This window comes from Marinobacterium sp. MBR-109 (genome assembly GCF_040547565.1).
Lineage (GTDB): Bacteria > Pseudomonadota > Gammaproteobacteria > Pseudomonadales > Balneatricaceae > Marinobacterium.
In genome coordinates this window covers 113,429-169,956 of sequence record NZ_JBEPPZ010000001.1, presented here as the reverse complement: position 1 = coordinate 169,956, position 56,528 = coordinate 113,429, and the positions used below count along the sequence as shown (strand labels likewise).

At 57.6% G+C, this 56,528-nt stretch carries 54 protein-coding genes (2 of these 54 running past the window's edge); 46 read left to right on the top strand and 8 right to left on the bottom strand.

The genetic code is table 11. The annotated features are described in order from the left end of the window. The 18 genes from rsmH to ABIE60_RS00715 form a co-directional block, all read left to right on the top strand. On the top strand, positions 1 to 716 hold the 3' portion of the coding sequence (rsmH, locus tag ABIE60_RS00800; RefSeq protein ID WP_354466980.1) for a 16S rRNA (cytosine(1402)-N(4))-methyltransferase RsmH. It extends 223 nt beyond the left edge of the window; only the last 716 of its 939 coding nucleotides appear in the window; its start codon lies off the left edge, out of view; its stop codon occupies positions 714 to 716. After that, complete coding sequence (gene ftsL, locus ABIE60_RS00795; protein WP_354466978.1) at positions 713 to 1,126, top strand: cell division protein FtsL; 414 nt, start codon at positions 713 to 715, stop codon at positions 1,124 to 1,126. The genes rsmH and ftsL overlap by 4 nt, the downstream gene beginning before the upstream one ends. Continuing rightward, positions 1,113 to 2,831 carry a peptidoglycan D,D-transpeptidase FtsI family protein gene (locus ABIE60_RS00790; RefSeq protein WP_354466976.1) on the top strand — a complete coding sequence of 573 codons (1,719 nt, stop codon included), beginning with the start codon at positions 1,113 to 1,115 and terminating at the stop codon, positions 2,829 to 2,831. The genes ftsL and ABIE60_RS00790 overlap by 14 nt, the downstream gene beginning before the upstream one ends. Next, positions 2,828 to 4,342, top strand: a complete 1,515-nt coding sequence (locus ABIE60_RS00785) for a UDP-N-acetylmuramoyl-L-alanyl-D-glutamate--2,6-diaminopimelate ligase (protein WP_354466974.1) — start codon at positions 2,828 to 2,830, stop codon at positions 4,340 to 4,342. Before ABIE60_RS00790 ends, ABIE60_RS00785 begins: the two co-directional genes overlap by 4 nt. Continuing rightward, complete coding sequence (locus ABIE60_RS00780) at positions 4,339 to 5,712, top strand: UDP-N-acetylmuramoyl-tripeptide--D-alanyl-D-alanine ligase (RefSeq protein ID WP_354466973.1); 1,374 nt, start codon at positions 4,339 to 4,341, stop codon at positions 5,710 to 5,712. The genes ABIE60_RS00785 and ABIE60_RS00780 overlap by 4 nt, the downstream gene beginning before the upstream one ends. 4 nt (positions 5,713 to 5,716) lie before the next feature. After that, positions 5,717 to 6,799, top strand: coding sequence for a phospho-N-acetylmuramoyl-pentapeptide-transferase (gene mraY / locus ABIE60_RS00775; RefSeq protein ID WP_354466971.1), 1,083 nt, complete (start codon positions 5,717 to 5,719; stop codon positions 6,797 to 6,799). 26 nt (positions 6,800 to 6,825) lie between these two features. Further along, a complete protein-coding gene (gene murD / locus ABIE60_RS00770) occupies positions 6,826 to 8,175 on the top strand; it encodes a UDP-N-acetylmuramoyl-L-alanine--D-glutamate ligase (protein ID WP_354466970.1) in 1,350 nt (449 codons plus the stop codon). Continuing rightward, a complete protein-coding gene (gene ftsW, locus ABIE60_RS00765; RefSeq protein WP_354466968.1) occupies positions 8,172 to 9,398 on the top strand; it encodes a putative lipid II flippase FtsW in 1,227 nt (408 codons plus the stop codon). Before murD ends, ftsW begins: the two co-directional genes overlap by 4 nt. Continuing rightward, positions 9,395 to 10,477, top strand: coding sequence for an undecaprenyldiphospho-muramoylpentapeptide beta-N-acetylglucosaminyltransferase (gene murG / locus ABIE60_RS00760; protein WP_354466967.1), 1,083 nt, complete (start codon positions 9,395 to 9,397; stop codon positions 10,475 to 10,477). Before ftsW ends, murG begins: the two co-directional genes overlap by 4 nt. Positions 10,478 to 10,518: 41 nt before the next feature. After that, on the top strand, positions 10,519 to 11,928 hold the full coding sequence (gene murC / locus ABIE60_RS00755; RefSeq protein ID WP_354467619.1) for a UDP-N-acetylmuramate--L-alanine ligase: 1,410 nt from the start codon (positions 10,519 to 10,521) through the stop codon (positions 11,926 to 11,928). Further along, positions 11,925 to 12,878: a D-alanine--D-alanine ligase gene (locus tag ABIE60_RS00750; RefSeq protein ID WP_354466966.1), complete on the top strand. Its 954-nt coding sequence runs from the start codon at positions 11,925 to 11,927 to the stop codon at positions 12,876 to 12,878. Before murC ends, ABIE60_RS00750 begins: the two co-directional genes overlap by 4 nt. Positions 12,879 to 12,882: 4 nt before the next feature. Beyond that, positions 12,883 to 13,641, top strand: coding sequence for a cell division protein FtsQ/DivIB (locus ABIE60_RS00745; RefSeq protein WP_354466964.1), 759 nt, complete (start codon positions 12,883 to 12,885; stop codon positions 13,639 to 13,641). Continuing rightward, complete coding sequence (ftsA, locus tag ABIE60_RS00740) at positions 13,631 to 14,923, top strand: cell division protein FtsA (protein ID WP_354466963.1); 1,293 nt, start codon at positions 13,631 to 13,633, stop codon at positions 14,921 to 14,923. The genes ABIE60_RS00745 and ftsA overlap by 11 nt, the downstream gene beginning before the upstream one ends. A gap of 71 nt (positions 14,924 to 14,994) precedes the next feature. Continuing rightward, positions 14,995 to 16,176, top strand: coding sequence for a cell division protein FtsZ (gene ftsZ, locus ABIE60_RS00735; protein WP_354466962.1), 1,182 nt, complete (start codon positions 14,995 to 14,997; stop codon positions 16,174 to 16,176). A 95-nt stretch (positions 16,177 to 16,271) separates the two neighbouring features. Continuing rightward, a complete protein-coding gene (lpxC, locus tag ABIE60_RS00730; protein WP_354466961.1) occupies positions 16,272 to 17,186 on the top strand; it encodes a UDP-3-O-acyl-N-acetylglucosamine deacetylase in 915 nt (304 codons plus the stop codon). Positions 17,187 to 17,402: 216 nt separating this feature from the next. Continuing rightward, positions 17,403 to 20,159, top strand: a complete 2,757-nt coding sequence (gene secA / locus ABIE60_RS00725; protein WP_354466960.1) for a preprotein translocase subunit SecA — start codon at positions 17,403 to 17,405, stop codon at positions 20,157 to 20,159. 20 nt (positions 20,160 to 20,179) lie between these two features. Beyond that, positions 20,180 to 21,397 (top strand): bifunctional glutamate N-acetyltransferase/amino-acid acetyltransferase ArgJ, encoded by a 1,218-nt coding sequence (argJ, locus tag ABIE60_RS00720; RefSeq protein WP_354466958.1) that lies wholly within the window; start codon positions 20,180 to 20,182, stop codon positions 21,395 to 21,397. A gap of 12 nt (positions 21,398 to 21,409) precedes the next feature. Beyond that, a complete protein-coding gene (locus ABIE60_RS00715) occupies positions 21,410 to 22,345 on the top strand; it encodes a Nudix family hydrolase (protein ID WP_354466957.1) in 936 nt (311 codons plus the stop codon). Positions 22,346 to 22,352: 7 nt separating this feature from the next. On the opposite strand, the gene nadC is transcribed toward ABIE60_RS00715, so the two are convergent. Next, positions 22,353 to 23,204 (bottom strand): carboxylating nicotinate-nucleotide diphosphorylase, encoded by an 852-nt coding sequence (gene nadC, locus ABIE60_RS00710; RefSeq protein ID WP_502914931.1) that lies wholly within the window; start codon positions 23,202 to 23,204, stop codon positions 22,353 to 22,355. Between the two features lie 94 nt (positions 23,205 to 23,298). On the opposite strand from nadC, the gene ampD reads away from it, so the two are divergent. From ampD to ABIE60_RS00615, 19 genes are all read left to right on the top strand, one after another. Continuing rightward, positions 23,299 to 23,844 (top strand): 1,6-anhydro-N-acetylmuramyl-L-alanine amidase AmpD, encoded by a 546-nt coding sequence (gene ampD, locus ABIE60_RS00705; protein WP_354466956.1) that lies wholly within the window; start codon positions 23,299 to 23,301, stop codon positions 23,842 to 23,844. A gap of 62 nt (positions 23,845 to 23,906) precedes the next feature. After that, positions 23,907 to 24,971, top strand: coding sequence for an ABC transporter ATP-binding protein (locus ABIE60_RS00700; RefSeq protein WP_354466955.1), 1,065 nt, complete (start codon positions 23,907 to 23,909; stop codon positions 24,969 to 24,971). Between the two features lie 282 nt (positions 24,972 to 25,253). After that, on the top strand, positions 25,254 to 25,517 hold the full coding sequence (locus ABIE60_RS00695) for a hypothetical protein (RefSeq protein ID WP_354466954.1): 264 nt from the start codon (positions 25,254 to 25,256) through the stop codon (positions 25,515 to 25,517). A 27-nt stretch (positions 25,518 to 25,544) separates the two neighbouring features. Beyond that, a complete protein-coding gene (locus ABIE60_RS00690) occupies positions 25,545 to 26,159 on the top strand; it encodes a DapH/DapD/GlmU-related protein (RefSeq protein WP_354466953.1) in 615 nt (204 codons plus the stop codon). Between the two features lie 114 nt (positions 26,160 to 26,273). After that, complete coding sequence (gene phnC, locus ABIE60_RS00685; RefSeq protein ID WP_354466951.1) at positions 26,274 to 27,101, top strand: phosphonate ABC transporter ATP-binding protein; 828 nt, start codon at positions 26,274 to 26,276, stop codon at positions 27,099 to 27,101. 21 nt (positions 27,102 to 27,122) lie between these two features. Continuing rightward, on the top strand, positions 27,123 to 28,139 hold the full coding sequence (gene phnD / locus ABIE60_RS00680) for a phosphonate ABC transporter substrate-binding protein (protein ID WP_354466950.1): 1,017 nt from the start codon (positions 27,123 to 27,125) through the stop codon (positions 28,137 to 28,139). Between the two features lie 67 nt (positions 28,140 to 28,206). Beyond that, complete coding sequence (locus ABIE60_RS00675; protein ID WP_354466949.1) at positions 28,207 to 28,719, top strand: PhnE/PtxC family ABC transporter permease; 513 nt, start codon at positions 28,207 to 28,209, stop codon at positions 28,717 to 28,719. Further along, positions 28,635 to 29,003 (top strand): PhnE/PtxC family ABC transporter permease, encoded by a 369-nt coding sequence (locus ABIE60_RS00670; protein ID WP_354466947.1) that lies wholly within the window; start codon positions 28,635 to 28,637, stop codon positions 29,001 to 29,003. The genes ABIE60_RS00675 and ABIE60_RS00670 overlap by 85 nt, the downstream gene beginning before the upstream one ends. Before the next feature lie 35 nt (positions 29,004 to 29,038). After that, positions 29,039 to 29,737 (top strand): phosphonate metabolism transcriptional regulator PhnF, encoded by a 699-nt coding sequence (gene phnF / locus ABIE60_RS00665; RefSeq protein WP_354466945.1) that lies wholly within the window; start codon positions 29,039 to 29,041, stop codon positions 29,735 to 29,737. Next, the gene (phnG, locus tag ABIE60_RS00660) at positions 29,734 to 30,183 is read left to right on the top strand and encodes a phosphonate C-P lyase system protein PhnG (RefSeq protein WP_354466943.1); all 450 of its coding nucleotides are present in this window, start codon (positions 29,734 to 29,736) and stop codon (positions 30,181 to 30,183) included. Before phnF ends, phnG begins: the two co-directional genes overlap by 4 nt. Before the next feature lies 1 nt (position 30,184). Beyond that, a complete protein-coding gene (gene phnH, locus ABIE60_RS00655; RefSeq protein WP_354466942.1) occupies positions 30,185 to 30,793 on the top strand; it encodes a phosphonate C-P lyase system protein PhnH in 609 nt (202 codons plus the stop codon). Next, positions 30,793 to 31,887 (top strand): carbon-phosphorus lyase complex subunit, encoded by a 1,095-nt coding sequence (locus ABIE60_RS00650; protein WP_354466940.1) that lies wholly within the window; start codon positions 30,793 to 30,795, stop codon positions 31,885 to 31,887. The genes phnH and ABIE60_RS00650 overlap by 1 nt, the downstream gene beginning before the upstream one ends. Beyond that, positions 31,884 to 32,744 carry an alpha-D-ribose 1-methylphosphonate 5-phosphate C-P-lyase PhnJ gene (locus ABIE60_RS00645; protein ID WP_354466938.1) on the top strand — a complete coding sequence of 287 codons (861 nt, stop codon included), beginning with the start codon at positions 31,884 to 31,886 and terminating at the stop codon, positions 32,742 to 32,744. Before ABIE60_RS00650 ends, ABIE60_RS00645 begins: the two co-directional genes overlap by 4 nt. Further along, positions 32,741 to 33,517 (top strand): phosphonate C-P lyase system protein PhnK, encoded by a 777-nt coding sequence (gene phnK / locus ABIE60_RS00640; RefSeq protein ID WP_354466937.1) that lies wholly within the window; start codon positions 32,741 to 32,743, stop codon positions 33,515 to 33,517. Before ABIE60_RS00645 ends, phnK begins: the two co-directional genes overlap by 4 nt. Positions 33,518 to 33,533: 16 nt before the next feature. Next, complete coding sequence (gene phnL, locus ABIE60_RS00635) at positions 33,534 to 34,250, top strand: phosphonate C-P lyase system protein PhnL (protein WP_354466935.1); 717 nt, start codon at positions 33,534 to 33,536, stop codon at positions 34,248 to 34,250. Continuing rightward, entirely contained in the window at positions 34,247 to 35,383 is a 1,137-nt protein-coding gene (gene phnM, locus ABIE60_RS00630) for an alpha-D-ribose 1-methylphosphonate 5-triphosphate diphosphatase (RefSeq protein WP_354466933.1), read from the top strand. The genes phnL and phnM overlap by 4 nt, the downstream gene beginning before the upstream one ends. A gap of 7 nt (positions 35,384 to 35,390) precedes the next feature. Beyond that, positions 35,391 to 35,960: a ribose 1,5-bisphosphokinase gene (phnN, locus tag ABIE60_RS00625; protein WP_354466931.1), complete on the top strand. Its 570-nt coding sequence runs from the start codon at positions 35,391 to 35,393 to the stop codon at positions 35,958 to 35,960. Next, complete coding sequence (gene phnP / locus ABIE60_RS00620) at positions 35,953 to 36,723, top strand: phosphonate metabolism protein PhnP (protein ID WP_354466929.1); 771 nt, start codon at positions 35,953 to 35,955, stop codon at positions 36,721 to 36,723. Before phnN ends, phnP begins: the two co-directional genes overlap by 8 nt. Continuing rightward, positions 36,713 to 37,567, top strand: a complete 855-nt coding sequence (locus tag ABIE60_RS00615; RefSeq protein WP_354466928.1) for an EamA family transporter — start codon at positions 36,713 to 36,715, stop codon at positions 37,565 to 37,567. Before phnP ends, ABIE60_RS00615 begins: the two co-directional genes overlap by 11 nt. On the opposite strand, the gene chrA is transcribed toward ABIE60_RS00615, so the two are convergent. Then, entirely contained in the window at positions 37,564 to 38,715 is a 1,152-nt protein-coding gene (gene chrA, locus ABIE60_RS00610) for a chromate efflux transporter (RefSeq protein WP_354466927.1), read from the bottom strand. The two genes, ABIE60_RS00615 and chrA, sit on opposite strands and share 4 nt — an antisense overlap. A 240-nt stretch (positions 38,716 to 38,955) precedes the next feature. Between chrA and ABIE60_RS00605 the strand changes: the two genes are divergently transcribed. Beyond that, the gene (locus tag ABIE60_RS00605; RefSeq protein WP_354466925.1) at positions 38,956 to 39,183 is read left to right on the top strand and encodes a HupE/UreJ family protein; all 228 of its coding nucleotides are present in this window, start codon (positions 38,956 to 38,958) and stop codon (positions 39,181 to 39,183) included. A 39-nt stretch (positions 39,184 to 39,222) separates the two neighbouring features. On the opposite strand, the gene ABIE60_RS00600 is transcribed toward ABIE60_RS00605, so the two are convergent. From ABIE60_RS00600 to ABIE60_RS00590, 3 genes are all read right to left on the bottom strand, one after another. After that, on the bottom strand, positions 39,223 to 41,823 hold the full coding sequence (locus tag ABIE60_RS00600; protein WP_354466923.1) for a DUF349 domain-containing protein: 2,601 nt from the start codon (positions 41,821 to 41,823) through the stop codon (positions 39,223 to 39,225). Between the two features lie 140 nt (positions 41,824 to 41,963). Further along, complete coding sequence (locus ABIE60_RS00595) at positions 41,964 to 43,127, bottom strand: SPM autocatalytic domain-containing protein (protein ID WP_354466921.1); 1,164 nt, start codon at positions 43,125 to 43,127, stop codon at positions 41,964 to 41,966. Between the two features lie 65 nt (positions 43,128 to 43,192). Next, positions 43,193 to 43,621: a YchJ family protein gene (locus ABIE60_RS00590; RefSeq protein WP_354466919.1), complete on the bottom strand. Its 429-nt coding sequence runs from the start codon at positions 43,619 to 43,621 to the stop codon at positions 43,193 to 43,195. An 87-nt stretch (positions 43,622 to 43,708) separates the two neighbouring features. Between ABIE60_RS00590 and sbcB the strand changes: the two genes are divergently transcribed. Further along, on the top strand, positions 43,709 to 45,163 hold the full coding sequence (sbcB, locus tag ABIE60_RS00585; RefSeq protein WP_354466917.1) for an exodeoxyribonuclease I: 1,455 nt from the start codon (positions 43,709 to 43,711) through the stop codon (positions 45,161 to 45,163). Next, the gene (locus ABIE60_RS00580) at positions 45,129 to 45,752 is read left to right on the top strand and encodes a hypothetical protein (protein ID WP_354466916.1); all 624 of its coding nucleotides are present in this window, start codon (positions 45,129 to 45,131) and stop codon (positions 45,750 to 45,752) included. Before sbcB ends, ABIE60_RS00580 begins: the two co-directional genes overlap by 35 nt. Here ABIE60_RS00580 and ABIE60_RS00575 read toward each other — a convergent pair. After that, on the bottom strand, positions 45,731 to 48,634 hold the full coding sequence (locus tag ABIE60_RS00575; protein WP_354466914.1) for an insulinase family protein: 2,904 nt from the start codon (positions 48,632 to 48,634) through the stop codon (positions 45,731 to 45,733). The genes ABIE60_RS00580 and ABIE60_RS00575 overlap by 22 nt on opposite strands. Before the next feature lie 116 nt (positions 48,635 to 48,750). Between ABIE60_RS00575 and ABIE60_RS00570 the strand changes: the two genes are divergently transcribed. The 5 genes from ABIE60_RS00570 to ABIE60_RS00550 all read left to right on the top strand — a co-directional run bounded on the left by ABIE60_RS00570 (position 48,751) and on the right by ABIE60_RS00550 (position 54,955). Continuing rightward, a complete protein-coding gene (locus ABIE60_RS00570) occupies positions 48,751 to 49,134 on the top strand; it encodes a DUF6394 family protein (protein ID WP_354466912.1) in 384 nt (127 codons plus the stop codon). 4 nt (positions 49,135 to 49,138) lie between these two features. Next, positions 49,139 to 50,842 (top strand): potassium channel family protein, encoded by a 1,704-nt coding sequence (locus tag ABIE60_RS00565; RefSeq protein WP_354466910.1) that lies wholly within the window; start codon positions 49,139 to 49,141, stop codon positions 50,840 to 50,842. Then, entirely contained in the window at positions 50,842 to 51,738 is an 897-nt protein-coding gene (locus ABIE60_RS00560) for a DMT family transporter (protein ID WP_354466908.1), read from the top strand. The genes ABIE60_RS00565 and ABIE60_RS00560 overlap by 1 nt, the downstream gene beginning before the upstream one ends. Before the next feature lie 9 nt (positions 51,739 to 51,747). Beyond that, positions 51,748 to 52,617 (top strand): Tim44 domain-containing protein, encoded by an 870-nt coding sequence (locus ABIE60_RS00555; protein ID WP_354466906.1) that lies wholly within the window; start codon positions 51,748 to 51,750, stop codon positions 52,615 to 52,617. 187 nt (positions 52,618 to 52,804) lie between these two features. Next, positions 52,805 to 54,955, top strand: coding sequence for a methyl-accepting chemotaxis protein (locus ABIE60_RS00550; protein ID WP_354466904.1), 2,151 nt, complete (start codon positions 52,805 to 52,807; stop codon positions 54,953 to 54,955). Between the two features lie 39 nt (positions 54,956 to 54,994). Here ABIE60_RS00550 and yaaA read toward each other — a convergent pair whose 3' ends face one another. Both yaaA and ABIE60_RS00540 read right to left on the bottom strand, forming a co-directional pair. After that, the gene (yaaA, locus tag ABIE60_RS00545; protein WP_354466902.1) at positions 54,995 to 55,774 is read right to left on the bottom strand and encodes a peroxide stress protein YaaA; all 780 of its coding nucleotides are present in this window, start codon (positions 55,772 to 55,774) and stop codon (positions 54,995 to 54,997) included. 72 nt (positions 55,775 to 55,846) lie between these two features. After that, positions 55,847 to 56,077 carry a DUF2789 domain-containing protein gene (locus ABIE60_RS00540; RefSeq protein ID WP_354466900.1) on the bottom strand — a complete coding sequence of 77 codons (231 nt, stop codon included), beginning with the start codon at positions 56,075 to 56,077 and terminating at the stop codon, positions 55,847 to 55,849. Positions 56,078 to 56,309: 232 nt separating this feature from the next. Here ABIE60_RS00540 and trpS point away from each other — a divergent pair, with 232 nt between their 5' ends. Next, positions 56,310 to 56,528 carry the beginning of a tryptophan--tRNA ligase gene (gene trpS / locus ABIE60_RS00535; RefSeq protein ID WP_354466899.1) on the top strand. 1,059 nt of this gene lie beyond the right edge of the window, so only the first 219 of its 1,278 coding nucleotides appear in the window; the start codon lies at positions 56,310 to 56,312; its stop codon lies beyond the right edge, outside the window.

The window sequence follows — 56,528 nt, the reverse complement described above, 5'->3', positions numbered from 1 at the left end:
GTATCGAGCACGGCTCTTTTGCACAGCTGCAGTCCTTTGTCGAGCAGCGTGGCTTGATGGGGCAGGTCACCGGCGTACTGCTGGATCTGGGGGTCAGTTCGCCACAGCTGGATGATCCTGAGCGGGGCTTCAGCTTCGTTAATGACGGCCCGCTTGATATGCGCATGGATACCAGTCGTGGCGAGAGTGCCGCTGACTGGATAAACCGCGCCGATGAGCAGGAAATCGCGGATGTGATGTATCGCTACGGCGAAGAGCGTTTTTCAAGACGCATGGCACGCGCAATCGTGGCTGAACGAGAGCAGGCGCCCATTACTACAACCGCACGGCTGTCCAAAATCATTACAGAGGCCAATCCGCGCTGGGAAAAAGGCAAAAACCCGGCAACGCGCGCCTTTCAGGGTATTCGCATCCATATCAACCGTGAGCTGGAAGATGTGGAGCAGTGTCTGGATCAGGCGCTTGAGGTGCTGGCGCCGGGCGGCAAGCTTGTGGTGATCAGCTTTCATTCGCTGGAAGACCGGATTGTGAAACGCTTCATTCGCCGTCACGTTAAAGGGGATGAACACCTACCACCGGGGGTGCCGGTGACGGATGCAATGATGAAGCGGCGTCTGAAATCGGCAGGGAAGGCCGTGAAGGCAGGTAAGGATGAGTTGAGCCAGAACCCCAGGGCACGCAGTGCTGTGATGCGTGCCGCCATCAAGCTGGCATGAAGTTCGGTTTTGGCACACCTGCCTGGCTGACGGCCGAGTTCTGGCGCGAACGGCTTGAGTCTGTCCAGCACCGGTTCATGCCGCAGCAGGCGAAAGGGGAGGCTGAGCAGCGCATTGTGAGCGGTGGTGAGTTGCTGGTACCGGCGTTGCTGGTGACGGGGCTGACCCTGGCGGTGATGATCAGTGCGATGGCGGTCATTTTTTCGGCCTATGAATATCGCCGTCTGTTCAACCAGCATCAGATTCTGGTGCATCAGTGGGATGAATTACAGGTGGAATGGGGTCAGTACCTGCTGGAGCAGAGTGTATGGTCCTCACACCACCGGATAGAGTCGCTGGCAGCCAGTGAGATGGATATGGTCGTGCCGGAAACCGAAGCAATCGAGATCGTACGCCATGAGCAAAAGTGAAGATCCGATCATACAGACCCATGCAGCCAGGAGCTGGCGGATCTGGCTGGTTGTGTTTTTGCTGGCGCTGATCGTGGCGGGCATCACCTCAAAACTGTTATCACTTTATGGTGATGATCAGGCCTTTCTGCGCAGTCAGGGCGATGCCCGAACGCTGCGTACCATGTTGATTCCGGCGCATCGTGGCCTGATTACGGATCGCAATGGCGAACCGCTTGCCGTGAGTGCGCCGGTCGCAACCATCTGGGCTGACCCGTTGCGAACCGATCTGCAACACGGTGGGCTGACCCGTCTGGCTCAGCTGCTCGATATGAAGCCGCACGAGCTCAAGTCGGTGCTGACGGCAAACCCCGAGCGCCGCTTCCTCTATCTGAAGCGACAGGTAACGCCTGAGCTGGCTGAAGCGGTTGAAGCGCTGGGTATTCCTGGCGTGCATGCGGATCGTGAATACAAGCGCTACTACCCGGTTGGGGAGGTGGCAACCCATCTGGTCGGCTTCACCAATGTGGATGGTGAGGGGCAGGAAGGGCTTGAGCTGGCCTATAACCACAGCCTGCGGGGCGAACCCGGACGCAAGCTGGTGCTCAAGGACCGCGTGGGTCGTACCATCAAGCATATCCGCTCATTGCAGGATGCCAATGCCGGTAATGACCTGCAGTTGAGTATCGATCTGCGCCTGCAGTATATGGCCTATCGCGAACTCAAGGCAGCGGTCGAATCACACCGTGCCGATTCCGGTTCTGCCGTGGTGCTGGATGCCAAGACCGGAGAAGTGCTGGCGTTGGTGAATCAGCCATCCTACAACCCCAACGATCGGTCCGGACTCAGCACGGATGCGTTGCGCAATCGGGCGCTGACCGACCTGTTTGAGCCGGGGTCTACCATCAAGCCGCTGACCGTGGCGGCGGCCATAATGAGCGGCCAGTATACGCGCGATTCGGTGATCGACACGTCGCCTGGCTACATCCGAGTGGGTGGCGCCAGCATCAAGGATCATCGCAATTACGGCAAGCTGGATCTTACCGGCATTATTACCAAGTCCAGCAACGTGGGTGTAACCAAGCTTGCCCTTGAGATGCCGCACGATACTGTTCGCAACCTGTTGCACAATGTGGGGCTTGGGCGCGATACCGGTACCGGCTTCCCCGGGGAGCGCACCGGGGTATTGCCGTTTCTGGCGGAGCGCCAGCGTGTTGAGCGCTCAACCATGTCCTATGGCTACGGCCTTTCGAGCACACTCCTGCAGTTGGCACAGGCATATATCCCGCTGGCGGCAGACGGCATGATGCGACCGGCGACCCTGCTGAAACAGACCCAGACACCTGCCGGCACCCGTGTGCTGCCGCCGGGTGTGGGGCCTCAGGTACTGGACATGCTCGAAACCGTTATCAGCGCACAGGGTACCGGGCGCCGGGCAGCGGTTGAGGGGTATCGGGTAGGCGGCAAGACCGGCACGGTGCACAAGGCAAGCGGTGGCGGCTATGCCGAGGATAAATATGTGTCGGTATTTACCGGGATTGCCCCTCTGACCAACCCGCGTCTGGTGATTGCGGTGATGGTCGATAATCCGAAAGGGCAGGAATATTACGGCGGGCTGGTTGCGGCGCCGGTTTTTTCGCGTATTGCGGCCGGCTCGCTGCGGCTTCTGAACGTGCCACCAGACAAGTGGCCTGAACCTTCTTCATCTCAGGTGGCGATGCAATGAATCAGTATTCACAATCATTGCTGACATTACTGCCGCAGGCGTGTGCAACGCTTGCGGCTTTGCCGTCTGATCGCAGTGTGAATGTCAGCGGTCTGGCACTGGACAGTCGCCGGGTGCAGTCAGGTGATATGTTCTTTGCACGCGATGGTGTCAGTCATCGTGGGGCCGACTTTATCGCGGATGCGGTCAAGCGTGGTGCCGTTGCGGTGATGGTGCAGCGTGGCGTGCTGGACAGTGCCGAGCGGGCCGCGGTTTCGGTTCCGTTGTTGGAAGTTGATGACCTGGATCAGGTGGTGGGTCAGGTGGCGAGTCGCTTTCATGACCGGCCCAGCCAGCATTTGAAGGTGATCGGCATCACCGGCACCAATGGCAAGACTTCGTGCAGCAGTTATCTGGCACAGGCACTTGAGTCGTTGGGGCATCGCTGTGCCGTGATCGGCACACTGGGCAACGGCTTTGTCGATGACCTGCAGCCAGCAACCCACACCACGCCTGATCCCATCGCATTGCAGGCGCTGTTGGCCCGGTTTCGACTTCAGGGGGCCGAGTATGTGGTGATGGAGGTGTCCAGCCATGCACTGGACCAGAAGCGTGTGTCCGGGGTGCATTTTACGGCGGCAGCGTTCACCAACCTGACCCGTGACCATCTTGATTATCATGGTGACATGGCGCGCTATGGCGATGCCAAGGCGCGTCTGTTTGTAGACTATGCCCCGCCGCTGCAGGCAATCAACCTGGATGATGTGTTTGGTCGCACCCTGTTTGAGCGTCAGGCCAGCGAATCGTCCCGTGTGCTTGGTTTCGGCAGTGCCGAACCCGGTGTTGATGTGGCTGCCAGCGAGCTGAAATTTGATGCCCGAGGCTGCCGCTTCGAGCTGACAACCCCGCAGGGGCATCAGTATGTGCAGTCGGCCCTGCTGGGCAGCTTTAATGTCAGCAATCTGCTGCTGAGTGCAACTCTGCTGCAGTTGCTGGGCTTCAGCCTTGAACAGATCGCGTCAGCCCTCGGTGCAGTCAGGCCGGTGGCCGGACGTATGGAGTGTTTGCCGCAGGCAGAAGGACAGCCGCTGGTTGTGGTTGATTATGCCCATACCCCGGATGCACTCGCGCAGGCGTTGCAGGCATTGCGTCTGCATCAACCGGGCAGCGGCCATCTCTGGTGTGTATTTGGTTGTGGCGGTGATCGTGACCGGGGCAAGCGGCCTGAAATGGGCGCTGTTGCAGCAGAGCTTGCCGATCGGCTGGTGTTGACCAGTGACAACCCGCGCAGTGAATCACCCGAGCAGATCATTCGCGAGGTGATGGCGGGGGTGCCTGCAACTGCGCGTCTGCATGCTGAGCCGGATCGTGCGGCCGCCATTCGCTGGGCGGTCAGCCATGCCGGTCCCGGTGATCTCGTACTGATTGCCGGCAAGGGGCATGAAAATTATCAGGAAACAGATGGAACACGTCACCCGTTCAGTGATCATGAACACGCCTTGCGTGTATTGAAACAGGGAGCTGATGTATGATGCGCGCCTTCGAACTGGATGAGCTCAAGCAGGTACTTGGAGCGCATCTTCAGGGAGAGAACAGGACCGTCGCAAGGGTTGTCACGGATAGCCGGCAGTTGCAGCCGGGTGATCTGTTTGTGGCATTGAAGGGCCCTAATTTTGATGGTCACGATTTTGTCGGTGCTGCCGAGTTGAAGGGGGCTGAGGCAGTGGTTGTGAGTCAGTTGATGAACACAACCCTGCCCCAGTTGGTTGTCACCGACACCCTAAAGGCACTGGGGCAGCTGGGCGGATACAACCGCTCGCTGTTCCGTGCGCCCGTATTTGCCGTCACCGGAAGTGGCGGCAAAACCACGGTGAAAGAGATGCTGGCACGGCTATTGGCCACCAGCGGCACGGTATTGGCCACTCGGGGTAACCTGAATAACGAAATCGGCGCGCCGTTGACGTTGCTGGAGCTGTCACCCGAGCATGAGGCCGCGGTGATCGAGCTGGGCGCCAGTGCGCAGGGCGAAATTGCCCGCACGACCGCCATGGCCCGTCCCGATGTGGCGGTACTCAACAATGCGATGGGTGCCCATCTGGAAGGCTTTGGCAGTCTGGAAGGCGTGGTGCGTGCCAAGGGCGAAATTTTTGAAGGGTTGCCGGAAGGTGGCGTGGGGGTTGTCAATCTGGACTCGCCCCATGCCTCGGCCTGGATTGAGCGCCTGCAACGGCTGAAGCGTCGCATGATCAGCTTTGGCGTCGAAAATGGCGCTGCCGATGTCAGTGCCTCAAAGCTTGAGATGAATCCGGATGGCAGCTGGCGCTTTGTGCTGGATGACGGCACAGAGCAGTTGCCGGTGTCGTTGAAGCTGCTGGGGCGCCACAACGTGGCCAATGCAACGGCTGCAGCGGCGGCGTGGGTGGCTGCCGGTCGACCGCTGTCGAAGATTGCCGGTGTGCTGGATCAGTGCCAGTCGGTGGCGGGGCGTCTCAGTCCACATCGCCTTGCCAACGGCGCGTTGGTGATTGATGACAGCTACAACGCCAATGCCGATGCGGTAAAGGCGGCCATCGACCTGCTGGCCCAGCTGCCGGGACATCGAGTGCTGGTGCTGGGTGATATGGCAGAGCTGGGCGAGCAATCGCAGCAGCTGCATGCCGAAGTGGGACGTTATGCAGCCGAGCGTGAGATTGATCAGCTGTTGGTGACCGGCTCTGCCATGCGTGCAGCGGCCGATGCCTATGCGGCGATCAGGCAGGGAGCCGAGCATTTTGCGACACAAACACAACTGATAACAAAAATTCAGGCACTGCCGCCGGAGCAGCTGACCCTTCTGGTCAAGGGCTCGCGCAGTGCCGCAATGGACAGGGTAGTTGCGGCCCTGTTGAAAGGGGATAACTGAAACCATGCTTTTGTTGCTCGCTGACTACCTGTCACAGTTTTATACCGGCTTCGGGGTGTTCCGCTACATCACCCTGCGCGGCATCATGGGAATCCTGACCGCTCTGGGCCTGTCGCTGTTTCTGGGTCCCTGGTTGATTACGCGTCTTAAGGAAAAACAGATCGGTCAGGCGATCCGTTCTGACGGCCCCCAGTCACATCTGAGCAAGGCGGGAACGCCTACCATGGGGGGCGCCCTGATTCTGCTCTCCATCGCAATCAGTACGCTGCTGTGGAGTGATCTGACCAGCCGCTATGTCTGGGTGACATTGATAGTAACGCTGATTTTTGGTGCCGTTGGCTGGGTGGATGACTGGCGCAAGGTGATCGAGAAAAACCCGCGCGGGTTGCCTGCACGCTGGAAGTATTTCTGGCAGTCGATTGGCGGGCTGGGTGCCGCCGTCGTGCTTTACATGACCGCTCAGTCACCGGTGGAAACCCAGCTGATTCTGCCGTTTTTCAAGGATATCGCCATTGATATGGGGATTTTCTTCATTGTCTTCACCTACTTCGTCATTGTGGGCAGCTCCAATGCAGTCAACCTGACCGATGGCCTTGACGGTCTGGCGATCATGCCGACGGTGATGGTGGCGGGGGCGCTGGCCGTGTTTGCCTACCTGAGCGGCCACGTTCAGTTTGCCAATTATCTGCACATTCCGTATGTGGCGGGTTCCGGCGAGCTGATCATCTTCTGTGGTGCCATTGTCGGGGCCGGTCTGGGCTTTCTCTGGTTCAACACCTACCCCGCGCAGGTGTTCATGGGCGATGTGGGCGCGCTTTCACTGGGTGCGGCACTGGGTGTGATCGCTGTCATCGTGCGACAGGAGCTGGTGCTGGTGATCATGGGCGGGGTGTTCGTGATGGAAACCATCTCCGTCATCCTTCAGGTGGCCTCATTCAAGCTGACCGGGCGACGTATTTTCCGCATGGCACCGATCCATCACCACTTTGAACTGAAAGGCTGGCCGGAACCGCGGGTCATCGTGCGTTTCTGGATCATCACTGTCGTTCTGGTGCTGATCGGTCTGGCCACGTTGAAGCTTCGCTAACGAAATTGATCAATCAGGAGAGCAGGGTGAGTCTGATTACGACTGACAAGCAGCGCATCATCATCGGTCTGGGCCAGACCGGGTTGTCCTGTGCGCGCTACCTGCACCGGCGAGGGCTGCATTTTGCGGTCTGCGACACCCGCGAGGCTCCGGCCGGGGCTGATGCCTTTCGGGCTGAATTTCCGTCTGTAGAGCTTCATCTTGGTGAGCTTGATGCCGACTGGCTTGGCCGTGCCGGCGAGCTGATCATCAGCCCCGGGGTGGACAAACGGCATCCGGTCATCGCCTCGGCGGTGGCAGCAGGTGTGCCGCTGCTGGGTGATATCGACCTGTTCTGCCGTGAGGCGACGGCCCCCATCGTGGCCATTACCGGTTCCAATGCCAAAAGTACCGTGACCACACTGGTAGGTGAGATGGCCGCTGCAGCCGGTATCAGGGTGGGCGTGGGCGGCAATATCGGTACCCCGGCACTGGATCTGCTGGAGGCCCCGGCTGAACTGTATGTGCTGGAGCTGTCCAGTTTTCAGCTGGAAACCACGCATGAACTGCGCGCGGCCGCAGCGACCGTGCTGAATGTCAGTCCTGATCATCTCGATCGCTACAACGGCATGCAGGACTATACCCTGACCAAACAGCGCATCTACCGTGGCGCCGCTGTCGTGGTTGCCAACCGTGAGGACCCGCTGACTCAGCCCCTGCTGGCCCAGGGGATGCAGCTGCGCAGCTTTGGGCTGAATCGACCGGATCTCAAGGATTACGGCCTGCTGGATCATGAGGGTGAAACCTGGCTCGCCTGTGGGCTTGAGCCGTTGCTGCCGGCCTCGGCACTGAAAATTCGCGGCAGCCACAATCTGGCCAATACCCTGGCGGCGCTGGCGCTGGCCGATGCGGTCAATATTCCACGCGACGCGTCGCTCAGTGCGCTGCAGCAGTTCGCGGGCCTTGCGCATCGCTGTCAGTGGGTCGCGGACGTTGCGGGTGTGAGCTATTACAACGACTCCAAGGGCACCAATGTCGGCGCTACGCTGGCGGCGCTGGAGGGGTTGGGCGCTACGCTGAAAGGTGACGCCCGTCTGATTCTGATCGCGGGTGGCGTTGGCAAGGACCAGTCCTTTGTTTCACTGGCTGCCCCGCTGCATCGCTACAGCCGTGATCTGGTGCTGATCGGTCGAGATGCCAGCCAAATCGCGGCAGAGGTTGAAGGACCACAGCATCACTTTGCCGCCAGCATGGCGGAGGCGGTGCAGTGTGCCGCTGAGCTTGCACGTCCGGGGGATGTGGTACTGCTGTCGCCGGCCTGTGCCAGCTTCGACATGTTTTCGGGTTACAGCGAGCGTGGTCAGGTATTCATTCAGGCGGTGGAGGGACTGTCATGAGACTGGCGCTGCCGTCCATTCAGATCCCCGCCAGGCTGCAGGTGCCGGCCGGAGTGGCGCCTGTCGATCCCTTGCTGCTGGTGAGCACTCTTACCTTGATGTTGACCGGGCTGGTGATGATTACGTCCGCTTCCATGGATGTGGCGGCACGCGATTTTGGCTCACCAGCTCATTTCATCCTGCGCCATGGCGGGTTTCTGCTGGTTGCACTGGTGAGTGCCGCTCTGGCCCTGATGGTGCCGGTCAGGGCCTGGGAGAAATACAGTGGCGTGCTGCTGTTGATCGGTCTGGCGTTTCTGGTACTGGTGTTGATTCCCGGCATTGGCCGTGAAGTGAATGGTTCGCGGCGCTGGATCGGCGTGGGGCCCATCAACATTCAGGCCTCCGAAATTGCCAAGGCGTGCATGGTGATATTTATCAGCGGTTACCTGGTCAGGCGTTTGGCGGAAGTGCGCAGCGGCTGGTGGGGCGTGGTCAAGCCGGCCATTCCGATGGGTTTTTACGGTGTGGCCCTGCTGATGGAGCCTGACTACGGTGCGCTGGTTGTACTCGTCGGCACCGTGGCCGGCATGGTGTTTCTGGGCGGCATGCGCTTCATGCAGCTGCTGGTGGTTGTGGTGTCTGCCGGCATGCTGGTTGGGTTGCTGGCCTTCGCTCAGCCCTACCGGCTTGAGCGCCTGAAAAGCTTCACCGACCCCTGGGCGGATCCTTTTGGCAGCGGCTACCAGCTGTCGCAGGCACAGATCGCCTTTGGCCGTGGTGACTGGTTTGGTACCGGGTTGGGCAACAGTGTACAAAAGCTGTTTTACCTGCCCGAGGCGCATACTGACTTTGTCTACTCAGTGTTGGCAGAAGAGCTGGGGCTGCTGGGGGCGCTGATTGTGGTGGCGCTTTATGTACTGCTGGTGGCCCGGATTTTCATCATCGGTCGCCGTGCCGAAAAATTGCAGCAGTTCTTCAAGGCCTACATGGTGTATGGCTTCGGCTTCATCATTGCCGGTCAGGCACTGATCAATATCGGTGTAAACGTGGGAGCGCTGCCGACCAAGGGGCTGACTCTGCCATTGCTCAGTTACGGTGGATCCAGTCTGCTGGTCTGTGCCGGAATGATCGCAATCGTGCTGCGCGTCGACTACGAACTCAAGTGTCAGCAGTTGAAGCAGGTACCGCGTGAATTGCCGCTGGTACGGCGAATACTGAAACTGGAGGAGCGACCGGCATGAGTGACACCTCACGCAAGGTACTGATCATGGCAGGTGGCACCGGTGGGCATGTGTTTCCGGCGCTGGCAACGGCCGATATTCTGCGTCAGCGTGGTGTGGCGGTCGAATGGCTTGGCAGCCAAGTCGGTATCGAGAACGAAATTGTGCCCAAGGCCGGCATTCCGCTGTATCGCATTTCAGTGACAGGGTTGCGTGGCAAGGGGCGGTTAAGCCTGCTTCTGGCACCCTTCAAGCTTGCCCGTGCATTGGGTCAGGCACTGGGCGTACTGCACCGCGCCAAACCGGATGTCGTGCTGGGCATGGGTGGTTTTGCTTCAGGCCCAGGCGGTCTGGCGGCGTGGCTGTTACGGGTTCCGGTTGTGGTGCATGAGCAGAATGCGATTCCGGGCATGACCAACCGCACGCTGGCACGTCTGGCGAGCAGAGTGTTGCAGGCCTTTCCGCAGGCTTTTGCCGGGCGCAAGGGGGCAATCACGACTGGCAACCCGGTGCGTGGGCCGATCCTTGAGCTGGCGCCTCCGGCAGAACGCTTTGCCGGCCGTGAAGGCCCGCTGCGCCTGTTGGTGGTGGGAGGCAGTCTGGGTGCGCTGGCGATCAATGAGATGCTGCCCAAGGCTCTGGCACTGCTGCCACAGGAGCAGCGGCCTGAGGTTTGGCATCAAACCGGCAAGCGTCATCTGGATTCAACCACAGCGGCTTATGCCGCAGCGGGCGTGACGGCCAGTGTTGTGCCGTTTATTGATCGGATGGACAAGGCCTACGGCTGGGCCGATCTGGTGTTGTGTCGCTCCGGTGCACTCACCGTGAGTGAGATCGAAATTGCCGGTCTGGGTGCCATTTTTGTGCCTTTCCCCCATGCGGTGGATGACCACCAGACCGCCAATGCGCGGCATCTGGAACAGGCCGGTGCTGCGCGAGTGGTGCAGCAGTCCGAGTTGAACCCGGAGCGGCTGGCCGCTCTGCTGAGCGAACTTGGCAGCCGAGAACAATTATTGCAGATGGCCGAGCGGGCACGTGAACAGGCCCGCCCCGAAGCAAGCACGACAGTGGCAGAAATCTGTCTGGAGGTTATGAAGTGACAGCGGTGAACCGCAGCGTGAAAGTCTACGAGGTGCCTGAGATGCGCCGCATTCGCCGCATCCATTTTGTCGGCATCGGTGGCGTTGGCATGTGTGGCATTGCCGAAGTCCTGCTGAACCAGGGTTACGAGATATCCGGCTCTGATATCCGCCCATCCGCCACCACGGATCGGCTGAAATCGCTCGGTGCTCAGGTCTTTATCGGCCACGCCGAAGGTAACGTGGTGGGATCTCATGTCATCGTGACCTCAACTGCGGTGAACGAAACCAACCCGGAAGTGGCCGCCGCACGCGAGCTGCGCATTCCGGTGGTGCGTCGAGCCGAGATGCTGGCTGAGCTGATGCGCTACCGCCACGGCATTGCGGTAGCGGGTACCCATGGCAAAACCACGACCACCAGTCTGATGGCATCCATCATGGCGGAAGGCGGGCTCGATCCCACCTTCGTGATCGGTGGCCGACTGACCAGTGCCGGCACCAATGCTCAGCTTGGCGGCAGCCGCTATCTGGTCGCCGAAGCCGATGAGAGTGATGCCTCTTTTCTTCACCTGCAGCCAATGGTTGCGATCGTGACCAATATTGACGCCGATCATATGGATACCTATGGCGGCGACTTCGGCAAGTTGAAGCAGACCTTTGTCAGCTTTTTGCACAACCTGCCGTTTTATGGCCTTGCCGTACTCTGCACCGACGATCCGGTGGTACGGGAGATTCTGCCTGAGGTCAGCCGTCCGACCCTGACCTATGGCTTTCATGAAGGCGCCGATTACCGTGCGCTGGATCTGCAACAGAATGGCATGCAGACCCGTTTCCGTGTTGAGCGTCCGTCGGGGCAGAAGCCTCTCGATGTGTGCCTGAACATGCCGGGACGGCACAACGTGCTGAATGCACTGGCTTGCATTGCAGTTGCTTCCGACGAGCAGATCGATGATGCCGCCATTGTGCGCGCACTGGAGAAATTCGAGGGGGTTGGGCGCCGCTTCCAGGTGCTGGGCGAGCTGCCACTGGCCAACGGCAGCGCCACACTGGTGGACGACTATGGCCATCACCCGCGTGAGGTGCAGGCGGTTATTCGCGCCGTGCGGGAAGGCTGGCCGGATCGGCGCCTGGTGATGATCTATCAGCCGCACCGCTTCACCCGAACACGAGATCTGTACGAAGACTTTGTACAGGTGCTGTCGGAAGTGGACCTGCTGTTGTTGATGGAAGTCTACCCGGCCGGTGAAGAGCCAATACCGGGAGCGGACTCACGCAGTCTGTGCCGCAGCATCCGCCAACGAGGTGTTGAACCGGTGTTTGTTGAAGGGCCCGATGATGTGGCAGAGGTGTTGCGCAATGTGCTGCAGCCCGGTGATCTGGTGTTGACTCAGGGTGCCGGCAATATCACCAGCCTTGCTCACCAGTTGAAACAGGAAAGTCTTACAGCGGTCGATGCGGAGAAAAAAGCATGAATGAGTGGCGACTGGATGCATCAGAAGCGGCTGCCTTTGGCCGTGTGGCCGTCATCATGGGAGGGCGCTCCGCTGAGCGGGAAATCTCTCTGCGCAGTGGTGCTGAGGTGCTGCGAGGCCTTCAGGCTGCAGGAGTGGATGCTTTTGGCATCGATCTGGCGGCGGACGGACGTGACCCCGTTGCGCAGCTGCTACAGGCCGATTTTGACCGTGCCTTCCTGATTCTGCATGGCCGTGGTGGAGAGGACGGCACCATTCAGGGTCTGCTGGAAATGATGCACAAGCCCTACACCGGCAGCGGTGTCTGCGCATCGGCGTTGGGTATGGACAAATTGCGCTGCAAGCTGCTGTGGCAGGGGGCAGGGTTGCCGACACCGGCATTTGCCGTGCTGGACGAAGGTGCCGACCTTGGGGCTGTTGAAGCCCGTCTGGGGTATCCGATCATGGTCAAGCCTGCACATGAAGGCTCCAGCATCGGCATGAGCAAGGTGCGCAGCCGTGAAGAGCTTGAAGCCGCCTTCGCCCAGGCAACCGCCTACGACAGCAGTGTGATTGCCGAGCAGTGGGTGGATGGGCCGGAATTTACAGTGGCGGTGCTTGGGCATGAAACCTTGCCGGTGATCCGGCTGGAAACACCGCATGATTTCTATGACTTCACTGCCAAGTATGAAGCGGCGGATACCGGTTACCACTTCAGAACCGCACTTTCGCAGGAGCAGACCGAATCTTTGCAGCAGCTGGTGCAGCAGGCATTCAGCATCGCCGGTTGCCATGGTTGGGGCCGTGTGGATGTGATGATGGATGCCAATGGGCAGTTCCAGTTGCTGGAGGTGAATACAGCCCCTGGCATGACAGACCACAGCCTGGTGCCCATGGCCGCCCGTGAGGCGGGTATCAGCTTCAGTCAGCTGGTGGTTGAAATCCTGCGTACGGCAGGGGAGCGGGAGTAAGCTCATGAGCAGGGGCAGTGTCGAACAACACACACAACAGGGGCTGGATCGCTACTGGCGCAGTGTTGTGTTGCTGACGCTGCTGGTGGTGTTTGTCGGCATCGGCAGCTCGGCGCTGCGTGAGCTCTGGGGCTGGCTGAATCAGCCGGTAGCCGAGATCCGCATGGCGGGCGCGACACGCCATCTGGACAAGACCGCGCTGGCACAGACACTGGCCGGAGGACTCACCAGTCCGCTGCTGCAGCTGGATCTGAAGCAGATTCAGGAGCAGTTGATCGGTGATCCATGGGTACACAGCGCCAGTGTCAGACGGCAGTGGCCGCCTTCGCTGGAGGTACAGCTGGAAGAGGAAGTGCCGGTTGCCCGCTGGGGTGACAAGGGGCTTCTGAACCATCAGGGCGATATTTTCTGGCCCGAGCTGAAGCCGGAGTACCGTGCGTTGCCACGACTGAGTGGGCCGGCCCATGAAACGGTCAGGATCATGCAGCAGTTTCATGACCTGAACCGGATGTTTTCCAGTGAAGGGCTGCGGCTTACGGGCCTGACGCTGGAAACGCGCGGTGCCTGGACACTGGAGCTGGATAACGGCATTCGCGTTATTGCCGGCCGTGAGCAGCTGGTGCCGCGGCTGAAACGTTTTTTAAGCATCTATCGCCAGAATCTGGCCGAAAAGGCGGGGCAGATAGAGCAGATCGACATTCGATATACCAATGGCGTGGCCGTTAGCTGGCGCGCAGGAGCAGGACAGGATAATGCAGGTTAAGGGCGATATGGCAGGTAACATGATCGTCGCACTCGATATCGGCACCTCTAAGGTGGTGTGTCTGGTGGGCGAGATGACCCCGCAGGGCACAATCGAGATCGTTGGCGTCGGTTCCCAGCCTTCACGCGGGTTGAAGCGTGGTGTGGTGGTCAATATTGAGTCGACTGTCAGCTCGATCCAGCGTGCCGTGGAAGAGGCTGAACTGATGGCCGGCTGCAAGGTCCATGGGGTCACGGTGGGGATTGCCGGCAGCCACATCAGCAGTCTGAACTCCCATGGCATCGTGGCTGTGCGTGATCGCGAAGTGTCCGACTACGATCTTGAGCGAGTGATTGATGCAGCGCGTGCCGTCGCGATTCCGGCGGACCAGAAGATCATCCATATCCTGCCGCAGGAGTATCTGATCGACAATCAGGAAGGAATCAAGGAGCCACTGGGAATGTCGGGTGTGCGGCTGGAGGCCAAGGTGCACCTCGTCACGGGGGCGATCAACGCAATTCAGAATATTGAAAAATGCATTCGCCGCTGCGGCCTTGAAGTGGACGCCGTCGTGTTGGAGCAGTTGGCGTCCAGCTATGCGGTACTGACCGATGATGAGAAGGACCTGGGTGTCTGCATTGTCGATATCGGTGGAGGCACTACCGATATTGCCGTCTTTACCGGCGGCTCGATTCGCCATACGGCGGTCATACCGATTGCCGGCGATCAGGTTACCAACGATATCGCCATGGCGCTGCGCACGCCGACTCAGCATGCGGAACAGATCAAGATCAAATACGCCTGTGCCCTGGCTCAGCTTGCCCACGCCGACGAGATGATCAAGGTGCCCAGCGTGGGTGACCGTCCCGCACGGGATCTGTCCCGCCAGGCGCTGGCTGAAGTGGTCGAGCCGCGTTACGAAGAGCTGTTCACATTGATTCAGGCCGAACTGCGTCGCAGTGGCTTCGAGGATCTGGTGGCCGCCGGCATCGTGCTGACCGGAGGCACCGCCAAGATGGAAGGTGCCGTGGAGCTGGCGGAAGAAATTTTCCATATGCCGGTACGGCTGGCCAGACCGCAGGGCATTCGGGGGCTGGAAGCCCAGCTTAGCAACCCGATCTATGCCACCAGCATTGGCCTGCTGCACTACGCCAAACAGGATCACGAGGTGCCGATGGCACCCATCGCCGCAGAGGCTGGCACTGAGCTGGTTGCGGTACCGCAGGAACGTCCGCGCATGCCCAGACCCAATCCGGGTGTGTATCTGAAACGGTTCAAGGAATGGTTGCAGGGCAACTTCTAAGAGCGAAATTCATTAATGCAGTTGCCGGTAGCGCCGGAAGGTAGTGGCAGGCGCCCGGGAAGGAGGAAAACATGTTTGAACTGGTCGAGAGTGTTACGCAGAGTGCGCTGATCAAGGTTATCGGTGTCGGTGGCGGTGGTGGCAACGCCGTACAATATATGGTCAACAAAGAGGTTGAGGGTGTCGAATTCATCTGTGCCAATACCGATGCTCAGGCGCTGAGCCGAAATGCTGCCCGTACGGCGCTGCATATCGGCGGTGAGCTGACCAAAGGGCTGGGTGCAGGTGCAAACCCGGACATTGGCCGTCAGGCTGCGATCGAGGATCGTGAGCGGATCGCCGAAATATTGGCCGGTGCCGATATGGTATTCATCACCGCCGGCATGGGGGGTGGTACCGGAACCGGTGCCGCGCCGATTGTAGCCGAGGTTGCCCGCGAACTGGGTATTCTGACCGTGGCGGTGGTCACTCGCCCGTTCCCGTTCGAGGGGCGCAAGCGGATGAAAATCGCGGAAGAGGGCATCAACGAACTGCGCGATGCAGTCGATTCCCTGATTATCATTCCGAACGAGAAGTTGATGCAGGTGCTGGGCAAGAACTGCAGTCTGGTCAACGCGTTCAGTGCGGCCAACGATGTGCTCAAGGGTGCCGTACAGGGCATTGCCGACCTGATCACCCGCCCGGGCATGATCAACGTCGACTTTGCGGACGTGCGTACCGTCATGTCTGAAATGGGCATGGCGATGATGGGCAGTGCGGTCGCACGCGGTGACAACCGTGCCGAAGAAGCCGCTGAAGCGGCCATTCGCAGCCCGCTGCTGGAAGATATCGACCTGCGCGGCGCCAGCGGCATTCTGGTCAACATTGCGGCTGGTGAAGACCTGAGCCTGGGTGAGTTCACCGAGGTGGGTAATATCGTCGAACAGTACGCCGATGAAGACGCCACCATCGTGGTGGGTACCGTCATCGATCCGTCTCTGGGTGATGAAATCAAGGTAACCGTCGTTGCCACCGGGCTTGATCGTACGCGCAACCAGTCGATGAAAGTGGTTCAGGGTAATGCGCCGACCAGCCGCAAGCAGGATGGCTCGCTCAACCTGGATGAAATCGAACTGCCGACCATTCTGCGTCGTCAGCGCGAAGAGGCGCTGCTGGATAAACCGCAGCAGGATTCGGGTGTTGATCAGAATGGGCGTCGTGATGACTATGGAAGTTTGGACATCCCCACGTTCCTGCGGCGTCAGGCTGATTAAAAAGCAGGCAGCTGATAACCTTTAGATTGATGAAGGTGTCACTTGTTTGTTAGAATTTCCTGATATTTTTGTAACATTTTAGGTTGGCGAAGCGGATGATCAAACAGCGCACTCTCAAGAACAGCATCAAGGCCACCGGCATCGGTCTGCATACCGGCCAGAAGGTGTACCTGACGCTGAAGCCGGCGCCGGTCAATACTGGCATCGTGTTTCGACGAGTGGACCTGGATCCGGTTTTCGAGATCGAGGCCCGCGCCGATAACGTGGCCGATACGACGCTGTCGACCAACCTGGCGCGTGATGGCATCCGTGTTGCCACGGTCGAGCACCTCCTGTCGGCACTGGCGGGGCTGGGCATCGACAACGCCTATGTCGAATTGAGCGCTGAAGAAGTACCGATCATGGACGGCAGTGCAGCCCCCTTCGTGTTCCTGGTTCAGTCCGCCGGTATCGAAGAGCAGAACGCACCGAAGCAGTTCATCCGGATCAAGAAGGAAGTGACGGTAAGCAACGAAGGCAAAACCGCTACCTTCCGTCCTTTTAATGGATTCAAGGTCGGCTTCTGCATCGAGTTCGATCACCCGGCATTTGCCAACCGCAACATGGAAGCGGTTCTGGACTTCTCCAGTACCTCTTTCGTGAAGGAAGTCAGCCGGGCGCGTACCTTCGGCTTCATGCGCGATATCGAATACCTGCGCTCTCAGAACCTGGTACTCGGTGGCAGCTTTGAGAACGCCATCGTGGTCGATGACTTCAAGATCCTGAATGAAGACGGTCTGCGCTACGAAGATGAGTTCGTCAAGCACAAGGTACTGGACGCCATCGGTGACCTGTACCTGCTGGGCAAGAGCCTGATTGGCGAATTCTACGGCTACAAGTCCGGTCACTACCTGAACAACATGCTGCTGCGCAAGCTGCTGGCAACTGAAGATGCCTGGGAGCTGGTGACCTTCGAAGGTCAGGAGCAAACTGCACCCATCTCCTACCATCGTCCGGTTGCGGCGGGTTGATCGCCCAGCCATAAGCTGCCAACAAAGCCGGCCCAGTGCCGGTTTTGTCGTTTTCAGGCCCTGCTTCATGCCTCTCTGGCACCAGATCAAATTTGTGCCGCATTGACATTCAACTATCTGCCCCAATACAGGTAGAATGTCGTATCCATTTTTTCAGGCAAAGGATCTCCGGGCTCATTCCCGCCTCTTTGCATTCAACCGGTTAAAAGTCGAATTATGCTGACCTCACTGTTCAAGAAGATTCTGGGAAGTAAAAACGAGCGCGAGCTGAAGCGCCTGGGCAAGATCGTCAAGCAGATCAATTTACTGGAGGAAGCCTTCGAAGCACTCTCCGACGACGAGTTGAGGGGCAAGACAGTTGAGTTCAGGGAGCGTCTGGAACAGGCGGAGCCGCTGGACAAGATTCTGCCTGAAGCCTTTGCCGCTGTGCGGGAAGCCTCCAAGCGCGTGATGGGCATGCGTCACTTCGACGTACAGCTGATCGGTGGCCTGGCGCTGCATGAAGGCAAAGTGGCCGAGATGAAAACCGGTGAGGGCAAGACCCTGGTCGCAACCCTGGCCGTTTACCTCAACGCACTGCCGCAGCGCGGCGTGCACGTTGTCACCGTGAACGACTATCTGGCCCAGCGAGATGCCGACTGGATGCGTCCGCTGTATGAGTCCCTCGGCCTCAGCGTTGGCGTGGTGCGCTCCGGACAGGATTCTGAATCCAAGCGTGCCGCCTATGCCTGCGACATCACCTACGGTACCAACAACGAATTCGGTTTTGACTACCTGCGTGACAACATGGCGTTCAGTCTTGCTGACAAGGTACAGCGTGATTTCTGCTTCGCGGTTGTCGACGAAGTTGACTCCATCCTGATCGATGAAGCGCGTACGCCTCTGATCATCTCGGGTCCGGCCGAAGACAGCTCGGCCACTTACCACAAGATCAATCAGCTGATCCCCAGCCTGCAGCAGTTCCACGGTGAGCTGGACCCGAAAGATACAGAGCAGGTCGTTGATGAGCACTTTGTGGTCGATGAGAAAAACCGCACGGTCGAACTGACTGAAGCCGGCCACCAACTGGTGGAAGACCTGCTGATCGAACACGACATGCTGACAGAAGGTGAAAGCCTGTACGCGCCGCAGAACCTGAACCTGCTGCACCATGTGCTGGCAGCGTTGCGTGCGCACTACCTGTTCCAGCGTGACAAGGACTACATCATTCAGAATGGCCAGATCGTCATCGTAGACGAGCATACCGGCCGGATCATGCCCGGTCGTCGCTGGTCTGAGGGGCTGCATCAGGCCGTTGAGGCGAAAGAAGGTGTCCAGATTCAGATGGAAAGCCAGACGCTGGCCTCAACCACCTTCCAGAACTACTTCCGTTTGTATGAAAAGCTGTCCGGCATGACCGGTACTGCCGATACTGAAGCGTTCGAGTTGCGTCAGATCTACGGCCTTGATGTAGTGGTCATTCCCACCAACCGTCCGGTACAGCGCAAGGACTACAACGACATCGTGTTCCTCACCATCGAGGAAAAGTATCAGGCGATCGTCAAGGAGATCCGCTACTGTCGCGAACACAACCGTCCTGTGCTGGTGGGTACGGCTTCGGTTGAGTCATCAGAGCTGCTGTCGGCACTGTTGCAGAAGGAAGACATTCCGCATAACGTCCTCAACGCCAAAAACCATGGACGTGAGGCTGAAATCATTGCCGAAGCTGGTCGCCCTGGCGCGATCACCATCGCCACCAACATGGCGGGTCGTGGTACGGACATCAAGTTGGGTGGCAAGCTGGAAGCTGAACTGGAGGCGATGTCGGCCGACAGCAGCCAGGCTGAAGTGGATGAAGCCATGCGCGAATGGCGTGAGCGCCACGACCTGGTAATCGAGGCCGGCGGTCTGCACATTATCGGTACCGAACGCCATGAGTCGCGCCGTATCGACAACCAGCTGCGCGGTCGTGCCGGCCGTCAGGGTGATCCGGGCTCATCCCGTTTCTTCCTGTCGATGGAAGATGACCTGATGCGCATCTTCGCCTCCGAGCGTGTACGTCAGTTCATGCAGGCACTGGGGATGGAAAAGGGCGAAGCGATTGAGCACAAGATGGTGACCAATGCCATCGAAAAGGCTCAGCGCAAGGTGGAAGGCCGCAACTTCGATATCCGCAAGTCGCTGCTGGAGTATGACGATGTCGCCAACGACCAGCGCAGCGTGATCTATGACCAGCGCAACGAAGTGATGGCATCGGAGGATATTTCCGAAACCATCGATTCGGTGCGTGACGAGGTGATCGAGAACACCATCAGCGAACATATCCCACCGCAGAGTCTCGAAGAGATGTGGGACGTGCCGGCACTGGAAAAGGCGCTGGAAACCGAATTTGCCCTGCAGCTGCCGATACAGCAGTGGCTGGATGAAGACGACTCGCTGCATGAGGAAACCCTGCGCGAAAAAATCCATCACGAGATCGTATCGGCCTATAAAGCGAAGGAAGAGGTTGTTGGCGCGCCAACACTGCGCATGTTCGAGAAGCAGGTGATGCTGCAGGTTCTTGATACGCTCTGGAAAGAGCACCTGCAGACCATGGACCTGTTGCGTCAGGGTATTCATCTGCGCGGCTATGCGCAGAAAAACCCCAAGCAGGAATACAAGCGCGAAGCCTTTGCCCTGTTCCAGGACCTGCTGGATAACATCAAACGTGATGTGATCCGCATTCTGAGCCACGTTAAGGTGCGCGAGCAGGAAGAGGTTGAGCGTATGGAAGCCGAGCGCCGTGCCCAGGCCGAGCGTCAGCAGATGAACTTTGAGCACGCGCAGGGCAGTGCAATGGCCGGCTCTGGAGCCGAGCAGGCTCAGGCGGCGGGTGACGAATCTGCCGAGAATGCCGAGCCTTATGTGCGTAACGCCCCGAAAGTTGGTCGTAATGACCCCTGTCCCTGTGGGTCAGGCAAAAAATACAAACAGTGTCACGGTAAAATCAGTTAATTATTAAGGAAAACAGCATCATGGCAGTTGGTCCGGCTACTTTGCCACCGTTACATCCGGTTAAGGGATTTCGTCTGGGTATCGCATCCGCAGGGATCAAGAAACCGGGCCGACGCGATATTGTGCTGATGGAGCTGGCCGAAGGCAGCTCGCTGGCGGGCGTGTTTACACTGAATGCCTTTTGCGCTGCGCCGGTGCGCATCTGCAAGCAGCACCTGGGCCGGACCGGTTCACGCTATATGCTGATCAATACCGGTAACGCCAACGCGGGTACCGGAGAGCAGGGAATGCGTGATGCGATAAGCTGCTGTGAAGCCGTTGCAGACCTGTGTGGCGTGCCGGTAGAAGCGGTACTGCCGTTTTCCACCGGTGTGATCGGTGAGCCGTTGCCGGTAGCCAAGATTCTTTCGGCGCTGGATGCGGCCAAAGCCGACCTCTCGGAAAACAACTGGGAGCAGGCCGCTTCGGGCATCATGACCACTGATACCCGTCCCAAGGCTGCCAGCGAGCAGTTTGAATACAGGGGTAAAACGGTAACCCTGACCGGCATCTCCAAGGGCGCCGGCATGATCATGCCCAATATGGCCACCATGCTGGGCTATGTCGCTACCGATGCCGAGGTTCCGCAGCCGCTGCTGCAGCAGTGGTTGAGCAGTGTGGCGGATCGCTCTTTCAACCGCATCAGCATCGATGGCGATACTTCCACCAACGACTCCTGCATGCTGGCGGCCACGGGTGCCAGCGGCGTGCTGATTGACGGTTCGGACTACGAGCTGGCCAGTCTTTTTACCGAAGCGCTGGAGCGCGTCATGCTGTCACTGTCACACGCCATTGTGCGTGATGGAGAGGGTGCGACCAAGTTTGTTGAAGTGCGTGTTGAGTCAGCGGGTACCAGCAAGGAAGCGCTGGATGTAGCCTATACCATTGCGCACTCGCCTCTGGTCAAGACGGCGCTCTTTGCCAGTGACCCGAACTGGGGTCGTATTCTGGCCTGTGTGGGCCGTGCTGGGATCGACAATCTGGATCTGGACGCTTTGCAGATCTACCTCAACGATGTCTGCATTGTCGAGAAGGGTGGACGTGCGGCCAGCTACACCGAAGAAGCCGGTCAGGCGGTCATGAACGGTGAAGAGATTCTGATCCATGTGGTCCTCAACCGCGGTCAGGTCACGGAGCGGGTCTGGACTACGGATCTGTCTCACGACTATGTCAGCATCAACGCGGACTACCGCAGCTGATCTGTATCTGATATGCCTAAACTGATCCATGTTGCGGCGGCAGTCATTCGTGACTGCCGCGGTCACATCCTCATTGCCCGTCGACCTGATGACAAGCATCAGGGCGGCCTGTGGGAGTTTCCTGGTGGCAAGGTGGAGCCCGGCGAACCCGTTGCTCAGGCGCTCTCCCGTGAGCTGCTTGAAGAGCTGGGGATTCAGGTTTCACGAGCACAGCCTTTGATCCGTATTCCACATCACTATCCTGACAAGTCGGTACTGCTGGATGTATGGGAAGTGACCGCGTTTGAGGGTGAAGCACATGGGGCCGAAGGTCAGCCGGTCTGCTGGGTCGCGCCCGAAGCGCTTGACGACTATGCCTTTCCGGCGGCCAACACGCCCATCATTACAGCCGCACGCCTGTCGCCACGGCTGCTGATTACCGGTGACGTGAACGACATTGATGTCTGTACCGGAAAACTGCAACAGGCGCTGCAGCAGGGCATCACTCAGGTCATGCTGCGTGCCAAGTCGCTCAGCGAGACCGCCTTTGCGGACCTGTATCAACAGCTGCAACCATTGTGTGCCGAGTTCAATGCCTTGATGGGGGTGAATACATCCGTTGAGCAGGCCAATGCATTGTGTGCCGAGCACCTGCACCTGACGTCGGCGCGTTTGCAGGCGCTGGGCAGTCGTGCTCAGTTCAAGGGGCGCTGGCTCAGTGCCTCCTGCCACAACGCGGAGCAGATCCGCATGGCACACGAGAAGGGCGTCGACTTCATCACCCTGTCTCCGGTCAAACCCACCCGCTCACATCCGGGCGCGCCGGTATTGGGCTGGGAAAGGTTTGCCGAGCTGGTGGCCGAGTGCCGGTTGCCGGTATATGCGTTGGGCGGGCTCAGTGAATATGATCTTACTCAGGCCAGAGAGCAGGGTGCTCAGGGCATCGCGGCGATCTCGGCCTGGTGGTAGCTCGCCTTTACAGACCTTCAACAATCCGCATTGACAAGTCCACGGCCTGGCAGTGCTTGGTCAGGGCACCGATGGAGATATAGTCCACACCGGTGTTGGCATAGTCGAGCAGGGTTTCATCCGTAATATTCCCCGAAGCTTCCAGCTTGGCACGCCCGTTGGTCTGCTTGACCGCTGCAATCATCCGCTCGGGGCTGAAGTTGTCCAGCATGACAATATCGGCGCCGGCGACCAGCGCCCGTTCCAGCTGATCTTCTGTCTCGACCTCGATTTCCACCGGTTTGCCCGGGTGGTTGCGGCGGGCGGTTTCGATCGCTTTCTCAATACCGCCACAGGCCATGATGTGGTTTTCCTTGATCAGGAAGGCATCGTACAGACCGATGCGGTGGTTGAAGCAGCCGCCGCAGCTGACGGCGTATTTCTGTGCCAGCCTCAGGCCCGGGATGGTCTTGCGCGTATCCAGCAGGCGTACCGGGGTGCCGGCGACACGCTGAGCGTATTCGTGGCTGAGGGTGGCGGTGCCGGAGAGTGTTTGCAGGAAGTTCAGTGCCGCGCGCTCGCCGGTGAGCAGTGAACGGGCCGACCCCTGCAGGCGAAACAGCACCTGATCACGTTCGACCTTGTCTCCATCCTCAACCAGCCACTCAACCTGTACCTCAGGGTCCACCTGACGAAACACCTCATCCACCCAGGCACGGCCACAGACCACCGCTTCCTGACGTGAAATCACCCGCGCCTGTGCCCGGTCACTGGCCGGAATCAGTTCGGCGGTGATGTCACCGTTGCCGACATCCTCATTCAGGGCTGTACGGACGTTTTCTTCGATGGTGGGCTTGAGCTCGGTCAGCGTCAGCAGCATGGTGGCGGGCCTGTCGTATGATGTACTATGGAGCGCGCATTTTAGCGGAAATCGCGCGGCGATAGTACGTCAAAGGGGAGTGGTATTCAGTCAGATGACAGTCAAAATTGAACAGCACCGCATCAAGGGTGCCCGTTTTCTGCCTTCACCCAACTGCAACGCCCGGCCCGAAGACGAAATCTCGCTGCTGGTGATCCACAATATCAGCCTGCCGCCCGGGCAGTTTGGTGGTGGTCATATTGCCGAGCTGTTTACCAATCGACTGGACCCGAACGGACACCCCTTCTTTGCCGAAATCGAGGGGCTTGAGGTCTCCGCCCATCTGCTGATCGAGCGGGATGGCCGCATGACCCAGTTCGTACCCTTCGATCGCCGCGCCTGGCATGCGGGCAGGTCCTGCTTTCGGGAGCGTGAAGCCTGCAATGACTTTTCCATCGGCATCGAGCTGGAAGGGACGGATGATTGCCCCTATACCGATGCCCAGTATGAATGTCTGATCGCGGTGACTCAGGCGCTTTTGGCAACCTATCCGCAACTTGGCCCTGAAACCATTGCCGGTCACAGTGATATTGCACCCGGTCGAAAGACTGACCCCGGCCCGGCATTTGACTGGACACGTTTTCTTGCTGCGCTCGGATGATCTGAGAATGGTTTTCATCTATCATAGATGCCCCCTGAAACTCTGCCTGCTGCGAGGTTTGGATGTCAGCTCTGCTCCGTATTGAAGGTCTCAAGTGCGCGTATCAGTCGCAGACGGTGCTGGCCAGTGTCAGCTTTGATATCGAGCCTGGCGAGATCGCCTGTCTGCTGGGCCCCAGTGGCTGCGGCAAGACCACCGTGCTGCGTGCCATTGCCGGCTTTATTGCCCCTCAGGCGGGTGAGATTCGACTCGGTGAGCAGCTGATCAGCAGTGCCGCCCATGTGGTGCCGCCGGAGCAGCGCGGCATGGGGATGGTGTTTCAGGATTACGCCCTGTTCCCGCACCTGAATATTGCCGACAACATCGCCTTTGGCCTGCGCCGCATGGCCAGCAGCGAGAAGCAGCGTCGGGTCAAGGATGTGCTTGAGTTGGTCGAGCTGCCCGACCTGAGCCGGCGTTACCCGCATGAACTGTCCGGTGGTCAGCAACAGCGCGTTGCTCTGGCGCGTGCGCTGGCACCCGACCCCCGCCTGCTGTTGATGGACGAGCCGTTTTCCAATCTGGATACCGATCTGCGGCGTCAGTTGTCGCAGGAAGTGCGCCAGATCCTCAAGCGTCGTGGCATCGCCGCGATCATGGTGACCCATGACCAACAGGAAGCCTTCACCATCAGTGACAAGATCGGCATTCTGTCAGCCGGTCGCGTACAGCAATGGGGCACGCCCGAGTCCCTGTACTACCAGCCGGTCAGTCCCGAAGTGGCCGCTTTTGTTGGCAAGGGAGAGCTGTTCCAGGGAACGATAAAAGAAGCCACCGCCGTCGAGACGGAACTGGGGCTGCTTGAGTTTGCCGAGCCGCTGGGGGTGGATGCGGGTTGTGATGTGCAACTGTTTTTGCGTCCGGGTGATCTTTACCTGAGCCACGATGGTGGGGTACCCGGAGAGGTGTGTTCGGCTGAATTCCAGGGCAGCCTGACGCTTTACTGCATTCGTCTGCACACAGGGCGCGAGGTCGAGGTGTTGGAGCAGGGGCTGCATCGATATGCTGAAGGCGAAAACGTCTGTGTGCATGTAGCGGCTCATCGCCCAATCCTGTTTTCATCCTGCCAGGTGCGTAGCCCGTATTGACCCTATCTGGCACGAAGCCTGCCGTATCCGCTGCAGTATATTGCCACGAACGGGTATGGCGAAGATAACCGTTTTATCTGTGCGCGCCATATCCTGGAATACCCTGACATGACACTGTCCGCCGGGAAAGAGCGGAAATCCACTTCCTGTGACGAAGCCCTTGAATCAATCCATCCTGTGCAGCGCATACTCTCAAATGAGGTGGGCTTGATCCATGCATTCATATTTTTGTAATGCGCTTATGTTGGAATAAAAAGGTTTGATTAAATATGAGGGTGTATTATGAATATCAAAAAAGATGAAAAAGGATATATTATATGGTGGATTGATAGAAAGTTCATGACTGAAAATTCTTTTCCTAAGAAATGTCTCGATACCGTCGATGGGTTGGCCGTTGTTAATAAAAAGCATCTGACTGCTTATAAGAGATGGGGTGCTCTATCTAATAACAGAAAAGATATAAAGGATTGGATAGATACTTGGTTGACTAAAGAAGAAAAAGAAGAGCTAAAGGCTTTTTTGAAAAGAAGAAAGTCTAAAGATTAACCATCTAATTTAAAAGAGATTTTTAATGTGAAGAATTTATCGCCTGATCCAAGTATAAGCAGTGATGTTTTATTATCAAATGTTGAATTTGGTCTTTATAATGAGATTGGGTCCAGATGTAAAGTGGTTAATACAGCGTTGGGCGACTATTCTTACATAAGTGACGACTCGGACGTTATAAATACCACTATAGGAAAATTTTGCTCCATAGCCTCCCATACACGTTTAAATCCTGGCAATCATCCTGTAGAAAAGGCCGCGATGCACCACTTTACATACAGAAGTTCAATGTATGGTTTTGGAGAAGACGATGATGGTTTTTTTCAGTGGAGAAGAGAGCATCCTGTCACAATAGGGCATGATGTTTGGATTGGGCATGGTGCTGTCGTCCTGGCGGGGGTTACGGTTGGGAATGGTGCGGTTATCGCGGCAGGGGCAGTAGTATCAAAGGATGTTGAGCCTTACACGATTGTCGGTGGTGTGCCATCAAAGCCAATCCGTAAAAGGTTTAGCAATGAGGTGATTGACGGTTTCCAGCGCCTTGCCTGGTGGAACTGGCCGCATGAAGTATTCGCAGAAAGACTGAGAGACTTTCGCCAGCTGCCAGGAGAAGAGTTTCTGCAAAAGTATCAGGAGATTTAACCCTTCTGAAATATAAAAGCAATCCTTTTGTAAACAAATATACATATCTAGACAACCTTGGTGTAACAAACCCTCTTTAAGCTTTGGGTCATCTGACTTAAAGAGGGGCGAACAATGTCTGCCATCAAGATTCATGGCCTGCAGAAGTCTTTTGGCGAAGCAAGAGTGCTCAACGCGATTTCGCTTGAGGTAAAAACGGGTGAAATGGTTGCGCTAATTGGCTCATCTGGCTCGGGCAAATCGACGCTGATGCGGCATCTTTCATGCCTTACGCTTGCCGATAAAAATTCTCAATCCGAAATTGAAGTGCTTGGGGTGCCGGTTCAAAGCAGGGGGCGCAGTGCGCGTGATATCCGTGCCACCCGCGCTCGTATCGGCAATATCTTCCAGCAGTTCAACCTGGTTAACCGTCTGAGTGTGCTGACCAATGTACTGATAGGCGGCCTCAGTCGTGTACCGGTCTGGCGCAGCATGCTCGGCTGGTTTACGCAGGAAGAAAAGCTGGAAGCATTGCGTGCCCTGGAGTTGGTGGGGCTGCGTGAGCATGCGCTCAAAAGAGCTTCAGAGTTGTCAGGTGGCCAGCAGCAACGGGTCGCCATTGCCCGTGCCCTGATGCAGAAGGCAGAGGTCATTCTGGCTGATGAGCCGATCGCCTCGCTTGATCCGGAATCCTCCCGTCTTGTCATGGAAACGCTTGAGCGTATTAACCGCGACTTGGGCATCACCGTAGTGGTCACGCTGCATCAGGTTGATTATGCCCAGAAATACTGTCAGCGCGCCGTTGCCCTTCAGGCTGGCGAGATATTTTTCGATGGCCCGATTTCTGCCATGGATGGACAGATGCTCAGCAAGCTTTATGGCACCCAGATAGGCGCCGAAAGCCTTCAGGATGTGGCTGAGACATCGCCCGCTACTCCAGTCTATGAACTTAACCCTGCTTGAAACCCTTATCAGGAGCAGTACATGAAACTCAAGAAGCTTTTCTCTGGTCTGACGGCCGGTGTTGCAATGACTGCCATGCTGGCGGCACCACAGATATCTCAGGCTGACGAGATGAAAACCCTCAATTTCGGCATCATATCCACTGAGTCTTCCCAGAACCTGCGCACCATATGGGAGCCGTTCCTGGCCGATATGTCTGAAGACCTGGGTATGGAGGTCAAACCTTTTTTTGCATCCGATTACGCCGGCATTATTCAGGCGATGCGGTTTGATAAGGTTGATGTGGCCTGGTATGGCAACAAGTCTGCCATGGAAGCGGTTGATCGTGCAGGTGGCGAAATTTTCGCTCAGACCGTCGATTTCTCGGGCAATCCCGGCTATTGGAGCGTGCTTATAGCACACAAGGATAACGATAAGCTCAATTCAGTAGATGATGTACTGAACAAGGCAGGTGAGCTTGCGTTCGGTAATGGAGATCCGAATTCAACTTCTGGCTTCCTGGTGCCGAGCTACTACGTTTTCGCCAAAAACGGAGTCGATCCGAAAAAGATTTTCAAGCGGATGACCAATGCGGGCCATGAAGCGAATTTCCTGGCAGTAGCGAACGGTCAGGTCGATGTCGCTACAAACAATACCGAGAACCTGGCTCGAATCAAAGTGACCCACCCAGATAAATATGATCAGGTCAAGGTGGTCTGGAAATCCCCCCTGATCCCGTCTGATCCGATCGTATGGCGCAAGAATTTGCCTGAAAGTGCGAAATCCAGAATTTATGACTTCTTCATGTCATATGGCACTACAGGCAACGAAAAGGAGGTTGCTGTTCTGGAGGCTCTACAGTGGGCGCCTTTCAAGCCATCAACTGATGACCAGTTGTTGCCTATTCGACAGCTTGAACTCTTCAAGCAGCGTGCACAGGTAGCGGCAGATGGAAAACTCTCTTCCCGTGAACGGGAAGAAAAACTGGGTGAAATTGATGCTCAGCTATCAGCCCTGAACCGTCGCCTGCACGCCCTAGAGTCTGCCTCTGTTAATTGATTGACCCACTGTTCCGACTCCCCCATTGAGGGGGGTCGGTTCGGGTGTTAACCAAAGTGAGTTTTTCATGACCGTATCGACTGCTCAGACCCTTGCTGACGTGAGAAAGCCCTTTAATTGGGTGGTGGCAATCAGTTGGGTTGTATTGTTTTCATTGCTGGGCTGGGGCTGGGATGCTGCAGAGATTAATCCGCTGGTACTGATTACCGAAAGCGGCAACATGGCTGAATTTGCCGGCGATTTTTTTCCGCCTGATTTCAGCGATATCGGGTTTTACCTGGAAGAGATGGTGATCACGCTGCACATCGCGCTGTGGGGCACGGTGCTGTCGATCTTTCTGTCGGTTCCGTTTGGAATCCTGAGCTCCGAAAACCTGATGCCGGTGTGGGTGTATCAGCCAGTTCGGCGTCTGATGGATGCCACTCGTGCGATCAATGAAATGGTGTTTGCAATGCTGTTCGTAGTGGCCGTAGGCCTGGGGGGCCCTTTGCAGGGGTGCTGGCGCTGTTCGTTCACACAACCGGCGTGTTGGCAAAACTGTTTTCCGAGGCGGTTGAAGCCATTGATCCACGGCCTGTAGAGGGTGTGCGTGCAACAGGCGCCAACATGCTCGAAGAGATTCTGTATGGCGTGATCCCGCAGGTTCTGCCGCTTTGGATCTCATATTCACTGTATCGATTTGAGTCCAATGTTCGCTCTGCCACTGTGGTTGGCATGGTTGGAGCGGGTGGTATTGGCGTCATTTTGTGGGAAAGCATTCGCGGCTTTCAGTTTCAGCAAACCTGCGCCGTGATGATTGTGATCATTATCAGTGTGACGCTTACTGACCTTCTGTCACAGCGTCTGCGCAAGGCATTCATTTGAAATGAGTGTCGTTTTCAGAGGACTTGTATAGACAAATGGCAGTGTATCGAAAAATCGCATCCCAGCTGCGCGATGAAATCATGACTCAGTACAGCACTGGGGACCTGCTGCCGCCAGAGAGCCGTCTGGCAGACCGGTTCAGCGTCAATCGCCATACCGTCAGGCGTGCAATTGACGAGCTGGTCCAGGACGGTCTGGTAAGGCGCTATCAGGGCCTGGGGTGCAAGATTGTGCAAACGCCGATTGATTATGCCCTGCATGACCGTGCGGCGTTCTCACACAATCTTAACCAGATTGGATTGGGGCTGGAAACCGAGATCGTGCGCTGTGAGCAGGTTGTGCTTCCGGCAGCACTGGCCGGCCAGCTTGATCTTGCCCTAGGGGTCCGGGTGCACGAGTTGAGGACCCGCCGGCTGGTTGAGGGTGATCCGGTCTGCTTGATACGGCATTACCTGTTTGGCTTGCCTGATGCTGCACTTGATGCCTTCAGTGGCGGTTCATTGCATCAGTTTTTGCGCGATGAGTGGAGCATTTCGCTCAGGCGCGGCACCACCCGTTTGCGTGCACGCATGCCAACACTGGATGAGTGCACCCAGCTTTCTATCTCTCGCGGTATTCCGGTTATGGAAGTGCATACGCATAACTATTGCCGGGATACAGGCGTTTTACGTGAATACTCGATCGCCAGAAGCAGAAGCGATCTATTTGAATACAGCGTGGAGCCAAAGCCATGAGTTTTACCACACAACAGCGCCAGCACTGGATGTCGGTGCTGGCCCATGCCCCGACCGACGAACTGCTGGGCTTGTCCGAGACCGCGGTGCAGGAGTTCGGCTTTGAAATGATCCGCGCGCCGGAGGTCGGTTTGACTCAGGTGCGTGCACGGATGGGTAACACCGGCGATCAGTTTAACCTGGGTGACATGACCCTGACACGCTGTGTCGTTCGCTCCTCCCTCAACACCGTTGGCTATGGCTATATCGGGGGGCGTAACAAGGCTCATGCCCGGCGTGCAGCCGAACTGGATGCACTGCTGCAGGATGCTCAAATGGGTGAGGCTCTGATGGAACGAGTGATACGTCCCATAGAAGCTTTGCAGCGCGCGGCGCGTGCAGAACAACAGCAACAAACGGATGCAACACGCGTTGATTTCTTCACGCTGGTGCGGGGGGAGGATTGAAATGACCGATGCACTGCTAAAACCGGGCTTCAGTCAGCCGGTCGGTGATGCCCAACAGGCCTTCCGAGTGCTGCTTAAAGTAATGAGTGAGCCCGGTGTAATCCGTTCACTGCAACAGGCGCAAGGGATCGATCATCTGGCCCCGGCGGGCATGACTGCACTGCTGGCATTGTGTGATCAAACAACACCGGTATGGCTGGCACCTGTATTCAACACTGCTGCCATTCGCACCAACCTGAATTTCCACGCAGGGGCACCGCTGGCGAGTGATGCACAGCAGGCAGACTTTGTACTGAGTGTTCCGGGCGAACTGCCGCCACTGGAGCAGTTGAAAGCAGGGGAGCCTGAATATCCGGATCGCAGCTGCACACTGGTCGTGCAGCTGGAACAACTAGGGAATGCGCCGGTGGGGGATGCACTGGTTGAATTGGAACTCAGTGGTCCCGGTATTTCAGGACGGCGCAGGCTCTGTGTATCAGACATGGGGGCTGACCTGTTGAGCTATCTGACTGAGCGGCCACATCCCTTTCCGCTGGGGCTGGATCTGATTCTGGTATCGGGTGAGCGTGTGACGGCAATTCCAAGAACCACTGATGTGGAGGTGATCTGATGTACGTTGCAGTAAAAGGGGGCGAGAAAGCGATTCAGGCGGCACATGACCTGCTTGCTCAGCATCGCAGAGGCAACCCTGAACAGCCGGAACTGGCGGTACACCAGATCAGGGAACAGTTGTCACTGGCGGTAGACCGCGTGATGACCGAAGGCTCGGTGTATGACCCGGAGTTGGCTGCACTGGCGATCAAGCAGTCAGCCGGTGATCTGGTGGAAGCAATCTTTCTGTTGCGAGCCTATCGCACCACGCTGAACCGTTTCTATACCAGCGAACCGATCGACACCGACGGGATGCAGGTGGAGCGTCGGATTTCCGCCACCTACAAGGATCTGCCGGGTGGCCAGGTGTTGGGGCCGACCTTCGACTACACCCATCGTCTGCTGGATTTTGCCCTGCTGGCAGAGGGCGAAACGGCTGCACAGGCCGACATGGGTGCTGCAGCTGAGAGCTCAGAAACCACTATGGCGCGAGTATCGGCACTGCTGGAGCGTGAAGGGCTGATGGTCACCGAACGTGACAGTGGTAATGAGCCTGCCGATATCACCCGTGACCCGCCAGTATATCCCTGTGACCGCAGCGCGCGAATGCAAGCTCTGGTACGGGGTGACGAGGGGTTTCTGCTGGCGCTGGGATATTCAACGCAGCGGGGCTATGGGCGCAACCATCCCTTTGCCGGTGAAATCCGCATCGGTGAAGTGGCGGTCAGCATCGTGCCGGAAGAACTGGGGTTCGAGATCGAGATTGGCAGCTTGCGCGTCAGTGAGTGTGAGATGGTGAATGGCTTCACCCGCCATGAAGATGACGAAGTGAAGTTTACCCGCGGCTATGGCCTGGGCTTTGGTCAGTGTGAACGCAAGGTGATGGCCATGGCACTGGTCGACCGTGCGCTTCAGGTCGATGAATACAATGAGGAGATCAAATCTCCGGCGCAGCAGGAAGAGTTTGTACTGTCCCACTGTGACAACGTGGAAGCAGCCGGTTTTGTATCCCATCTCAAACTGCCGCATTACGTGGATTTTCAGTCGGAGCTGGAACTATTGCGCCGCATTCGGAAGGCAGAAGCGAGCCGCTCAGAGGAGGCAACATCATGAGTATCGAGGCTGTACGTTCAGGCTACAACTTTGCCTACCTCGACGAGCAAACCAAGCGAATGATCCGTCGGGCACTGCTCAAAGCCGTGGCAATCCCTGGTTACCAGGTTCCCTTTGGGGGCCGCGAAATGCCCATGCCCTACGGCTGGGGTACTGGTGGTATGCAGGTAACAGCGGCGGTTATAGGTACGGATGACCGGCTTAAGGTGATTGACCAGGGTGCTGACGATACCACCAACGCCGTCAGCATCCGCGCCTTTTTCCGTGATCTGACCGGGGTGGAAACCACCGAACAGACGGAGCAGGCCACTCTGATCCAGACTCGCCATCGCATTCCCGAAAAGCCGCTCAAGGAAGACCAGATTCTGATCTATCAGGTGCCGATTCCCGAGCCGCTGAGGTTTATCGAGCCGAGCGAAGTGGAAACGCGCAAGATGCATGCGCTGGAAGACTACGGCGTCATGCACATCAAACTGTATGAGGATATTGCCCAGTTCGGCCATATCGCTACGGCCTACGCCTATCCGGTGAAAGTTAACGGCCGCTATGTGATGGATCCGTCTCCGATTCCCAAGTTCGATAACCCCAAAATGGATAACTGCCCGGCGCTGCAACTGTTTGGAGCGGGCCGTGAAAAGCGGATTTATGCCGTGCCGCCCTATACGGAGGTGCGCAGTCTCGACTTTGAGGACCATCCCTTTGAAATCCAGCGTTGGGATGCCAGCTGCGCCATCTGTGGTTCCCGCGACAGCTTCCTGGATGAAGTGGTGATGGATGACTGTGGCAACCATGAGTTTATTTGTTCCGATACGGATTACTGCCGTACACGCGTGGCAGAACAGGGGGAAAGCGCATGAATACCGAGCCACTGCTGCAGGTACGCAATGTCACCAAGCTGTATGCGGCCGACAAGGGCTGCGCCGATGTAAGTTTCGATCTTTACCCCGGTGAAGTGCTGGGCATAGTGGGTGAGTCCGGTTCCGGCAAGTCCACGCTGTTGAGCTGTCTCTCTGCACGGTTGGCACCGGATCAGGGTTCGATCCAGTACGTGAACCGGGAGGGCGAGCGGCTGGATCTGTATGGACTGAGTGAGTCGCGTCAACGCCAGCTACAGCGTACCGAATGGGGCATCGTCCACCAGCATGCCCGGGACGGACTGCGCATGGGGGTTTCGGGCGGTGCCAATATCGGCGAACGCCTGATGGCAACGGGCCAGCGTCACTACGGTGATCTAAGGGCCACCGCCGAGCGCTGGATGGCGGACGTAGAGCTTGATATTGATCGCATTGACGACAAGCCCATCACCTATTCCGGCGGTATGCAGCAACGGCTGCAGATCGCCCGCAATCTGGTGACACACCCGCGCCTGGTGTTCATGGATGAGCCCACCGGTGGTCTGGATGTGTCGGTTCAGGCGCGCCTGCTGGATCTGCTGCGCAGACTGGTAACCGAGCTAGGATTGGCGGTCGTAATTGTCACCCATGATCTGGCGGTAGCTCGCTTGCTGGCGCAGCGCCTGATCGTCATGCGCCGTGGGCAGGTAGTGGAAACCGGATTGACCGATCAGGTACTGGATGATCCCCAGCATGCCTACACACAGCTGCTTGTTTCTTCTGTGCTGACACCTTGAGTTCAGGATTTTGACCATGCAAACCATGATAGATGTTCAGGGCCTCACCAAGGTGTTTACCCTGCACAACCAGGGTGGCATTCAGCTGCCCGTATTCAGCGGTATCGATTTTAGCGCACGCCAACAGGAGTGCACCGTTCTGTTCGGAGAAAGCGGCTCGGGCAAAAGCACCCTGTTGCGCTCACTGTACGCCAACTATTTGCCCACCAGTGGCAGCATCAGCGTCCGTCATCGCGGCGAGATGGTCGACATGACAGGCGCACCCAGTCAGACACTGCTGCAGATCCGGCGTGAAACCATTGGCTATGTCAGCCAGTTTCTGCGCGTGATTCCACGGGTATCGGCTCTCGATGTGGTCGCGCAGCCGTTGAGAGAGCGCGGTGTGGATGAACACCGCGCACATCAAAAGGCAGGAGAGCTGCTGGAGCGGCTGCATATTCCCGAGCGCCTGTGGTCATTGCCGCCGGGAACGTTCTCTGGCGGTGAACAGCAGCGCGTGAATATCGCGCGGGGCTTTATCGTGGATTACCCCGTTTTGCTGCTGGATGAACCCACTGCATCACTGGATCAACGCAACGCGGCCACGGTTGTGGAGCTGATACAGGAAGCCCGCAGCCGGGGAACCGCAGTGGTCGGCATCTTTCATGATGCCGAGGTGCGTGACGCCGTTGCAGACCACATTTATGACATCGCATCACAGTCCACCATTGTTCAAGACGGGGCCGCATCATGATTCTGACCAACGCCAATATCGTATTAAACAACGAAGTTGTTCTGGGTAGTCTGAAGATTGAAGATGGCAAGATTCAGGCGATTGACTCAGGCAGCATGGCACTGGCTTCAGCGGTGGACTGTGGCGGTGGCTACCTGATGCCCGGACTGGTCGAGCTGCACACCGATAACATGGAAAAACACTTTACCCCGCGTCCCGGTGTTGCCTGGCCGGGGATGCAGGCGTTCAAGGTGCACGATGCCCAGATGATCAGCGCTGGCATCACCACAGTGTTTGACGCCATCTCTGTCGGCGATGTGGTCGAGGGCAGCGAGCGCCTGGCCAATCTGAGCCGAATGGCGGAAGCCCTCAAGGAAAGCCGCGCCCGTGATTTGACCCGTGCCGATCACCTGTTGCATCTTCGCTGCGAAGTGAGCCACCAGGACACCCTGGACAACTTTCTGCACCTGCTGGAGGCGCACCCGCCGCAGCTGGTGTCGATTATGGATCACTCCCCCGGTCAGCGGCAGTTTGCCAACCTGGACAAGTACCGCGAATACTACAAGGGCAAATACAAGCTGTCTGATGCCGAGCTGGAGGCGTTCATTGTGCGCCAGAGTGAAGCCAGTCGCCTGTACAGTGCCAAGTATCGTCGTGCTATTGCCGATATTTGCCAGGCCCGGGGCATCCCGCTGGCAAGCCACGATGACGCAACCTCTGAACACGTCGAAGAATCCCTCAACCATGGCATGTTGATCGCCGAGTTCCCGACGACGCATGAGGCGGCCCGCGAGGCACACCGTCATGGTATGGCGGTGATGATGGGGGCACCCAACGTGGTGCGCGGTGGTTCACATTCCGGAAATGTAGCTGCACACAGTCTGGCTGCTGAAGGGCTGCTGGATGTGCTGTCCAGTGATTACTACCCCGCCAGCCTGCTGGATGCGGCGTTCAAGCTGGTGGCTGATGAGCGCAATGACTATGACTTGCCCGCGGTGATGCGGCTGGTGAGTCAGAACCCTGCACAGGCTGCGGGGCTGGATGATCGCGGTGAAATAGCGATCGGAAAGCGTGCCGACCTGGTCTGGTGTGACCGGTTGGATGACCATGCCCATATCCACCACGTTCTTAAAGATGGCAAGCGGGTATTCTGAGGCACTCATGAGCAAGCTGTTTTACTTGATGGGTCCCTCCGGCAGCGGCAAGGATGCGCTGATGACCGGCGTGCGTGAGCACTTTGACGGACAGGGGCCGGTGCTGTTCGCTCACCGCTATATCACGCGCTGTTGGCGCTCCGGCGGTGAAAACCATATCGAACTGTCGAATGAGGAGTTCGACCAGCGCCTGCGTGCGGGGCTGTTTTCCATGCACTGGTGTGCTAACGACTGCCGTTATGGTATCGGCCTCGAGGTTGATGGTTGGCTTTCAGGTGGGCATTCGGTGCTGGTAAACGGCTCGCGTGAACATCTTGGTGAAGCGCGCCAGCGTTTTGGTGACAGACTGGTTCCGGTGCTGGTCTGCGTTGAAGCCAGCCAGCTCAAGCAGCGCCTGTTGGCACGAGGCAGAGAGCCGCTGCAGCAGATCGAGCAACGGCTTGAACGTAATCGGCGTTTTATGGATGCGCTGGAAGATCAGGCCATCATGCTGGACAACAGCGGTGAGCTGAATCGATCAATTCTACGTTTTGCCGAGTTGTTGCAGCAACAGGTCAGGGAGGCAGCCGGTGTTTGAATTCCGTTTTTTGGGTACCGGAAATGCCGGTGGTGTTCCGCTTTGGGGGTGTGATTGTACCGCTTGCGAGGCTGCAAGGCAGGACGCGTCTCTCAGGCGTCGTGGGGCATCGGCGGCTATTGTGGCTGACGGTCGGGTAACACTGATCGATGCCGCACTGCCTGAGCTTATGGATCGGTTCCGGTTTGAGCAGGTGCAACGCATACTGCTGACCCATTTTCACATGGATCATGTGCAGGGGTTGTTTCCCCTGCGCTGGTCCGAGCGGCCAGAGCGCCTGCCGGTGTACCGCCCGGATGATCCGCAGGGGGCCGATGATCTCTACAAACATCCGGGTGTGCTGGAGTTTCAGCCTCCATGTGAGCCGTTTAAAGAGCTGGATTTCAGAACCTTTTCGGTTACCCCTGTGCCCTTGATTCACTCCCGTGTGACACAGGGATTTATCTTCAGGGTCGGCAACTGGCGGCTGGCCTACCTGACCGATACACGGGGGCTGCCAGATGCCACGCTGGCCTTTTTGCAGGCCAACCCGGTTGATGAGATGGTGCTGGACTGCAGCGATCCACCACGTGAAACGCCCTCACGCAATCACAACGACCTGAATGAAGCGCTCTCCATTTGGCGTGCGTCTGGCGCCAAACGACTTTGGCTGACTCATATAGGCCATCGACTGGATCTGTGGCTGAAGCAGAACGATAACCTGCCGGAGGGAGTGCAGGCAGCCTATGACGGTCTGGTGCTAAGGCCTGCTCATGGGGCTTAATGCTGAGCTTGCCATCCTGCTGTCAGTGGCCATGCATGTCACCTGGAATCTGATTGCGCGGCATCAACCTGCTGGTGCCTTTCCGCTCTGGTGGGTGCTGTTGACCCATCTGGTATTACTGTCTCCATGGGGGTTGTGGTCTCTGTTTACACGTGTTGAATGGAGTCCGACACTTGTGGCGCTGCTGCTAACCTCGGCCGTGGCCAATGCTGTCTATTTTACCGGGCTGCAACTGGCATACCGTAAGGCTTCGGCTGCACTGGTCTACCCCCTGGTGCGAAGCTCACCGCTGTTGATCGCCATCTGGAGTTGGGTGCTTTTGGGGGAACAGCTCTCGTTGAGTGGATGGGTGGGAATTGGCATCAGCGTAGTGGGACTGCTGATCATGTCGCTCAGTGCGAGCGGCAGCAGTGACAAAGGTGCCTTGCCCTGGGCCTTTCTGGCCATGCTGGCGACCAGTATTTATTCCATGAGTGACAAGGCGGCGGTGGCACAACTGCCGGACATGGCGGCGGTGATTGGTTTTGTCTCAGTGGGTTACGCCCTTTCGTGGTGCCTGCTAACGCTGATGCTGAAGCGAGAGCAGGGACGCTGGTGGCCTGCTCAGCGGATCAAGCTGGCACCAATGCTGACGGGCGGACTTTGTGTAGGGCTGGCGTATACACTGGTGGTGTATGCCATGCGCGAGCTGCCATCAGCCGTTGTAGTGGCGTATTCCAACAGCGGAATTGTGTTGGCAGCGCTGATTTCCATCTTTGTGTTCCACGAGCGCTTTGCCTGGAAGCGCCGCCTGTTGGGTGCTGTGGTGATCCTGTCAGGTATATTCTGCCTGAAATTCTATTAAGCGATAGCCACACCGCCAATGACCAGAAGGACTACCACCACCCAGGCTGGCACTTTCCACACGTTCAGCAGTAGGAAACCGGTTAGTGCCAGTACGAAATCCTGCATACTAATGATGACGCTGGTCCACAGGGGGTGATAAAGCGCAGATCCCAGAATACCGACCACAGCGGCATTGGCACCGCACATCATCGCCTGTGCAGTCTCAAAGCGCCTCAGTGCATTCCAGTGGGGCAGTACCGCCAGCAGAATCAGCAGACCGGGTAGAAAAATCATCACCAGTGCAAGAGCTGCGCCCGATAACGCCCCAGGCGCTGGTGTCGCAATGGCGCCAAGGTAGGCTGCAAAGGTAAACAGGGGGCCGGGTACGGCCTGAGCCGCGCTGTAGCCAGCCAAAAAGTCGTCGGGTGTCACCCAGCCGGGCTGGACGACTTCTGCCTCCAGCAGTGGCAGCACCACATGCCCGCCTCCGAACACCAGTGCACCGGCTCGATAAAAGGCATCCAGCATCTCTACAATGCTTGAAGGCATGAGAATGACGAGAACGGGCAGGCCAAGCAAGAGCCCCGTAAACAGGGTTGCGCAGAGATGCCCCACCTGTCTGGAAACCGGAAAGTGCAGACGGTGCTGCTCGATCTGCGTACCGGAGCGGCACAACAGCAGCCCGGCCAGAACTCCGACGAGAATGGCACAGACCTGACCTGTCGGCCCGCTGATCAACGTAATGATTACCACCGCTCCCAACGCGATTGCGGTACGTGTACGATCCGGGCAAAAGTTGCGCGCCATACCCCATACGGCATGGGCAACCACCGCCACGGCCGTGATTTTCAACCCATGCAACGCCCCCTGACTGATCGGGTCATCGAGTAGTGTCAGGCCCAGTGCAAAGAGCACCAGCGCGATGGCAGATGGCAGAGTGAAGGCGGTCCAGGCGGCCAGTGCGCCAGCATAACCTGCCCGCAAAAGCCCCAATGCAAAACCGACTTGACTGCTGGCAGGCCCCGGCAGGAACTGGCACAGGGCAACCAGATCGGCATAGTCGGCTTCCGACAGCCAGCGTCGGCGTTGTACAAACTCACTGCGAAAGTAGCCCAGGTGTGCGACTGGCCCACCAAACGAGGTAAACCCAAGCATCAGGAAAACCATAAAGACTTCTTTTATTCGGGATCCGTAACTGCGGGCTTTCTGCACAATGAATATCCTGTTGGATTTAATATTGATCGTTTGTCTTGGGACTGTTGTGTAACAGCTTCCCGGATTTCTGTTTTGCACCTTCTATTTTGTCATATGCCGTGATCCGTGAGGATGCATTGATGAACCCGGTGACGATCGACCAGCGGGTGGTACGTGCGGTGGTATAATCGAATTGTATTGGGAGGGATAACGATGAAAAAAGCGATAATTGCGACTGTTGCACTGCTGCCGGAGGTGGCGCTGGCCCATACCGGCCATGATGTATCCGGTTTTATCGGCGGGCTGGCTCATGCCATGGTGCACACACTGGAGGGGGCCGGAGGGCTGGTAGCGCTGGTGGTGCTGGGACTGGGGGCCGCTTACTTCAGGCGTCGTTCTCGATCCCGCTGCAGCGGGAAGTCAGAACACGAGGGGCAGTGATAGGGGGCAGGGAAGGCAGCCGCTGCCTCCCCTGTCTGCCTATGCGGCCGTCAGCGTTGCGGCAAAACGCCGGCGCAGGTCAACAAACTGCCATGCAAACGGCAGTGTCAGCCATTCCAGTTCAAGTGACTGCAGGGCCGCTTCAGACGGTTCGTCATCCTGCTCGGCCAGTGCCTGACCGAGCCGTTCCATCTGGTACTCCATGCGCAGCACTTCATCTTCTTCAGGTGTGGGTTGTCCGAGCATGATTTCAAGCCGGATACACAACTCACGCGCCTGAACTTCAGACAGTGCCAACTGCTGATCGATGGAGCGGCTGCCCGCGCTGATCAGGCGGATCGCTTCCAGTCGCTGGCCGATGCGCTCGCGCCACAACTGACCGGGAGAAGGGCCGGTAACCGCTTCCGTCAACAAGGTAGAAAGCGTTTCAGAGCGTGCGGTTTCAGCCAGTTCCTCTTCTGCCTGCTCGGCCAGTTGAGCCAGTCGCTGCAAGGCTTGCAGGGACGTTGCGGACAGCAGAGCTTCACGCGGTGCGGTTGGTTTCTGAGCGGCTTCAGCCTTGCGGGCCTGTTTTAGCCGGCTGAAAATGAGATCGCACTGTTCACGAAATGCCTGCCATAACCCGCGCTCTCGGCTGCGAAATGTCGCTCCGGCGGCCTTCCACTGCTGTTGCAGCTGCTTGGCTTCGCGGGCGGCGGCTTCGATATCGTCGGCGCTTGCCAGTTCACTGGCGCGGGCAATGATACGTTCCTTCAGATCGGCACACGCCTGACGATGAGCCCGAATGCGGCCATCGAGATCACGCAGCAGGCTGTTGAACTGTTGCTGTACCGGTTTGCCGGGTGCCCGGTCCACCGGGGAAAACTGTCGCCACTCCTCGCGGGCGGTACGGCTGATCGCTTCAACGGCATGCCAGTCGGCCTGGCTCCAGTCCATGCCGTGAATGAAGCGATCAAGCTGGGCGCAGATTTCGCGGCGCTGTTGCAGGTTATGTTCACGCTTATGGCGTTGAGCACTGAACCATGCCTGGCAGGGGGCATAGGCTTTCTCGCCGGCATCGTGAAACCGTTTCCACAGTTTTTGTGAGTGCACAGGGTCGGTGTGATCAATCTGCTTCCATTCCTGCTGCAGTGCACGTATCTGGTCGGCCAGTGCCTGCGGGGGCAGCTCCGCTCCCACCAGTGCTTCCATCTGCAGGCACAGTGTTTCCTTTTTACCGTTGGCAGCGAAACCCTGCCAGTCCTTCAGTTCGGCGAGCCTTGCCGTGAGCTGGCGGTAGCGTGAATCCAGACTCTCTGGCAGACCGGAAGGCTGTTCAAAATGCGGTGCAAGGCCTCTGTGGGTGGACTCGGCGGTACTGATTTCGCCCTGATCAAGTTGCTGCTCCAGCAGATGCAACTGCTGGAGCAGTTGATCTTCGTGTCGGCTGGACTGTGCATTGATCTGTTTGATGGCCTGCTGCAGCTGAGTGATCTGAGCTTGCAGAGACTGAAGCAGATCCGGCAATGGCCGAGAATCGGGCCACTCGATGGAGCGAAACAGGCGCTGAGCCCGGCGCAGTTTTTGTTCCGGGCTGCCATCCTGCTGTTGCAGCAGAGATTCAATGTGCGGGCTTTGTTGCTGCAGCCGTTCAGTTGCCGCCATGCAGTGTTCGGCGTGTCGGCTGAGGCTGTGCCACCGCTGTTGCTGCTCGCTGGCGGGTTCATACCGGCTGCTCAATTCATGCCACTGGTGCTGCAGATCCTGCAGGGCTGCTGCCTCAGGTAAATCGTCAGTGGCCAATGTTTCCAGCTGTGAAAGCAGTTCACCAGCAGTCTGTCGGTCCAGCTCTTTCTGCCGCAACAGCTCTTGTTCCTGGCGTTCCGCTTCTGCAGTGGCCTCAAGTCGGGCCTGTATCTGCTCGATCCACTGTGTAAATAGACGGTTGCTGTCATTATCGGCAGCCGGCAGCTGGTGCCACTCCTGTGACAGCGCCTGAGAGCGGGCATGCAAGAACTGCAGGTCTGCCCCCCTGGCCAGCTGTTCAAGCTGTTGCAGCAGTTGCGTGCGCCGCTGGGCATGTTCCGTTTCAAGCCGGGCCTGTTCACGCAAGCGGTTCAGCTTGTCGCGGCTGATGCGGTGTACGGTTTTGTCACGGCCACGGCTCTGACGCTGCAGGTTTTCCAGCAGATCGGCTCGTTCTACACGCTGGGCCGCTTCACGGCGCATGGTGGCCAGGCGGGCATGCAGGGCCACCTGCATCAGCACGGATTCGTCATCAATGCAGTTGAGCGCGCTTTGTTGCAGCTGTTCGCTGCTGACATTGATGATGATTTGAGTGCGGGTATCGGCATCGTCAAGGCGCCTGAGCAGCTCACTCAGTCTGTCGGAACCGTCACCGTTCAGGCATTCGCTGACGCGCAGCCCCGCCTGTTCACGGACTTCAGGGTCGGTGGATTGCGATAACACATCAAGCAGGGAGTCCGTATCACTGAGACGGCCAACCGCTACTATTCGGACCTGGCGACTGGCGTCATGCAGTGCCAGCTGGCGCAGGATTCTGGCCTGATCTGGCTGGTCCGGACATAGCTTGCTGATGGCATTTAAGCGCACTTCAGGATCTGAATGACGCCATCTTGGCTTGAACAGGTTTGCAAACATCAGTCACCACTACCGGAGAAGAGTCCCGGCATCCATTTTCATGCAGATGAGCGGGCGGGCGCCTATTCTACCGGTCAGGGGAGTGCAAGGAAAAGCCTTGACAGGTGCTGAATACGGACAATGTCTGAGGATAATGTTTTTCAGATACTCAGATCGACGTGTTGAACAGTGCCAACCCGGCCATCTTCTGATAGGAAAATGCTGCTTGAACGGATCAATCCGAGTCGGCTTTCGGTCATGCCTGAGGTCAGTGAGAACTCGGTATCAGCCGCGTTGAGCCAGATTGCGCCGATATTCTGGCTGGCCAGTGTCATCAGTGAGCCCTGTCCCGCTGCTCCGGGCGACCAGAGCCGCAGACGTGAAAAAACGCTGTCGCCGGCATCAATAAAACCGTTACCGTCTTCGTCAAATCGGGCAAGTTCTGCAAAACCATTACCGGAGCGGGCACCAAAAAGCTCTGAACCGTCATTAATGACGCCATCGGAATTGCGATCCAGTGCCAGAAAGGCGCGATTGCCCGCCAATGTCGGTACCTGATCCGCCTGGCCGTCCAGATCCAGGTCAAATTCAAATCGGGTTTGACTCAGCTGGGCCGCATCACCGTTAAAGTTGATCACCAGCGGGTCTGACAGGCGAGCGCCGATGCGCAGAATTTCGTGCTCTTCCTGCGTAATCGAACGCGCCATCTGCAGAGACAGGCTGATATCAATACGGCGACCATCGCGGGTGGTGACCTGTCCACTGGCCTCGAAACGGGTGGCTTCCTGCTCATGAATGCGGCTGTGGCGCTGGTATTCAAGACCGATTTGGGGCTCGGCAGGTGCTTCGGAGGGAGCTGCAGCCGGTGCTGCGGTCGGTGTGGGTGTGCTGATTTCAGCTCCGGCTGCCGGCTGGAAAACGGCCGGATCGATCAACTGCAGGCGAATCTCCTTGCCGGTGATCGCCTTGTGCAGCCGGCTGATCAACTCAAGCTTCAGCTGGTCTGCAGCTTCGAGACGCAACTCGAAGGGAGCCTCGGCGGGTGCAGTTTCTGCGGCTGATTCGAGCGGAGCGTTCTGAGTGAGTGCGGCAATGCGTGATTCCGGCTCGTCACTCCTGTTGTCGGCGTTCATGGCCAGGCTTGCCGAGTAGGTCAGCAACTCGCGGCGTTCGCTCTGACTGGCCTCGAACAGGGTGTCGACCTGACGTGCACCGGTTACGGGATCCTGGCTGACACGACCGACACGCAAGTGCTCATGCCGTTCTTCGCTGCGGCTGTAATTGCGTTCGCTGGCAAGCTGCAGGTTGTGGCTTTGGATCTGCATGACCGGGCTCCTCTGGTAACAGGAGCCATATCGGCCGAAACTGGTGGAAGTTTAGCCAGAAGTTTTCAGTTGGGGATCAGTTCAACTTCGCCATCCAGATAGACCCAAAGCCCTGATTCACGCTCGAAACGGGAGCGTTCATGTAAAATGGCGTCGCCTTCAGGGCTTTCAAACGCGGCCTTGAACTCGACCAGACCGGTGTCGTCATTTTTTTGCCCCGCTTCCGTGGCAACAATCTCCAGGCCGGTCCAGGTGGTGATCTGGGTCTGTTCAGCCAGCAGCTCGGCGTCCTGTGGTGAGCGTTTGGCAGCAGCCGTTGTCTGCACCAGATAGTCCACTGCACCAATGGCGAAAGCGGTATAGCGTGAGCGCATCAGGGCTTCGGCGGTTGCAGCGGGCTTGCGGCCACTGATGGCAGGCTCGCAACAGAAAACAAAAGGTTTGCCGGAGCCGCAGGGGCATTGAGTGTCCATATCCTGGGTGTCGGTCAGCATGCAGATGATCCCTGAGTGTTGAAATGTTAATCTGATCGATAGGCTGATCTAACCATTACCCCTACAAAAAGTCGAGATATACCTCCAATGGCGGCGCAGACCCCCGAAACCTTCTTCTGGCACGACTACGAAACCACCGGTATCGACCCGGCGCGCGACCGCCCGCTGCAGTTTGCCGGTGTCCGAACCGATGCGGACTTCAACATTATCGATGAGCCGGTAATGCTCTACTGTCGCCCGTCCGAGGACGTGCTGCCGCATCCCAGAGCCTGCCTGGTCACCGGTCTCACCCCCCAGGTCGCACTGAAAGAAGGGGTGACTGAAGCCGAGTTCATCGCCCGCATTTACGCCGAGCTGGCCCGCCCCGGCACCTGTGGCGTGGGGTACAACAGCATCCGCTTCGATGATGAAATCACACGCTACACGCTGTATCGCAATTTTTATGATCCTTACGCCCGTGAATGGCAGAACGGTTGCTCACGCTGGGATATCATCGACATGTTGCGTCTGACGCGTGCGTTGCGGCCGGAAGGAATAGAGTGGCCGCTGTATGAAGATGGTCGCCCGAGCATGCGGCTGGAGGACTTGACCCGTGCCAATGGCATCGACCATGGCAGTGCGCACGATGCACTGTCGGATGTGTATGCCACCATTGCGGTTGCCAAATTGGTCAAGGAGAGGCAACCCAAGCTGTTCAATTATGTGCTGCAAAACCGTGGCAAGCGTGCGATTCAGGCCCAACTGGATGTGGCGCGGATGAAGCCTGTGCTGCACATCTCCTCCAAATACCCGGCTGAGTGGGGCAATGCCGCCATCGTTGCGCCACTGGCCTCGCATCCGAGCAACCGCAACAGTACGCTGGTGTGGGACCTGCGGGTCGATCCAGCACCTTTGTTTGACCTCGACGTGGCTTCACTGCAGGCGTTGCTGTACACCCGGCGCGATGAACTGCCGGCAGGGGCCCCCCAGCTGGCGCTCAAGCAAGTGCTGGCGAACAAGTGTCCGATTATCGCCCCGGCGGGGATGCTCACGGCCGTGGAGGCTGAGCGGTTGCAGATCGACGGGGATACCTGCCGTCGTCACCTGCAGATGCTGCGAAATGAAACTGGAGTGGCCGCCAAGGTGGCCGATATATTCAACTCACCCATGCCTGAAGCCGATGGTGATCCTGATCACATGCTGTACAGTGGCGGCTTTTTTTCTGACCACGACCGGGCCTTGATGGAACAGGTGCGTCAGTCCGAGCCGGATGCGTTGGCCGGGCTGCAGCTGCCGTTCCAGGATCCGCGACTGGAAGAGATGCTGCTGCGCTACAAGGCACGTAACTTTGAGTACACGCTGACCGAAGAGGAAGCAGTGCGCTGGGAAGAATACCGCAGCCGTAAACTGCTGCAGGGTGACGCTGGCTGTTACAGTCTGCCTCAGCTGTTCAATGAGATGAATGAAATAGCCCAGTCCGGCACTCTGTCGGAGCGGGACCGTCACATTCTGGAGGAGTTGGCACTCTATGCCGAATCGATCTACCCGGGCGAGTATTTCTAGTGGCCTGCTGCTGGTACTTGGTTGCCTGCAGCCGGCAGCAGCTGAAAGGCAGCCACTTCCCTACGATGTGACCCGGGTAGACCGTTACAGTGGCGGCCAGGTTCATGGACGTGATGCCTACGAAGGGATGGCCAGGGGAGACTATGACCGGGAAAGCATGCGTGAGGTGGCTTTCACCAACCGGGAAACGTCGCTGCCGCCGGTACAGCTTGTTTACCCTTCCGATCCGCCGCCGGTGCAGGAGGTTGTGGTAGCGCCTCAGGTTGAGGTAGTACTGCGGGGCGAAGACCTGGTATTTGACCAGATCCGGCTGGATGCCGCGATTCAGCGCTGTGTGTTTGAGCGGATCTGCACTGATGAGGTCAAGGCGATTCCCGGGGTCTATCTGGGCGATGATCACAGCGGTGACTCGGAGTGGAGCGGGCGTGATGATGAGCTGGAGGTTATTACCGAAGCGGAGTCAGGCTCTGAGCCCGGGTTTGAGATTCTCGGGCCGGGTCGAACCTTCATTGAGGTGCCGACACAATCGGAGCCCGAGCCGCAGCCCGAGCCCGATGTGGAGCTGATTCAGCTGCCTGACCCGGGGTAGGGCAAGGTTGCACCCAGCTGCTCCTGCTTGAGTGCATCCAGCCGCTCGGCATTATCCTGCATCGCTTCCGAACTGACGTCATGCTCGATTGAGCTGCCGAAACTGCGTACCAGCAGTTGTCGCTGCAGCAGCTGTTCCATAATCTGCAACAGATCTGCCCGGCTCAGTTCGCGGGTAATCTCGCTCAGCTGCTCTCGGGTATCAAAATCATGATTGCCACGGTCAATTTCACGCCACAGTCGATCGCTGCGTGTGCGCAGGTCGTTGTCCTGCCGGTTGATCCGGCTCAACAGACTCTGACGGTAGCGCCCCAGCTCCTCTTGCGGCATGGTGATCAGCTGCTCCAGCATCTGCTGCAGGAACAGCTTGTATTCAGTGTGCAGCCGTATGGGGTCCGTGTTGGGTGATTGTACGACCAGCGCCACACCTGCCCGTTCACGCAGCGGCATAAACTGGCTGGAAACGATATAGCCGAACTGTTTCTCGGTGCGCAGACTGGTGTAGAACGGTGTACTGATGATCTCGTTGATCAGTGCCGTAGCGGCGCGTGTTCTAAGGCTCTCATCAGGCCCCTGCAGATAGAGCAGGGCTGTGGAATCATTGTGTTCGGTTTCAAGGTTGCTGATCAGAAACTCATTCAGAGGCAGCTGTACCACATCCGCAGGCACTGCTTCCCAGGGGGTGCTGTTGGGCTGCAGTTGTTCGCGCACACTGCGGGCCATCTCGATCGCCCGCTCACGGCTCAGATTGCCATGCGCCAGCAGACGCAGTTCTGCCGGCTGCAACAGCAACGGGTAGAAGCCTTCCAGATCGTTCAGCGAGATCGATTCCAGCTTTTCCAGTTTCTGTTCGGCGGACCAGTTCTGCATCAGTCGTGTGTAGAGTTGATCGAAGGCCAGGTTGTAGGGCTTGTCTTTCAGGCTGTTGTTGAGCTGCTCATGCAGCTGTCTCTTGATGCGGTCAAAGCGATCCTGCTGCAGGGATGGCTGGCGCAACGCCCGCAGTATTTGTTCGAGCAGCAGCGCCTGTTTGTCATTGAAACCGGACAGGCGCAGGCTGATGCCACGCTGGTGCGGATAGATGCTCGCGGACAGGCCTGCAAGGGATGCGTCGTACAGGGTTTCGTTTAGCTGATCTTCCACCATGCGGGTGTACAGGCTGGCCAGCAGTGCCTGCTCAGGCCCCTGGTTGGCAACAGGTGAGAGCAGAGTGAAGTAGAAATCGGCTCTTGGGCGCTCGAAATGACTGTCCGGCAGGTGCCAGAGACGGGCACCGGGCTCAGACCATGCTTCCTGAGGTACTGTCTGATCCGTATTGTCGATCAGGCTGAAGTCAGAGGCGATGAACGGATTGCGGCTGCGTACCTGAAGCTGATCCAGCTCAGCCGGTTCACGCCAGCGCTCAAGCCGGTCGGAGGTGATCGGGTTAATACCGTAGGCGGTGTTGTAGAGAGGCTCGGTCTGTTCGGTCTCCAGCTCTTTTCCTTCCAGTGTCAGCAACAGGTTGTCGGGTGTCATTCGGTCAAGGTAGCGGCTGATTAGTTCAGCATCGAACTCGCCAAGATGGTAGTCGCCCTTGAGCAGGTACTCGGTGGGGTATTGGCTGGTGGCCTGTGACAGCTGCATCACAAGGTGCGTCGGCTCCAGCTTGTCCCTGAAGCGGAACTGTACCTCGGCCAGCTGCTGTTCTTCACGGTACAGCTCGGGATCAATACCATCCCGGCGCAGCAGCTCAATAAAGCTGAATACCGACTCGGTGACATGGTCGATACGCTCCCGGCCCTGCTCGGTCAGGTCGACCTGGATGCGCAGCATGGCACTGTCAGGCAGATCAAGTGCCGGGTAGGCCGACAGGCCTCGGGCAAGCCCGGCCTGTTTCAGATAACTCAGCAGGCTGCCCTTGCCTTCATATCCAATCAGGCTGCTCAGGTAATAGAGCGGTTTCTGCTGCCAGTGCTCACGGTAGGACGGCATCGGGAAACTCAGACTCAGCTGGCGGGTATCCCGCAGTGTCTCGATATTAAGCTGTGCCGGCAGACGATCGGCTTCAAACAGGGAGGCCGTGTCGACGAACGGTTCGGCGTTGCGGTTGGGCACTGACGCGAAACCTGTTCTGACCTGTTGCTCCAGCGTATCGAGTGATTCGGTACCAAGCACGGCAAGTGTCATCAGATTGGCGGAGTAATAGCGCTCATAGAATCGGATCAGTGCATCACGAATCTCGCTGTCGCTGGTGTTGGACAGGCTTTTCAGGTTGCCTACGGCAAAACGGCTGTAATGATGCTCAGGGTTTAACACCTGCTTGCTTGCCTCAAAGCTGCGCCGGCTGTCGTCACGGCGCTTGGCCTGAAATTCGGACTCAACGGCATGTCGTTCCCGATCCACATATTCAGGGCTGAACAGTGGCGCGATGAAAAACTGGGCAAAACGATCCAGTGCACCGGGCAGGGCCGAAGCCTCTACGCTGAAGAAGTAGTTGGTGTTTTCGTAGGCGGTAAAGGCGTTGTGACTGCCGCCATGGGAGCTGATGAAGGACTGGTAGCTGCCTGCTTCAGGATATTTTTCGGTACCCAGAAACAGCATGTGTTCAAGGAAGTGTGCCAGCCCTGGTCGGTCGGAGGGGTTGGCGTTTGAGCCCACTTCGACATTCATCGATACCGCAGCCTTGTCGGCATCAGGGTCGGATACCAGAATCACGTTCAGGCCATTATCCAGTTCGAGCTGCCGGTATGACCGAGTGTCCAGCGCGCTCTGAATGATTTCAGCCTGTACTGTCAGGCTCAGCAGCAACAGGGCCAGCAGTATCAGGGCTCGGCTGAGTTGGAAACGGAAAAGTGACTGCATGTGACCTCGTCGGAAAATGATCGGATGAATGTCTGCCATCTACGACTGCGCGGGGGTAAATTGGTTCGATTCCCGCCCTGTATTGGTTATGATGCGTTGATACGGGTGCCAAGTGAAATCCGACCGTACAGAACACTGACTTTCAAGGAATGTCCATGAACCGGGAAAAGGTAATTTTCGCGTTTTTTATCGTACTGGCACTGACGCTGAACTTCGGTTTTGTGTTGGGTGATATTGATAATATCGAGCACCATGATGTATTCGAGCTGTTTGCCGCTTTGGTGGTAAGTCTGATCTGTACCGTTCTCAAGTTCGGTGATCGTACCCATCTGGGTGCATTGATGCTGGCAACCAGTCTGGTTGCCGACCTGCAGTTGATCATCGCCGCCGGTATCTGGGGCTATGGTGAGCAGATGGCTGCCAGCGGCATGACGCCCAAATTGATGGCCAGTGTGGTCTCGTTTGCGGCAGGCGCACTGGTGGCTAACGTAATCTCGGCAGTGCTGCTGGTGGTCGAAACCGCGCTGGTACGGCGCTGAGCACATGAATAACCTGCTGTTTCTGTTCCTGCGCCGGCTGCGGGCACCGTTGATCACGCTGATCAGCGTGTATGCGGTGTCGATTTTCGGCATGACCCTGATTCCCGGTCAGGATGCCGATGGCAATGTCTGGTACATGGATTTCTTCCATGCCTTCTATTTCGTGTCCTATATGGGGACGACCATCGGTTTTGGTGAAATCCCATACGAATTTACCGACGCGCAGCGGATGTGGGTAACCTTCACCATCTATGCAACGGTCATCACCTGGCTGTACGGTATCGGTACCATGTTGGCAGTGCTGCAGGAGCCCATGTTCGGCCGCCTGATGAGGCTGCGTGGTTTCAGAAGTCAGGTGCGTGACCTGCAGGAGCCGTTTTATCTGGTGTGTGGCTATGGCGTGACCGGACGGCTGCTGATAAGGCGGCTGGTGAAGCGAGGTATACGGGCCGTTGTCGTCGATGTTGATCAGGACCGAATCGATGCCCTGGAGCTGGACAATCTCGTGACGCCGGTACCGGCGCTCTGTGCCGATGCGTCCTTGCCGGACGTGTTGGATCACGCCGGCCTTCAACACCCCAAGTGCATCGGTGTGCTGGCGCTTACCAATCAGGACAGGGTGAATCTGGCCGTTGCCATCGCCAGCAAGCTGCTGGTTCCCAAACGTCAGGTGATTACCCGCACCAACTCGGACCTGACCACCGCCAACATGGCCTCGTTCGGCACCGACATGATTGTTGACCCTTTCCGAGCCTACGCCGACTACCTGGCACTGGCGGCACGTTATCCGCACAAGCATCTGGTGTATGACTGGCTGATGAACCCTCGGCATCGTAAGTTGTCCAGTGCCTACAAGCATGCTGAAGGGCGCTGGATCATCTGTGGCTATGGTCGCTTTGGTCGTGCACTGGCGGCCGCCTTTGCCGCAGAAGGGATGGAGATGACCATCATCGACCCTGATCATGACAGCATAGCGCCACTTGAGGGGGCTGTGGTCGGGGTAGGAACTGAAGCACATACACTGCTGGAGGCGGGTGTGGAGAGCGCAGTGGGCATTATTGCCGGAAGTGACAGTGATACCGACAACCTCTCCATCATCATGACGGCGCGTGAACTCAATCCGAAATTGACCACCGTCGTGCGACAGAACCTGCATCAGAATGCACTGGTATTTCGCCACTCCCGCTGTGATTACGTGATGGAGCCGGGGCGGATCATTGCCAACCGGATTCTGGCACAGCTGAAAACCCCGCTGTTGTCGGAGTTTTTGCAGCACCTGCAACAGGAAAGCGATGTCTGGGCACATCAACTGCTCAATCGCATGAGCAATACGGTGGGAGATGACGAGCTGGACAGCTGGTCAATTCGGATTGATGAAGAACATACGCCGGCGGTAATTAATATGCTGCAGCAGGGACACAGGGTTCCGCTGCGGGTGCTGTACCGCAATCCGCGGCAACGGGACAGGATGCTGCCCTGTTTTGCGCTGCTGCTGCGTAAGGCTGATGGAGTCCGTATACTCCCGGGTGAGCTGACCGAGCTGCAGGAGGGCGACGAGATTCTCTGCTGTGGGCTTGGCAATGTATTGCGCCAGATGGAGTGGACGGTGAATAACTACAACGTGCTGTATTACGTCATCACGGGTGAGGATCCGCCCCACAGTCTGCTGGCCCGATTACTGCGACGACAGGAGCGGGAAACCCTCTGATGCCGTATCTGTTGCTGGTGCTGACCACCCTGTTCTGGGCGGGCAACTTCGTGCTTGCCCGTGCCATTCATCTCGACCTGCAACCGTTCACGCTGGCGTTTCTGCGCTGGACTCTGGCGTTGCTGATCATCGCTCCTTGGTGGCTGGGACGAGCATGGCGTTTGCGCAAAGTGTTGCGCGACAATTTGCCGCTGCTCACAGTGCAGGGCATTCTCGGGGTGGGCTGCTTCAATACACTGGTATATTTCGGAGTGCAGCATACCCAGGCATCCAATGCCATGCTGATGCAGTCGGCGGTGCCGGTGGTGATTCTGTTGCTGGGGGCTCTGTTTCTGCGCGAGCCGGCCAGCTCGCGCCAATGGCTGGGGGTGGCGCTGTCACTCAGCGGGGTGCTGGTGCTGGTCAGCCGTGGCAGTCTTGAAGTGCTGGCGGCATTTGATTTCAATCGTGGCGATCTGTGGATCTTCCTGGCGATGCTTAGCTGGTCACTGTATACCCTCAGTCTGCGCTGGAAGCCGGCCGCACTGGATGGCTTCACTTTTTTCGGCTTTTCCGTGCTGGTGGGCGTCATCGTTCTGTTTCCGTTCATGCTCTGGGAACAGGGGGGCAGTACCGCCTTCGAATTAACGGAACCCTTTGTCTGGACCGTGATCTATATGGCGATATTTCCGTCGATCCTGTCCTTCCTGTTCTGGAATTATGGAGTCGAACGGCTGGGTGCAGCCACGGCAGGGCTATTCATTCATTTGATGCCGATGTTCGGCCTGCTGCTGGCAACCGTGTTTCTCGGTGAAAGACTGGGCTGGTACCACCTTGCGGGTGTGCTGCTGATCTTTTCCGGCTTGTATATTGCAATACTGGCGCAATCCCTGCGCCGGTTACGAAAAACTGTTTGAGGAGACTCGATGAAAACATTGATGACCACCTGCTTTGCACTGCTGCTGGGCTTTATGCTGATGCCGCAGGAAGCGGAGGCCAAACGCCTTGGTGGCGGTTCCAGCTTTGGTAAAAGCTACACAACACCCAAGCGGGTCGCACCTGCCCCCGCGAAAGAGCAGGCTGCTGCTCCCACATCGCCCACCAAAACCGCCGGAGCGCGCAGCGGTCTGGGTGGCATGATGGGTGGTCTGCTGGCGGGTGGTTTGCTGGCAGCGCTGTTCATGGGCGGTGCGTTTGAAGGCATTCAGCTGATGGATATTCTGTTGCTGGCCGGGGTCGGGTTCATACTGTTCAAGCTGTTCAGCAGCAAGCGTGCGCAAACACAGCGGCAGCAGCCCGCCTATGCCATGCCCGATGGGGCCATGGCACGTCAGGCACCGCAGCCTGAGCCGGCTGCTCCGGTTATGCCTGCCTCTGCAGGAACCAGTGCCGATGCCGACTTTGCACCGGTCGAACTGAAACTGCCGCAGTGGTTCAACGAGCAAGCCTTTGTCGAGGGAGCCCGCAGCCACTTCATGAATCTGCAGACCGCCTGGGACAGCCAGAACTGGGATGAGATCCGCGACTACATGTCTGACGAAATGTTCGCGGCACTGCAGCAGGAACGTGCCAAACTGCCTGAGCAGCAGCATACCGAAGTTGATTCGGTGATGGCTGAGCTGGTGAACTTCATCGACAACGGTGACCATGTAGTGGCCAGTGTTCACTTCTATGGCTGGATTGCCGAATCGGGCCAGCCGACCAGTGAATTCAGCGAAATCTGGCATCTCAACCGCGATATGGCGACCGATGGCAGTGACTGGAAGATTGTCGGTATCGAACAGCCGAACGCGTAACGCCCTTCTGTCGGTGGCCCCTGTGCCACCGGTTTGCCAGGTGCACCTTGCAGGTGCATCTGCACCTCTTTCGACACGTTCTGCACTTTTATGGATCACGCGAGTGGTTCTGTAATCCCATTTTGCACTGTTTTTCTGGCGCGCTTTTTGCTTTTGCCTCTCTGTTGTTTTTTCTGGAGAGTTGTAAATGGCCGTTCTTAAAAGCTCCGCAATGCAGTTGTCAGCTGCTGAACGTCACTGGCTGCCCTGGTTCGGGTCGACCGGAAAGCTGGCCATGCGCCGTGCCTGCTGGCTTAATCGAAGAACCCTGCCGGTGGTGGAGCAGACCTTTGAAAGCATTGCTGAAATTCGCGTCAGGTTGTTGACCGGCTGGGCCCAGGCGCAGTGGGATATGCTGGCCGATCTGGCGTTACAGGTGAGTGAATGTTTTCCCGACTGTGACAGGGCGCTGCTGGAGCACAAGCGCCGACAGGCACTGGACCTTTCGGAGCTTGCGCTGATCGATCTTGAAGGCCGTGTGACCTGCTCGACAGTGCCGGCCCGCACAGGCAGTCAGGACCTGGACCCGAAAGCGGTCAGCGCAGGTCTGCAGGCCCCTTTCCTGCATGGCCCCTATATCGACCCGGTGACGCTTGAACTGGGTGCCAGCTCCTCTCGCTTCCATGATGAAGTGACGCTGATGTTCTATCAGCCGGTCAAACAGGGTGGCAAGGTGGTGGGTGCGCTCTGTGCCCGTGTTCCCAACGATGTGCTGGGTGATCTGATTCAGCGAGAAGCGGGGCATATCTTTCCGGAGTCCGGCGATAACTACCTGTTCATGGTGGAGTCGCGGTTTGATCCTACTATCGAGGCAGGAACGGCGCTGTCGCGTTCCCGCTTTGAGGATGACACCTTCAGTCATGGCGAAAACCTCAAAAGCGGAATTCATACCGCCTGGGGGCCAGTAAAGGTAAGCCGTCACACCGAATTCGAGATCCGCTTCACCGACCCCGCCACTGGTCAGTTGCATCCCGGTGTACGGGAGACAATTCGCAAGGGTGCGAACCTGTTTGTCACCTACCCGGGCTATTCCGACTATCGCCACATCCCCGTGATCGGCAAGGGGGTAACCTTCAGCATGCCGGGTTCGCATGATCGGTGGGGCATGATGTGTGAGTCCGATCTGGAAGAGGTCTATCGCCGCCGCTCCCTCAGTGTACGCATGTTTACCAGCTTGCTGGGGTCGCTGGCAGTTGGGCTTGGCGCCAGTTATGGCCTGCAGTACTGGCTGAGCTTGCCGGCACTGCCGAGCATGTTGCTCAATTTTGTATTTGTGATGCTGTCGGTACTGCTGTTCTGGCAAGTGGGCATACGTCCCCTGTCGCGCCGTCTGGGCGCGATGACCGAAGTGATTCGAAATCTGGCGGAAGGGCAGGGCAACCTGAGTCAGCGATTGGACAGTGACCGCATCGTGGCCGATGAAACCGGTGATATGGCCCGCTGGATCAATAGCTTCGTGGATAATCTGGATGGCATTGTGGCGCAGGTGATTCGTGCTGCCGATGATGTGGGCGAAAACAGCCAAACCATGCAGACACGCAACCGCATTGCGCTGGATTCCGCTACCTCGGTTGATGAAGCCGCCGAGACCATGTTGAATCTGGTGGAGTCACAGCTGGTGGCGATCAGTCAGGCCTCCGGCACGGCTGAGGTCATGAAGTCAGCCATGGAAGAGGTCGTTGCCAAGGCGCGAGAACAGTTCGAGTCGGTACGCTCGGGTACGCAGGCAATTCGCGATATCGTCCAGACGTCTGCCCGGCGCGTGCAGGCGCTGAATCAGCGCACGGTGGAGATCGATGAAATGGTGACACTGATCACCGATATCACGGCTCAGACCAACCTGCTGGCACTCAATGCGGCCATTGAAGCGGCACGCGCAGGAGAGCACGGGCGTGGTTTCTCGGTGGTGGCCGATGAGGTCAGGGCGCTGGCGGCGCGCACTGAAACCGCCGCGCATGAAATCAGTGCCCGTATCGAACGGATCCAGAAAGAGAGTGTCGATGCGGTGCGTTTCATGGAATCCGGTGTGGAAGATGTGGATCGCAGCCTGCAGCTGGCGGAGCAGTCCACTTCGGACAATACGGAGTTGCATGACAGCGTGGCGCAGATGTTCGACATCATCAAACACATCGACCGACACAGTCAGGAACACGGCGGCCATGCCCGATCAGTTGCTGAAATCACCACGCGCATGCATCAGGCGGTAGGGGAGTTGCAGCTCAGCTCTGATCAGGTCAAGGGAACGGCAGCCAAGCTGCAGCAGCTGGTCGGCGCGTTTGAAGTCAGCTCGGCCAAATAATGGTCTGCCCGCTCGCCACTGCGGCGGGCGGGCATTGGCTCAGCTGGCGGGCACTTCATCCCGCAGAAATACCCAGGTATCGCCCTTGCTCTGTTCCGGGCTGAAATAATACCCCTCCAGGTCAAATGCCTTGATCGCCTCAGGTGTGTCGAGGCGATTCTGGATGATATAACGACTCATCAGACCACGCGCCTTCTTGGCATAGAAACTGATTATCTTGTACTGACCGTTCTTGAAATCCTTGAACACAGGGGTAATCAGCCGTGCATTCAGCGCCTTGGGCTGTACCGCCTTGAAGTATTCATTTGACGCCAGGTTGACCACCACGTCATCTGCCGCTTTCAACTCCTCGTTCAGCGCGGCGGTAATGCGTTCGCCCCAGAACTGGTAAAGGTTGTCGCCGGAAGCGGTTTTCAGTCGAGTCCCCATCTCCAGGCGGTAGGGTTCCAGCAGATCCAGCGGGCGCAGTACGCCATACAGGCCGGACAGAATACGCAGGTGCTGCTGGGCAAAGCTGAAGTCAGCCTCGCTGAAGCTCTCGGCATCCAGCCCGGTATAGACATCACCCTTGAAAGCCAATACGGCGGGGCGGGCATTGTCCGGCGTATGTTCGGGCTGCCAGCTCTGGTAGCGTGCCACGTTGAGGCTGGCCAGCTTGTCACTGAGTTTCATCAGCTCGGCAACATCCTGAACCGAAAGCTTACGCAGTGTCTCGATCAGTTGTTGTGACTGCTCGGTAAAGCGTGGCTGAGTGTAGGTATCGGTTGCGAGAGGGGATTCATAGTCAAGCGTTTTGGCTGGTGAAACCAGTGTCAGCATGAGTTGGGTCTACCTTGCACGATAAAAGAGAAGGGGCCGCACCTGATCGGCCCCGGCGGATCTGAAAGGGAATTAATGCAGGCTGTTGTTCAGTTCGTCAACCACTTCAGCCCAATCGGAGTCACTGCTGATCGCTTCGCGCAGAAATTCGGCCTGAGTCTCACTCCAGAATGACGCTTCATGCAGCTGAATTTCGCTGCTGAACAGTCGATGGGTACGAATGAACTGCTCAATCGAGTCATTGTCTGCCGGCAGGCCGAGCTGTTCAAACAGGGCGCTGAAGGTGTGAGCGGATGTATCCATGTAAACCTCCTGTGGCGATGTCGGACGTAGCCTTGATCTGCTTCTATTATGGCCAAGCCTGCGAGATTGTCAAAACCCGACTGTTTTAGTTGGTCTTTTGGTGCAATCGACTCACATGCACAATAGCAGCGATAACATGAGCTGCCGGTTCTACCAACACATTCTGCAGCGGCAGCCGCTTAACAAGTTGTGTATCATAGCGTTTTAGGACAGACCGACTGACGAGTACGCAATGAGCAAACAGACCGTTCTGACCGGTATCACCACCACCGGTACCCCGCATATTGGTAACTATCTGGGCGCCATCAAGCCCGCCATCGAAGCCAGCGAAAACCCCGCTTTCAACAGCTACTTCTTTCTGGCCGATTTCCATGCGCTGATCAAGTGTCAGGAGCCTGACCGGGTCGCGCGATCCACCCGTGAAATTGCCGCAACCTGGCTGGCACTGGGG

What these genes read in the sequence shown, in the direction of transcription:
- ABIE60_RS00780 (WP_354466973.1), top strand. Translation starts at nt 4,339, where the DNA reads ATGATGCGCGCCTTCGAACTGGATGAGCTCAAGCAGGTACTTGGAGCG.
- ftsL (WP_354466978.1), top strand. Translation starts at nt 713, where the DNA reads ATGAAGTTCGGTTTTGGCACACCTGCCTGGCTGACGGCCGAGTTCTGG.
- ABIE60_RS00645 (WP_354466938.1), top strand. Translation starts at nt 31,884, where the DNA reads ATGAGTATCGAGGCTGTACGTTCAGGCTACAACTTTGCCTACCTCGAC.
- murC (WP_354467619.1), top strand. Translation starts at nt 10,519, where the DNA reads ATGCGCCGCATTCGCCGCATCCATTTTGTCGGCATCGGTGGCGTTGGC.
- ABIE60_RS00790 (WP_354466976.1), top strand. Translation starts at nt 1,113, where the DNA reads ATGAGCAAAAGTGAAGATCCGATCATACAGACCCATGCAGCCAGGAGC.
- phnM (WP_354466933.1), top strand. Translation starts at nt 34,247, where the DNA reads ATGATTCTGACCAACGCCAATATCGTATTAAACAACGAAGTTGTTCTG.
- phnF (WP_354466945.1), top strand. Translation starts at nt 29,039, where the DNA reads ATGGCAGTGTATCGAAAAATCGCATCCCAGCTGCGCGATGAAATCATG.
- ABIE60_RS00540 (WP_354466900.1), bottom strand. Translation starts at nt 56,077, where the DNA reads ATGGATACATCCGCTCACACCTTCAGCGCCCTGTTTGAACAGCTCGGC.
- ABIE60_RS00550 (WP_354466904.1), top strand. Translation starts at nt 52,805, where the DNA reads ATGGCCGTTCTTAAAAGCTCCGCAATGCAGTTGTCAGCTGCTGAACGT.
- ABIE60_RS00750 (WP_354466966.1), top strand. Translation starts at nt 11,925, where the DNA reads ATGAATGAGTGGCGACTGGATGCATCAGAAGCGGCTGCCTTTGGCCGT.
- chrA (WP_354466927.1), bottom strand. Translation starts at nt 38,715, where the DNA reads ATGGTTTTCCTGATGCTTGGGTTTACCTCGTTTGGTGGGCCAGTCGCA.
- ABIE60_RS00595 (WP_354466921.1), bottom strand. Translation starts at nt 43,127, where the DNA reads ATGCAGATCCAAAGCCACAACCTGCAGCTTGCCAGCGAACGCAATTAC.
- ABIE60_RS00575 (WP_354466914.1), bottom strand. Translation starts at nt 48,634, where the DNA reads ATGGCAGACATTCATCCGATCATTTTCCGACGAGGTCACATGCAGTCA.
- secA (WP_354466960.1), top strand. Translation starts at nt 17,403, where the DNA reads ATGCTGACCTCACTGTTCAAGAAGATTCTGGGAAGTAAAAACGAGCGC.
- phnG (WP_354466943.1), top strand. Translation starts at nt 29,734, where the DNA reads ATGAGTTTTACCACACAACAGCGCCAGCACTGGATGTCGGTGCTGGCC.
- ABIE60_RS00715 (WP_354466957.1), top strand. Translation starts at nt 21,410, where the DNA reads ATGCCTAAACTGATCCATGTTGCGGCGGCAGTCATTCGTGACTGCCGC.
- ABIE60_RS00570 (WP_354466912.1), top strand. Translation starts at nt 48,751, where the DNA reads ATGAACCGGGAAAAGGTAATTTTCGCGTTTTTTATCGTACTGGCACTG.
- mraY (WP_354466971.1), top strand. Translation starts at nt 5,717, where the DNA reads ATGCTTTTGTTGCTCGCTGACTACCTGTCACAGTTTTATACCGGCTTC.
- yaaA (WP_354466902.1), bottom strand. Translation starts at nt 55,774, where the DNA reads ATGCTGACACTGGTTTCACCAGCCAAAACGCTTGACTATGAATCCCCT.
- ftsA (WP_354466963.1), top strand. Translation starts at nt 13,631, where the DNA reads ATGCAGGTTAAGGGCGATATGGCAGGTAACATGATCGTCGCACTCGAT.
- ABIE60_RS00565 (WP_354466910.1), top strand. Translation starts at nt 49,139, where the DNA reads ATGAATAACCTGCTGTTTCTGTTCCTGCGCCGGCTGCGGGCACCGTTG.
- ftsZ (WP_354466962.1), top strand. Translation starts at nt 14,995, where the DNA reads ATGTTTGAACTGGTCGAGAGTGTTACGCAGAGTGCGCTGATCAAGGTT.
- ABIE60_RS00650 (WP_354466940.1), top strand. Translation starts at nt 30,793, where the DNA reads ATGTACGTTGCAGTAAAAGGGGGCGAGAAAGCGATTCAGGCGGCACAT.
- phnH (WP_354466942.1), top strand. Translation starts at nt 30,185, where the DNA reads ATGACCGATGCACTGCTAAAACCGGGCTTCAGTCAGCCGGTCGGTGAT.
- lpxC (WP_354466961.1), top strand. Translation starts at nt 16,272, where the DNA reads ATGATCAAACAGCGCACTCTCAAGAACAGCATCAAGGCCACCGGCATC.
- ABIE60_RS00615 (WP_354466928.1), top strand. Translation starts at nt 36,713, where the DNA reads ATGGGGCTTAATGCTGAGCTTGCCATCCTGCTGTCAGTGGCCATGCAT.
- phnC (WP_354466951.1), top strand. Translation starts at nt 26,274, where the DNA reads ATGTCTGCCATCAAGATTCATGGCCTGCAGAAGTCTTTTGGCGAAGCA.
- ABIE60_RS00700 (WP_354466955.1), top strand. Translation starts at nt 23,907, where the DNA reads ATGTCAGCTCTGCTCCGTATTGAAGGTCTCAAGTGCGCGTATCAGTCG.
- phnL (WP_354466935.1), top strand. Translation starts at nt 33,534, where the DNA reads ATGCAAACCATGATAGATGTTCAGGGCCTCACCAAGGTGTTTACCCTG.
- ABIE60_RS00695 (WP_354466954.1), top strand. Translation starts at nt 25,254, where the DNA reads ATGAATATCAAAAAAGATGAAAAAGGATATATTATATGGTGGATTGAT.
- ABIE60_RS00785 (WP_354466974.1), top strand. Translation starts at nt 2,828, where the DNA reads ATGAATCAGTATTCACAATCATTGCTGACATTACTGCCGCAGGCGTGT.
- ABIE60_RS00600 (WP_354466923.1), bottom strand. Translation starts at nt 41,823, where the DNA reads ATGTTTGCAAACCTGTTCAAGCCAAGATGGCGTCATTCAGATCCTGAA.
- argJ (WP_354466958.1), top strand. Translation starts at nt 20,180, where the DNA reads ATGGCAGTTGGTCCGGCTACTTTGCCACCGTTACATCCGGTTAAGGGA.
- phnD (WP_354466950.1), top strand. Translation starts at nt 27,123, where the DNA reads ATGAAACTCAAGAAGCTTTTCTCTGGTCTGACGGCCGGTGTTGCAATG.
- ABIE60_RS00580 (WP_354466916.1), top strand. Translation starts at nt 45,129, where the DNA reads ATGCCGAATCGATCTACCCGGGCGAGTATTTCTAGTGGCCTGCTGCTG.
- phnN (WP_354466931.1), top strand. Translation starts at nt 35,391, where the DNA reads ATGAGCAAGCTGTTTTACTTGATGGGTCCCTCCGGCAGCGGCAAGGAT.
- ampD (WP_354466956.1), top strand. Translation starts at nt 23,299, where the DNA reads ATGACAGTCAAAATTGAACAGCACCGCATCAAGGGTGCCCGTTTTCTG.
- ABIE60_RS00560 (WP_354466908.1), top strand. Translation starts at nt 50,842, where the DNA reads ATGCCGTATCTGTTGCTGGTGCTGACCACCCTGTTCTGGGCGGGCAAC.
- murG (WP_354466967.1), top strand. Translation starts at nt 9,395, where the DNA reads ATGAGTGACACCTCACGCAAGGTACTGATCATGGCAGGTGGCACCGGT.
- ABIE60_RS00675 (WP_354466949.1), top strand. Translation starts at nt 28,207, where the DNA reads ATGACCGTATCGACTGCTCAGACCCTTGCTGACGTGAGAAAGCCCTTT.
- ABIE60_RS00745 (WP_354466964.1), top strand. Translation starts at nt 12,883, where the DNA reads ATGAGCAGGGGCAGTGTCGAACAACACACACAACAGGGGCTGGATCGC.
- ABIE60_RS00590 (WP_354466919.1), bottom strand. Translation starts at nt 43,621, where the DNA reads ATGCTGACCGACACCCAGGATATGGACACTCAATGCCCCTGCGGCTCC.
- ABIE60_RS00605 (WP_354466925.1), top strand. Translation starts at nt 38,956, where the DNA reads ATGAAAAAAGCGATAATTGCGACTGTTGCACTGCTGCCGGAGGTGGCG.
- ABIE60_RS00555 (WP_354466906.1), top strand. Translation starts at nt 51,748, where the DNA reads ATGAAAACATTGATGACCACCTGCTTTGCACTGCTGCTGGGCTTTATG.
- sbcB (WP_354466917.1), top strand. Translation starts at nt 43,709, where the DNA reads ATGGCGGCGCAGACCCCCGAAACCTTCTTCTGGCACGACTACGAAACC.
- phnK (WP_354466937.1), top strand. Translation starts at nt 32,741, where the DNA reads ATGAATACCGAGCCACTGCTGCAGGTACGCAATGTCACCAAGCTGTAT.
- nadC (WP_502914931.1), bottom strand. Translation starts at nt 23,204, where the DNA reads ATGCTGCTGACGCTGACCGAGCTCAAGCCCACCATCGAAGAAAACGTC.
- ftsW (WP_354466968.1), top strand. Translation starts at nt 8,172, where the DNA reads ATGAGACTGGCGCTGCCGTCCATTCAGATCCCCGCCAGGCTGCAGGTG.